The sequence below is a fragment of the Luteimonas sp. AC640a genome (assembly GCF_979256585.1).
Genome location: NZ_CEEDOV010000022.1, coordinates 168,038 through 218,503 on the forward strand (window position 1 = coordinate 168,038; position 50,466 = coordinate 218,503).

Consider the following 50,466-nt stretch of genomic DNA (forward strand, 5'->3'; position numbering starts at 1 on the left):
GCGGGTGACGATGGATTGATGAAACGGCCCCGCTTGCGGGGCCGTTTCTGTTGTGGGGTCAGCCTTGCGCTTGTTTGTGTCGTCGCCTGCGCCGTCCGTCCCTAGCGAATCTCGGCCTCGGTCCACCGCCGTCATTCCCGCGAAAGCGGGAATCCATTTTGATCTTGCTGCTGTTATGGTTTGCTTCGGTTTTGGCTTTTGCTTTTTGCTCTTTGCTATCAATCGAGCCGTAAAGCGAGCCGAGCACCGGAGCCTGGGGTGGCCGAAGAGCAGCCCATGTCTGAGCGCAGCGAGTTTGGGCTGCGTGCCACGTCAGGCGAGGCGCGGAGGGAACCGACGCGGCTTCATCGCGTCGGCTCGCGTCCGGCGAAGGGGGTTTTTGGTTCCCTTTTTGGCCCGTCAAAAAGGAACTCGCACGCGTAGCGGGCGAAAGCTCTGTACTTGCTGTTCGCTTCAAGCCTTTGGCTCTGGCTTGGCTTGAATCGTTGGATTCGATCTTTTCAGACGACCTCGCCCTAGGGCGAAGATCAAGTACAGGGCTTCCGCGCTGTCGCGCGGCTTACTTTTGTCTTGGCAAAAGTAAGCAAAACCGTCTTCGCCGGACGCGATCCGCCGCGATACAGCCGCGGCGGTCCCCTGCGCTTCTCGGACGACGGGGCACATTGGGACCTTCACGGTTCCGCAGCCCAAACTCGCTGCGCTCAGACATGGGCTGCTCTTCGACCCCGCCGCCCTGCGATGCTCGGCTCGCTTTACGGCTCGATTCAGATCAAAAGCTAAAGCCAAAGCCAAAGCCGAAGCCGAAGCCGAAGCCGAAGCCGAAGCCGAAGCAACAGCGAGGCCAGGGCCGGGCACCCGCCAACGCAAGTCCACGACGGCACGAACAATCGAACACCAAGCAGAGGCGCGAACTGTCAGGACGGATCAATCATCCGCGCGAAACGCATCCTCGATCCACCGCAGCGTCGGCGCTTCCGCATCGCCGCTCGCTTCCACCACATCGAAGCGACATGGCAGATCGCGCAGACCGCGCTCGCGGAGCAGGAACTGCTGCGCGGCCAGCACCAGTCGACGGCGTTTGCCGGCATCGATAGAAGCAGCGCCGCCGCCGAACGCCGCGGTGCGTCGGTGACGCACTTCGACGAACACGACGACGCGCGAAACGCCGCGCGCATCGAGCATCACCAGATCCAGTTCGCCGCCGCGGAAACCGACGTTGGCCGCAATCGGGCGCAGGCCAGCGGCCTGCAGGTGCGCGGCCGCTGCCCGCTCGACGGCAGCGCCATCGCGCCGCCGGTCGTTCAACCGCCGGCGTCCGCCTGCGGCACCACGTAGCCGTTGCGCCACGTCGCCCATGCGGGCTGGCGCATGACGTTGCCGTCGCCGGCGATGCGCAACATGCCGGTCGCGCCGCCGATGGCGGCATCGGGCGTGCGGGCGAGATGCTCGAGATAGCCGCTCAGCAGCCAGGCGTCGAAGCCGAACGCGAACAGGCGCGCAGCGCCACCACGTGCGGTCGGCAGGTCTTGCGACACGGTGCTGAGGGGGGGCAGCGAACGCGCGCTGGCGCCGGTCGACCAGCTTTCGGTCGGGAACACGATGCCGTCGAGGATCTGGTCCTCCTCCGCCTTGCCGGTGCCCTGCGCCAGCAGCGAGCTGCCGACGCGGGGACGCGTGGCCAGCCCCGCGACCGACAGCTGCGGCGCCAGCACACGCGCCTGGTTGCCGCGGATCGCGAGATACACCGCATCGACACCGGCGCCACTGGCCAGCGCGTTCTGCAGCGCAGGCGTCTGGTCGACCGGGGTGTCGCCAATGATCGCGAGTGTCGCCACGACGCTGCCGCCGTTCTGGGCCAGACGCGCGGTCAGCGCATCGACACTGCGCCGCGCGGCGTCTTCACCGTTGCTGAGCACCAGCACGTTGCGCGCGTTGCGCTTGAGCAGGTACTGCGCGGCGGCGTCGCCCTCGTCTTCGGGCGCCAGCGAGAACGCGGCCGCGTTGTCCGGTGCCTGCACGGAGCCGCGGTTGAGCGCGATCACCGGCACTTGCGCAGGGCTGTGGAACAGCGCGTCGACTTCCTCGCGGCCGAGCGGGCCGACGACCTGGTCAGCGCCTTCGGCGATCGCGCGGCTGTACGCGTTCGCAGTGCCGGCCGCGGTGCCGGCGGTGTCATAGAACGCGAGTTCGGGGCGCTCACGGCGCTCGCCGTAATAGCCGGCCAACAGGCCGTCGCGCACCGGCGCAGCGGCGGTCGCGAGTGCACCACTCATCGGCAGCAGCACGGCGAGCTTGCGTGGCGGGCGGTAGCCGTCGCGTTCGGCGGCGGGGCGGGTGTCGTCGAAGGTCCAGCGACCCGGCGCCGCCGGGGCTTCCGACGGGGCCGCGACCGGGCCGGCGCTGCCGGTGGTCTGCACGGTCGCGCAGCTGGCGAGCACCGCGGCCAGCGCGGCGCCGGTGAGCAGGCGCAGAGCGCGGGGCGGCGCACCGACGGCGCGCGGCGTGCGCGTGCGGGCGTTCGAAGGCTGGGCCGTTGCTGCCATGTCGCGGTTCCGCTGCGGGATAATGGGCGCATTCTAGCGTTCCCGGTGTGCAGACGATGAGCGACCCTTCCCGCGCCCCCGGCGTCCTGCACGTCGTGGCGACCCCGATCGGCAATCTGGGCGACCTGTCGCCGCGCGCGCAGGCAGTGCTGCGCAGTGTCGACGCGATCTGCGCCGAGGACACCCGGCACACGCGCCAGCTGCTCTGCCATTTCGGCATCGAGCGCCCGCTGATCGCGCTGCACGAGCACAACGAGGACGGTCTGGCCGCGCGCCTGGTCGAGCGCTTGCAAGCCGGCGAATCGCTGGCGCTGGTCAGCGATGCCGGCACGCCGCTGGTCAGCGATCCCGGTTTCCGGCTGGTGCGTGCGGCACGCGAAGCGGGTCTGCGCGTCTCGCCGGTGCCGGGGCCGAGCGCGCTGATCGCCGCCTTGAGCGTCGCCGGCCTGCCGAGCGACCGGTTCGTGTTCGAGGGCTTCCTGCCGGCCAAGGCCGGGGCGCGCCGCGAACGCCTGCAGACGCTCGCCTCCGAGCCGCGCACGGTGCTGTTCTACGAGTCCTCGCACCGCATCGAAGAGATGCTGGCCGATGCAGTCCAGGCCTTTGGCGGCGCGCGTCCGGCGGTGGTCGCGCGCGAGCTCACCAAGCTCTTCGAAACCGTGCTCGACGGCCCGCTGGAAGCACTCGCCGCGCGCGTCGCAGGCGAGGCCGATCAGCGCAAGGGCGAGTTCGTCGTGCTGATCGAAGGCGCAGGCGACGACGTCGATGCACGGCTGGCCGAAGGCCGCCGCGTCTACGCCCTGCTGAGCCGCGAGATGAAGCCGTCGCTGGCTGCCAAGCTCGCCGCCGACATCACCGGGGCGCCGCGCAAGTCGCTCTACGGCGCGCCGTCCGACCCGTGACCGCGCGCGCCGGCCCGGCCGGGCCGGGCATCACGCCCGCCCGCATCTTCGGGGTGTCCTGCGACTGGGTCTGACCTCGTTCGGCGGTCCCGTGGCGCATCTGGCGTTCTTCCGCGACGAGTTCGTCGTTCGCCGGCGCTGGCTGGACGAGGCGGATTACGCGGAGCTCGTCGCGTTGTGCCAGTGCCTGCCGGGTCCCGCCAGCAGCCAGGTCGGCATGGCGCTGGGCCTGCGTTGGGCGGGGCTGCGGGGCGCCCTCGCGGCGTGGTGCGGCTTCACCCTGCCGTCGGCGCTGCTGATGATCGGGTTCGCGCTGGGCCTGTTGCATTCGGACAACGGATTGCCGGCGGGCATGGTGCACGGTCTGAAACTGGTGGCGGTCGCCGTGGTCGCGCAGGCCGTGTGGACGATGGCGCAGGTGTTCTGCCGTCGGTCTGCCGCCATGGTGGTGGCGCTGTCCGCGGCGACCGCACTGGTGCTTTGGCCCTTTGCCGGCATGCAACTGCTGGTGATCGCCGTGGGCGCGGTGCTGGGCGCCGGATGGTGGCGCATCGATGACCGCGTGCCGACTGGGAACGCACCGGTCTCCGGGTCGCGATGGCCGGCGCGGTTCGCGCTGTCGCTGTTCGCGGTCCTGCTACTGGGTCTGCCGCTGCTGGCCCACACGCTGCCGACCTCCAGTGCCGCTACGTTCGCAGCCTTCTATCGCGCCGGGGCCTGGGTGTTCGGCGGCGGCCATGTGGTGCTGCCGCTACTCGAGGCCACTGTGGTGGCGCCGGGTTGGATGACCGAGACCTCGTTCCTCGCCGGTTATGGGGCCGCGCAGGCGCTGCCGGGGCCGCTGTTCGCGTTCGCCGGCTTCCTCGGTGCAGGCATGCAGGCGGGGCCAGGCGGTTGGGCGGGTGGGTTGCTGGCGCTGGTGGCGATCTTCCTGCCCGGACTGCTGCTGGTCGTGGGCGTGCAGCCGGCCTGGCAACGGGTCCGTCGATGGCGGCACATGCGTGCCGCGCTGGCGGGCGTCAATGCCGCGGTGGTCGGACTGCTGCTGGCCGCGCTTTACGATCCGCTGTGGACCAGCGCGGTGGCGGGCTGGAACGACGTGGCGCTGGTGTGTGTCGCGCTGCTGGCGCTGGTCGGGCTGCGCATGCCTGTCTGGCTGCTGGTGCCGGCCATGGCGCTGTGCGGGTGGGCACTGGGCGCGATCTGAGGGTCTGCCCGCGCGGGTCTTCGCGGCGCAATGATCGTGCTGCCGCACGACGACGCGTCGTGCCGGGCTGATTTTGACGGCTGCGGTGGGTCGTCCCGTGCGAGAATGCACGCGGCGGAGTCGGCCAGACAGTCGCGTCACCACGGGTGCTCGCATCCGGCGGTGCCGAGGAAAGTCCGGGCTCCACAGGGCAAGGTGCCAGGTAACGCCTGGGCGGCGCGAGCCGACGGAAAGTGCAACAGAAAGATACCGCCCAAGACTGCTTCGGCAGGACGGCAAGGGTGAAATGGTGCGGTAAGAGCGCACCGCGAGTCTGGTAACAGACCGGCACGGCAAACCCCACCTGGAGCAAGACCAAATAGGGACCTCATGACGTTGCCCGCGTCGGGTCCGGGTAGGTTGCTCGAGCGTACCGGTGACGGTGCGCCTAGAGGAATGACTGTCCACGACAAAACCCGGCTTATCGGCCGGCTCCGCCACCTAGATCACGAAAGCCTCCGAAGGATTGGAGGCGGTGTCGACAGCGCTGATCTCGACGCCGATCCCGCACGGCGCCGTCGCCCGTCTTCCGCCAGGACGACGTGCCCGCCTGGGGGCAGGGGAACTGGAGGAGGGCCGGGCGCTCTACCGACCCCGTCCAAGGTCTGCGGCGAGACCTCAACGAACCAAGCGTCACCGCGCCGAGAGGCGGTTCTCCGTGGAATCGAGCGCGAGGTGTCAGGTGCCGCGCTGCTCCTTTCCTTCAGAAACACCGCGCCCTGGTGCGGACGAGCGCGCGCATGGAGTTCCGCCCGTAGAAACCGGGCCCGCATCCCGTGCGCTGCGCGTTTCGATCTCTCCCGGAGGGCCGGGTTGGTTGCCGCGGCACCGGTGCTGCGATCGATTGGCGGGCGTTGGCCTCGCTCAAGGTAAAGCCGGGTCTCGCGGCCGCAGTTCGAGGGTGCACGCGTCCGGAATCGACTCGAACAACCTGTCACCCGCGCAAGCCGGTTCAGAACCGCCGCCGAGCGAGGCGAATGCTGCATTGCGACAAGCAGATTTCGTGAAGCTCACGTGAGGGTTCCGTTCATCCCCGAAATCGCTCAAATCTCAAAATTTGAGACGAAACAGAAGCTTGTGGATAAAGCTTGAACAAGTCTCTGAAGAGTGCTGCAAGTCATTGACCAGACAGGTGAAAAGCTCTCCACAAAGCTGTTGACAACCCAAATGACGGGTCCTAAGGTGGCGACTCGTGGGGAAACCGGGAATTTCGTGGTTTTCCGAACGCCAAAGCCCGCTTCAGACGGGCACTCAACGGGCAGGAACGGACGTGTTGCAGGGCGAGACCGCCATCACCATCGATGAAAAGGGCCGACTGGCGATTCCAACCGCCTATCGGGACTTCGTCGCGCGTGAATGTGACAACCGTCTGGTCCTGACCTACAACCCGTTCGATGCGGGCGGGCTGTACCTCTACCCGTTCAAGGCCTGGGAAACGCTGCGCGACCAGGTCAATGCGCTGCCGCGCACCCTGGCCCGCAACCGCACCCTGCAGCTCAAGCTGGTCGGCGCCGCCACCGTGCTCGAGCCCGACGCCAGTGGCCGCATCGGCATTCCGTCCAGTCAGCGCAACACGGTCGGTATCGACCGCCGCGCGGTGCTGGTGGGCATGGGTGACAAGTTCGAACTCTGGAGCGAGCAGGCGCATCAAGCGCAGATCCGCCAGACCCTGACCGACGAGGACATGTCCGGCGACGATCTCGAAGGGTTGCCGTTGTGACCGCCGGTGGTACGGATGCGATGTCCGGCCACCTCCCGGTGTTGTACGCGCAGGTGCTCGACGGCCTGCACGTGCGCCCGGATGGCCGCTACCTCGATGGCACCTTCGGTCGCGGCGGCCATGCCGCCGGTGTGCTCGCGCAGTTGGGCGCCGACGGCCGCCTGCTGGTGATGGACAAGGATCCCGACGCGATAGCGGTCGCCGAAGCCCGCTTCGGCGACGACCCGCGGGTGTCGATCTTTCGTGGCAGCTTCATCGAACTCACCCGCTGGAGCGATGTCACCGAAGCGCCGCTCGATGGCGTGCTGTTCGATCTGGGTGTGTCCTCGCCGCAGCTCGACGTCGCCGAGCGCGGTTTCAGCTTCGGCAAGGACGGTCCCCTCGACATGCGCATGGATCCGGACGCGGACGAAAGTGCCGCGGAATGGATCGCGCGCGCCGACGAGGCCGCGATCGCCGACGTGCTGTGGACCTACGGCGAGGAGCGCATGAGCCGCCGCATCGCGCGAGCGATCGTCGCGCGTCGCGCCGAGACGCCGTTCCTGCGCACCGCCGACCTGGCTGCGGTGATCGGCGCCAACGTGCCGCGCGGCAAGTCCAAGCCGGGCCAGAAGGAAACGAATCCGGCGACGCGTTCGTTTCAGGCGATCCGCATCCACATCAACCGCGAACTGGCCGATCTCGAAACCGGTCTCGATGCCGCGCTCGCGGCGCTGCGTCCCGGCGGCCGTCTCGCGGTGATCAGCTTCCACTCGCTGGAAGACCGCATCGTCAAGCGCTTCATCGCCGGTCACGCGAAGGCGCCGGCCGGCAACCGCCGTCTGCCCGAAGCCGCACCGTTCGTGCCGCGCCTGCGCATCGTCGCCGACGCGACCAAGGCCGATGAGACCGAACTGCGCGCCAACCCGCGCGCCCGCAGCGCGGTGCTGCGCGTGGGCGAGAAGCTGGAGGCGGCGGCATGAAGCTGCGCCATCTCGTCGTCGCGATCCTGCTCGCCGCCAACGTGATCACTGCGATCGGCGTGGTGCACGCGCGCCATGACTACCGCCAGCTCTACATCGACCTGACCCGTCTGGAGCGCGCGCGCGACGAACTCAACATCGACTTCGGCCGTCTGCAGCTCGAACAGGCGACGTGGGCGATGAGCAATCGCGTCGACCAGGTCGCGCGTGAGCGTCTGGGCATGCGCTTCCCCGAGACGGCCGAAATCGTCGTGGTGCGCCCATGAACTTCCGCAAGTTCATCAAGACCGGCGACGGCCACGCCAAGAAGCCGCGCAAGCGCGCGCAGTTCGATCTGCGCCTGCGCCTGACGCTGGTCGCCGGTGCGCTGGGTCTGGGCGCGGTGGCGCTGGTCGGCCGCGCGGTGGATCTGCAACTGATCGACAACGCCTTCTATCAGCAGAAGGCCGATGCGCGCTTCCGCCGCGAAGTGCCGATTCCGGCCTCGCGCGGGATGATCACCGACCGCAACGGCGAGCCCTTGGCGATCTCTTCGCCGGTCGAGTCGCTGTGGGCGAATCCGCAGGAACTGAGCAAGCATCCCGATCGTCTGCCCGAACTGGCGCAGGCCACCGGTCTGCCGCTCGAGGAACTGTCGCGCGCGGTGTCGCAGCGCGCCGACAAGGAATTCATGTACATCCCGCGCCACCGCCGGATCAGCCCGGTGGCGGCGAAGCGCGTGCTGGATCTCGGCGTGCCGGGCGTGTTCTCGCAGCGCGAATACCGCCGGTTCTATCCGCAGGGCGAAGCGGTTTCGCACGTGCTGGGATTCACCAACATCGACGACAACGGCCAGGAAGGCGTGGAACTCGCGTTCGACGAATGGCTGGCCGGTGTGCCGGGCGCGCAGAACGTGATCCGTGATCGGCACGGCCGCATCGTCGAACACGTGAGCCTGGTGCGCGCCGCTGAGCCGGGCAAGGATCTGGTGCTGAGCATCGATCGCCGCATCCAGTTCCTCGCCCATCGCGAACTGCGCCGCGCGCTGGAAGAGACCGGCGCGGTGGCGGGTTCGATCGTCGTGCTGGAAGTGGCGACCGGCGAAGTGCTGGCGATGGCCAACCTGCCGACCTACAACAACAACCGCGTCACCGGCGAAAACCGCGACGCGCACCGCAACCGCGCGGTCACCGATCTGCTCGAGCCCGGCTCGACGATGAAGCCGATCACCGTCGCCGCGGCGCTGGAGAAGGGCGTCATCTCGCCGAACAGCACGTTCAACACCAGCCCGGGCTGGATTGCGAACGGCCGCTTCCGTACCAGCGATTTCCGCAACTACGGTGTGCTCGACACGACCGGCATCATCACCAAGAGCTCGAACGTCGGCTCGGCGATGATCGTGCACAAGCTTGAAAACCAGTACTTCTACGATTTCGTGCGCAGCTTCGGCTACGGCCAAAGCACCGGTAGCGGGTTTCCGGGCGAAGCCGCCGGCCTGTTCCCGGATCCGTCGCGCTGGAGCGGCACGAGCAAGCAGGGCATGTCCTACGGCTACGGCCTGTCGGTCACGCCGATGCAGATCGCGCACGCGTACGCCACGCTCGGCAACCACGGCCGTTCGATCACACCGACCTTCGTCAAGGGACAAGCCGGCGAATCGCACCAGGTGGTGTCGGCTGCGGTTGCCGACGAAGTGGTGCGCATGATGCAGACCGTCACCGAGCCCGGCGGTACCGGCACGCGTGCGGCGATTCTCGGCTATCACGTCGCCGGCAAGTCCGGCACCGCGCGCAAGGCCAGCGGCGGCGGCTATGCGCGGCGCTACCTCGCATTCTTCGCCGGCCTGGTGCCGGTGGAGAACCCGCGCTTCGCGATGGCTGTGGTCATCGACGAGCCGGACGCGTCGAAGGGCGGTTCCACCTACGGCGGCGGTTACGTGTCCGCGCCGGTATTCCAGCGGGTCATGGACGGTGCGCTGCGCCTGATGGACGTGCCGCCGGACGATATCGACACATGGCTGGCCGCGCAGGCCACGGCCGATGCCAAGCGTGCGCGTGAGCAGGGCCACGCTGCGCCAGTCGCGCCCGCGTCCACGGCACCCGCGCCGACGACGCCCGTGCGCGCGCCAGTCGCCCCCGTGGCCGCATCGACGACGCGCGTGCCGGTGGCTGCGGCGCATGTCGCCGGAGGTCAGCGATGAGCCGCGCGATGGCCCTTAACGCATTGCTGCCCGACGTCGCTGCGGTGCCGGCCGACACGGTGATCACCGGTCTGGTGCAGGACAGCCGCGCGATCCGTCCGGGCGATGCCTTCGTCGCCATCGGCGGCTTCGGCACGCACGGCCTGCATTTCACCGACATCGCGCGCGCCGCCGGCGCCAGCGCGATCCTGTTCGAGCCGCCGGTGCCGGCTGAGATTCCGTCGCTGCCGGCCGATGCGATCGCCGTCGCCGGCCTGCGTGCGCGCATGGGTGCAATGGCTGATGCATTCCACGGTCAGCCCTCGCACGCGATGACGATGGTCGGCGTGACCGGCACCAGCGGCAAGACCTCGACGGTGCAGCTGCTCGCGCAGGCCTTCGAGGCCATCGGCACGCGCGCCGGCACCATCGGCACGCTCGGCGCCGGCCTGCATGGCGCGGTCGAGCCGACCGGCTTCACGACGCCACTGGTGCTGCAGACGCATACGCTGCTCGCGCAGCTGCGCGACGCCGGCGCAGCCGCGGTGGCGATGGAAGTCAGCTCGCACGCGCTCGACCAAGGCCGCGTCGACGCGGTGCATTACGACATCGCGGTGTTCACCAATCTCACCCGCGACCATCTCGACTACCACGGCGACATGGCCGGCTACGGCGCGGCGAAGGCCAAGCTGTTCGTGCGTGAAGGCCTCAAGGCCGCCGTGATCAACATCGACGACGCCTTCGGCGCGACGCTGCCCGCGCAGCTCGCCGACAGCGTCCGTGCGATCACCATCAGCGCCGCCGGCAATACCGCCGCCGACATCGCCGCGCACGACATCGCGCTCGACGACCGCGGCATCGCCTTCACGCTGCGCATCGACGGCCAGTCGCTGCCCGTGCGCGCGGCGCTGCTCGGCCGCTTCAATGTCGACAACCTGCTGGTCGTCGCCGGCGTGCTGCGCGCGCTGGCGTACGCGCCTGCGGACATCGTGCGCGTGCTCGCCGGTCTGCAGCCGATTGCCGGCCGCATGAACCGCCTCGGTGGCGGCGACACGCAGCCGCTGGTCGTCGTCGACTACTCGCACAAGCCCGATCCGCTGCAGCAGGCCTTGCAGTCGCTGCGCGGCCATCTGCGCGGCGAACTGGTCTGCGTGTTCGGCTGCGGCGGCGAGCGCGACACCGGCAAGCGTCCGCAGATGGCGGCGATCGCCGAGGCGAATGCCGACCGCGTGATCGTCACCGATGACAACCCGCGCGGCGAGAACGGCGATGCGATCGTCGCCGACATCATGGCCGGCTTCGCAAAGCCCCACGCCGTCACGATCGAGCGCGACCGTCGTCGCGCAATCGAGCGTGCGATCGGCGAAGCGAAGCCGGGCGACATCGTGCTGATCGCCGGCAAGGGCCACGAGCCCTACCAGGAGATCGACGGCGTGCAGCATGCGTTCGACGACCGCGTCGTCGCACAGGCCGCGCTCGATGCACGTGATGCGGAGGCGCGGTCATGAATCCGTTGTCGCTCGCCCGCATCGCACAGCTGGTCAACGGTCGTCTGCACGGCGTCGACAGCGATTTTCCGATCGATGCCGTCGCCACCGATACCCGCAAGCTCGACGCGGCCGAAGTGCATGCGCTGCTGTTCGTCGCGCTGAAGGGCGACACCTTCGACGGGCACGATCACGTCGCTGATGCCGCCTCCCGCGGCGCGCGTGCGGCACTGGTCGCGCGTCCGCTCGACATCGCGTTGCCGCAGATCGTCGTCGGCGATCCGCAGCTCGCGCTCGGTGCGCTGGCGACCGCGGTGCAGCGCGCACGCGCCGCGACGGTCGTGGCGATCACCGGCAGCAACGGCAAGACCAGCGTCAAGCAGCTGGTCGCCGCAATCCTGTCGCGTCACGCACCCACCAGCTTCAACCCGGGCAATTTCAACAACGAGATCGGCCTGCCGCTGGCGGTGCTCGATGCACCGGAAGACGCGGTCTTCGCGATCTACGAGATGGGCGCCGGCAAGCCGGGCGACATCGCGTATCTGACCGCGATCGCGCAACCGCGCATCGCACTGGTCAACAACATCGCGCCGGCGCACATGGAACGCATGGGCAGCCTGCTCGGTATCGCCGATACAAAGGCCGCGATCTACGACGCGCTGCCGGCCGACGGCACCGCGATCATCAATGTCGACGATGCGTTCGCACCGTATTTCGCGGAGCGTGCCCACGGCCGTCGCCTGCTGCGTTTCGGCATCGAGGCCACCGCCGACGTGTCCGCGCGCGACGTGCGCCTCGACGATACCGGTGCGCGCTTCCGTCTGCTCACGCCCGCGGGCGAGGCCGACGTCACGCTGCCGTTGCCCGGTCGCCACAACGTGCGCAACGCGCTCGCCGCGACGGCCATCGCGCTCGCCGCCGGCGTGCCGCTGGCCACGATCGTCGTCGCGCTCGGCAGCGCCGAAGCGGTCGCTGGCCGTCTGGTCCGCTACACGCTGGCCGACGGCGCGGTGCTGATCGACGACAGCTACAACGCCAATCCCGGCTCGCTCAATGCCGCCATCGACACGCTCGCCGCCGTCGGCGGTGATCGCTGGCTGGTGCTGGGCGACATGCGCGAACTCGGCAGCGACGGCGCGGCGATGCACGCCCAGGCCGGCGTGCGCGCGAAGTCCGCCGGCATCGCGCGGCTGTATGCGCTGGGCGCACTGAGCGCGGCCGCGGCCGATGCCTTCGGCGACGGTGCGCACCGATTCGATACCCACGAAGCGCTGATCGAAGCGCTGCGGGCCGACCTGCACGCCGATGCGCGCGTGCTGGTCAAGGGCTCGCGCGGCAGTGCGATGGACCGAGTGGTCACCGCGCTGCGCACTACTGAAGGAACCGGACATGCTGCTTGAACTCGCCCGCTGGCTGCAGGGTCTGGAAGACTTCTTCAAGCTGTTCGAGTACCTGACGTTCCGCGGCATTCTCGCGGCGCTGACCTCGCTGCTGCTGTCGCTGTGGCTGGGCCCGGCGGTGATCCGCAAGCTTGCCCAGTTCAAGGGTGGCCAGCCGATCCGTCGGGACGGCCCGCAGACGCATTTCTCCAAGGCCGGCACGCCCACGATGGGCGGCGCGCTGATCCTGCTGACGATCTTCCTGTCCGTGCTGATGTGGGGCGACCTGCGCAACAGGTATGTCTGGGTCGTGATGGGCGTGATGGTCGCCTTCGGCGCGATCGGCTGGTACGACGACTGGATCAAGATCGTCAAGCGTGATCCCAACGGTCTGAAGTCGCGCTGGAAGTACCTGCTGCAGTCGATCTTCGGGCTCGCCGCTGGGCTGTATCTGTATCTCTATGCCGACGTCGCCGCGGCGACGACGTTCTACGTGCCGCTGTTCAAGTCGATCGCGCTGCCGCTGGCCGGCATCAGCTTCGTCGCGATCGCCTACTTCTGGATCGTCGGCTTCTCGAACGCGGTGAACCTGACCGATGGTCTCGACGGCCTGGCAATCATGCCGACCGTGCTGGTCGCCTGCGGCCTGGGTGTCTTCGCCTACGCCTCGGGCAACGCGGTGTTCTCGAACTACCTGCAGATTCCGCAGGTGCCGGGCGCAGGTGAACTCGTGATCATCTGCGCGGCGATCGCCGGGGCGGGCCTCGGGTTCCTGTGGTTCAACACGTATCCCGCCATGGTCTTCATGGGCGACATCGGTGCGCTGGCGCTCGGCGCCGTGCTCGGCACGATGGCGGTGATCGTGCGCCAGGAACTGGTGCTGGTGATCATGGGCGGCATCTTCGTCATCGAAACGCTGTCGGTGATGATCCAGGTCGCCAGCTTCAAGCTGACCGGCAAGCGCGTGTTCCGCATGGCGCCGATCCACCACCACTTCGAACTCAAGGGCTGGCCCGAGCCGCGTGTGATCGTGCGCTTCTGGATCATCTCGGTGATCCTGGTGCTGGTCGGCCTCGCCACGTTGAAGGTGCGCTGATGGCCCGCACCTACGACCAGATGCCCCACGACGGCGCCGGCGCCCGCCAGGCGACGCGGATCGACGACATCGTCGGTCGCTTCGATCCGTGGCTGGTCGGCATCATCGTGTCGATCGCGACGCTCGGCGTGATCATGGTCGCGTCGAGCTCGATCGCGATCGGCGAAGACATGCGCGTTGGCCGCTACTACTTCCTGACGCGCCATCTGATGTTCCTCGCGCTCGGCCTCGGCCTCGCGCTTGCAGTGATGCGCACCGAACTCAAGACGATCGAAAAGTACGACCGGTTCGTGCTGCTGGGCTGCTTCGGCCTGTTGCTGCTGGTGTTCGTGCCCGGCCTCGGCCGCTCGGTCAACGGCGCCCATCGCTGGATCAACCTGGGCATCTCCAACTTCCAGGTGGTCGAGGCGGTCAAGGTCATCTACATCGTGTGGCTGGCGAGCTATCTGGTGCGCTTCCGCGACGAGGTCAACGCGACCTGGCCGGCAATGCTCAAGCCGCTCGGCGTCGCCGTCGCGCTGGTTGCGCTGTTGCTGCTGCAACCCGACTTCGGTCACGCCTCGCTGATTCTCGCGGTGACCGCCGGCATGCTGGTGCTCGGCGGCGTACACATGCCGCGCATGGCCGCGCCGGTCGTCATCGGGCTGCCGATCTTCGCCTTCATCGCAATTCTCGAGCCGTATCGCGTGCGTCGTCTGACCTCGTTCCTCGATCCGTGGGCCGACCAGCTCGGCGCCGGCTATCAGCTCAGCAACGCGTTGATGGCGGTGGGCCGCGGCGAGTTCACCGGCGTGGGTCTCGGCGCATCGGTGCAGAAGCTGTCGTACCTGCCCGAGGCGCACACCGACTTCATCTTCTCGGTGCTGGCCGAAGAACTCGGCTTCATCGGCGTGTGCCTGGTGATCGGCCTGTTTGTCGCGCTGGTCGGCCGTGCGTTCTGGGTCGGCCTGAAGTGCGTCGAGATGCGCCGCCACTTCGCCGGCTACTGCGCGTTCGGCGTGGCGCTGATGATCGGTCTGCAGAGCATGGTGTCGATCGGCGTGAATCTCGGCCTGCTGCCGACCAAGGGTCTGACGTTGCCGCTGGTGTCTTCGGGCGGTTCCAGCGTGATGATGACCTGTGTCGCGATGGGCCTGTTGCTGCGCGTCTCCTACGAACTCGACCGCGCCCAGCGCCAGGTCGCCCGGTTGCGCGGCGATGCCGTAGCGCCTGCGCCGGCCGGCCCGGTTACCCCCACTACCCAGCCCCCGCTGCCCGTGCAGTCGGCGTCGCTGTCGCGCGGCACCAGCCGCCTGCAGCAGCGCGTCGAGCCGAGCTTCGGCGGCAGGAGCCAAGCATGATCCGTCGTCTCCACCAGACCCGCGGCCTGTCGAAGGAAGACTTCGCCAAGGTGTTCTCGCGCGTGCATTTCGTCGGCATCGGCGGCATCGGCATGAGCGGCATCGCCGAAGTGCTGTGCACGCTGGGCTACAAGGTGTCGGGCTCCGACACTGCCGACAGCGCGACCACGCGTCGCCTCACGCGCCTCGGCGCGACGGTGCATCGCGGCCACGCCGCGGCGAATGTGCTGGGCACCGATTGCGTGGTCGTGTCGAGCGCGATCCGCCACGACAATCCCGAACTGATGGAAGCGCGCGCGCAGCGCATTCCGGTGGTGCCGCGCGCGGAGATGCTCGCCGAGCTGATGCGCTTCCGCCGCAGCATCGCGGTGGCCGGCACGCACGGCAAGACGACGACGACGTCGCTGACCGCGAGCGTGCTCGCCGAAGGCGGCCTCGATCCGACCTTCGTCGTCGGTGGCCAGCTGCTGGCCGCGGGCGCGAACGCGCGGCTGGGCAGCGGCGACTGGCTGGTGGCGGAGGCCGACGAGAGCGACGGCAGCTTCCTGCGTCTGAATCCGCTGATCGCGATCGTCACCAACATCGACGCCGATCACCTGGAAAACTACGGCGGCGACTTCGCCCGTGTACAGGCCGCGTTCCACGAATTCCTGCACCGCCTGCCGTTCTACGGCCTTGCGGTGCTGTGCATCGATGACGCCGAGGTCGCGCGTCTCGCGTCGGAGACGCCGCGTCACGTGATGACCTACGGCCTGTCGGAAGACGCCGACGTGCGCGCCGAGGACATCGGCCAGGACGGCGCGGCGATGACGTTCACGCTGTGCCTGCCCGAGAACACCCGCGTGCGCGCGCGTCTCGCGCTGCCCGGCCGCCACAACGTACTCAACGCACTTGCCGCCGCGGCCGTGGGTTGGCAGCTCGGTGTCGCGCCGGAAGCGATCGTCGCCGCGCTCGGCCGTTTCGAAGGCATCGGCCGCCGCTTCAATCTGCTCGGCGAACTGGTCACCCCGACCGGCGCACGCGTGCAGTTGGTTGACGACTACGGCCATCACCCGAAGGAACTCGCCGCGGTGTTCGAAGCCGCACGCGGTGGCTGGAGTGATCGTCGCCTCGTCGTTGCGTTCCAGCCGCATCGCTACAGCCGCACGCGCGACCTGTTCGATGATTTCGCCGGCGTGCTGTCGGATGTCGACGCGCTGGTGCTGACCGAGGTCTATCCGGCCGGCGAAGCGCCGATCGCCGGCGCGGACGCGAAAGCACTGGCGCGTGCGATCCGTGCGCGCGGCCGCATCGATCCCGTCGTCGTCAACGGCGCCGACGAACTCGCCGGCGTGCTGCCCGACATCCTGCAGGATGGCGATCTGCTGCTGATGATGGGCGCGGGCGACATCGGCGCGGCCGTGCAGCAGTTGGCGCAGTCCGGCTTCCAGACAACGGAGGCCGCGCGATGAGCCTGACGCTGTCGCCGCCGCGCTTCACCGATCCGGCCGTGTTCGGTCGCGTCGCCGTTCTGCTCGGCGGCCCGGGTTCCGAGCGCGAAGTCTCGCTGCAGTCGGGGCAGGGCGTGCTCGATGCGCTGCGCTCGCGCGGCGTCGATGCGCATGCCGTCGACGGCGTGCCCGCACTGGCGAAGGCGATCGTCGCCGGTGAGTTCGACCGCGTGTTCAACATCCTGCACGGCGGCGATGGCGAGAACGGCGTGGTGCAGGGTCTGTGTGATGCGTTCGCGATTCCCTATACCGGTTCGCGCGTGCTGGGTTCGGCGCTGACCATGGACAAGATCCGCACCAAGCAGGTGTGGATGAGCCTCGATCTGCCGACGCCGCGCTACCGTCGCCTGCAGCCGGGCGACGACGTGCACGCCGCTGCGCGCGAGATCGGTCTGCCGGTGATCATCAAGCCGTCGAAAGAAGGTTCGAGCGTCGGCATCAGCCGCGTGTTCGAAGACGCCGATCTGGACGCGGCGGTGGAACTCGCCGCGCGCTATCCCGGCGAACTGCTGATGGAACAGATGGTCGAGGGCGACGAACTCACCGTCGCGGTGATCGAAGACGTCGAAGGCCCGCGCGCGCTGCCGTCGATCCGCATCGTGCCCAAGGGCGCCTGGTACGACTACGACGCCAAGTACGTGTCCGACGACACCCAGTATCTGTGCCCGGGCCTGGACGGTGACGACGAGGCGCGCATCGGCGCGCTCGCCGTCGACGCGTTCGTATCGGCCGGCTGCAGCGGCTGGGGCCGCGTCGACGTGATGCGCGATCGCCGCACCGGCGCGCTGTTGCTGCTCGAGGTGAACACCGCGCCGGGCATGACCAGCCACTCGCTGGTGCCCAAGGCCGCGGCGAAGATCGGCATCGACTATCCGGCGCTGTGCTGGCGCGTACTCGAAGCGACCATTCCCTCGGAGGTGGCGCCGCGATGAACCAGGCGTTCGGCACGATGGCGCGGGTCCTGGCCTGGGCACTGGCGATTGCGCTGGTGGCCCTGCCGGTGGTCGCCGTCGTCAACGGCTGGATCGGCGCCGAGCGCTGGCCGCTGCGCGTGCTGCGCGTCAATGACGGCCTGGAGCAGGTCGACACCGCGCGTGTTCGCGCCGCGGTGCTGCCGCATGCGCAGCGCGGTTTCTTCGCCGTCGATCTCGGCGACGCGCAGCGCGATGTCGCGCGCGTGCCGTGGGTCGCGGGCGTCGAAGTACGCAAGACGTGGCCGGACGTGCTGGAAGTGCGCATCGCCGAACACGTGCCGTTCGCGCACTGGGGCGATGCACGTCTGTTGTCGACGCGCGGCCGGCTGTTCGCCGCCGAGGGCGTCGAGGCGCCGGCGGAGATGCCGCACTTCGAAGGTCCCGAGAACCGCATCGCCGACATCGTCGCGCTCTACAACGAATCCCGCGATTTGTTCGGCGGTGCCGGCGTGCAGGTCGAGCGTGTCGCGCTCGACGCGCGCGGCAGCTGGCAGCTGACGCTGTCGAGCGGCACCGAAGTCATCGTCGGCAGCCAGGAAGCGCGCCTGCGTCTCGCCCGGTTCGCGAGGATGCTGCCGCGTCTGACCACCGGCCGCGCCGAGCCGCTCGCGCGCGCCGACCTCCGCTACACCAACGGCTTCGCCCTCGTCTGGGCGCAGCCCGAAGCGGCCGAAGCCGCTGCCGCTGCAGGCGCCGCGGCGCCGGCTGGCGCACCTGCCAACCGCGTCGCGGTGGCTCCGATTTCCCACGCACTCCGCATCCAGAAGCACGGCCTCACATGAACCGCAAAGGCGACAAGACGCTCATCGTCGGACTCGACATCGGCACCTCGAAAGTGGTGGCGCTGGTCGGCGAGTATTCGCCGGGCAACCCGATCGAAGTCATCGGCATCGGCAGCCACGAATCGCGCGGGCTCAAGCGCGGCGTGGTCGTCGACATCGAATCGACGGTCCAGTCGATCCAGCGTGCAGTGGAAGAGGCCGAGCTGATGGCGGGCTGCGAGATCCGCTCGGTGTACGCGTCGATCTCCGGCAACCACGTGCAGTGCCGCAACTCGCCGGGCATCGTGCCGATCCGCGACAACGAAGTGACCTGGGCCGATCTCGATCGCGTGCTCGACGCCGCCAAGGCCGTCGCGATTCCGGCCGACCAGAAGATCTTGCATGCGATTCCGCGCGAGTACGTGCTCGACGATTCGCAGGAAGGCATCCGCAATCCGGTCGGCATGACCGGCGTGCGCCTCGAAGTGCATGCGCATCTCGTGGTGTGCGCGCAGTCGGCCGCCGCCAACATCAGCAAGTGCGTGCAGCGCTGCGGTCTGCAGATCGACGATCTGATCCTGTCGTCGCTGGCCTCGAGCACTGCTGTGCTGACCTCGGACGAGCGCGAGCTCGGCGTGGTGCTGGTCGACATGGGCGCGGGCACGACGGATCTGGCGGTGTTCGTGCAGGGCGCGATCTGCCACACGGCCTCGCTGCCGATCGCCGGCGACAAGGTCACCGAAGACATCGCGCACATGCTGCGCACGCCGACGCCGGAAGCCGAGCAGATCAAGGTCCGCTACGCCTGCGCGCTGGCGCAGCTGGCGACCAGCGAGGAATCGATCCAGGTGCCGAGCGTCGGCGATCGTCCGCCGCGTCGCCTGCCGCGCCAGTCGCTGGCGCAGGCGGTGCAGGCGCGCTACGAGGAGATCTTCGAGATGGTGCAGGCCGAACTGCGCCGCTCGGGCTTCGAGCAGCATGTCCGCGCCGGCATGGTGCTGACCGGTGGCGCTTCGAAGATGGAAGGCGTGGTCGAACTCGCCGAGGAAATGCTGCAGATGCCGGTGCGCGTGGGCATTCCGCAGCACGTCACGGGCCTGGGCGAAGTGGTCGGCAATCCGGTGCACGCCAGCGGCGTGGGCCTGCTGCTGATGGGCAGCCAGATCGAACACCCGCGGCGTCCGGTGGTTTCCGGCGGTCGCGCCGGCGGGTGGGTGAAAAAGATGTGGGCGCGGTTCAACGGCGAATTCTGATTCGCGCCAGTGCGAGATGCGGCGGGCAGGGCGACGGCGACAGACGCAAGTGCGGCAAGCGACACCTAAACCAATAGATGCCGGGAAGGACGTGGACACCACGCCGAACCCGGCCCAAACCCAGAGGACGACGGACATGGCACATTTCGAACTGGTCGAGAAGATGGCTCCAAACGCGGTGATCAAGGTCATCGGCGTCGGCGGCGGCGGCGGCAACGCGGTCGCCCACATGGTCAACAACAGCGTCGACGGCGTGGAGTTCATTACCGCCAACACCGACTCGCAGGCGATCAAGAACTGCGGCGCGAAGCTGCAGCTGCAGCTCGGCAGCAGCGTCACCAAGGGTCTGGGCGCAGGCGCCAACCCGGAAGTCGGCCGTCAGGCCGCACTCGAAGACCGCGAGATCATCATGGATGCGCTGCAGGGCGCGGACATGGTGTTCATCACCGCCGGCATGGGCGGCGGCACCGGCACCGGCGCAGCCCCGGTCGTCGCGCAGCTGGCTAAGGAGATGGGCATCCTGACCGTCGCCGTGGTCACCAAGCCGTTCCCGTTCGAAGGCCGTCGCCGCATGCAGGTCGCGCTCAAGGGCATCGAGGAGATGTCGGCGCATTGCGACTCGCTGATCACCATTCCCAACGAGAAGCTGATCACCGTCCTCGGCCGCAACGCCACGATGATCCAGGCCTTCCGCGCCGCCAACGACGTGCTGCTGGGCGCCGTGCAGGGCATCGCCGACCTGATCGTCCGTCCGGGCCTGATCAACGTCGACTTCGCCGACGTGCGCACCGTGATGTCGGAAATGGGCCTGGCGATGATGGGCACCGGCAACGCACGTGGCGACGACCGCGCGCAGGCCGCCGCCGAAGCCGCGATCCAGAACCCGCTGCTCGACGACGTCAACCTGGCCGGCGCCAACGGCATCCTGGTCAACATCACCGCCGGCGCGGACTTCACGATGGCCGAGTTCGACGAAGTCGGCCGCACCGTCGAGAACTTCGCCAGCGAAGACGCGACCATCGTCATCGGCACCGTGCTCGACCCCGACATGCAGGACGAAGTCCGCGTGACCGTGGTTGCCACCGGCCTCAACCGCGCCCCCGCGCGCGCCACCGGCTACAACGGCGACAGCGCCGGCCGCGGCAAGCCGCAGGTGCAGCTGATCAGCAACAACCAGCGTGGCGTCCGCGACGGCACGACCGGCATGCTGATCGAAGACGAGTCCGACGCCGTGGCCCCGTACAGCCCCGGTCACAGCATCGCGGCATCGCTGCGCGGCAACGGTGGCGGCGCGTCGGCGGCATCGCCGCTGCGCGGTGCGACCCGCGCCGAATCGTCGGACGCCCCGAAGGCGGCCGATTTCGGCAGCGACAGCAGCTACCTGGATATTCCCGCTTTCCTGCGTCGCCAGGCTGACTGATGCCGTCCTTGGCGCAGATCATCGGCTCCGGCAGGTCTGCCCGGCCATCCATGGCCGGGCGCGCGACGAAGCGCGAGGCAGTGCCTCGCAAGCGCTTCGTCTCGCTCTGCGTCGCCAGGCCGACTGATCCGCGTCGACCGCGGCAGTCCGTTGCGCGCGCACCGTTGACCGGTGCGCGGCGATGGCAGGCCGCTGCATGGCGGATCGTCCTCCCGCCATGATGTTTTGCCCGGCGTCGCGTTGTCCGCGCGGCGCCTTTGGGTCCACCGGGGTTTCCGGTGGACCGTTTTCTAGCGCTGTCGTGCGGATTTCCACATGCATCCAGCGTTTTGAAGCACCGCCTCGCTTTCGTTCAGGTTCAGGCGGTGCCGTGATAATCTGCCCCCCGGCTCCGATGACAGTCCCATGACGGACACGCGGAACCTTCCTCCCTGCGGACTCCCCCATGCCCCGCCAACGCACCATCAAGAACGTGATCCGCGCGACAGGCGTCGGCCTGCACAGTGGCGAGAAAGTGTTCCTGACCCTGCGTCCGGCAGCGCCCGACACCGGCATCGTGTTCCGCCGTGTCGACCTGGACCCCGTGGTCGAGATTCCCGCTGACGGCAACCTCGTCACCGAAACCACGTTGTGCACCGGCCTGAGCTGCGGCCCGGCCAACGTGCAGACCGTCGAACACCTGATGTCCGCGCTCGCGGGCCTGGGCGTCGACAACCTCTATATCGAACTGTCCGCGGCCGAAGTGCCGATCATGGACGGCTCGTCCGGTCCCTTCGTGTTCCTGCTGCAGTCGGCCGGCGTGGTGGAGCAGGACGCGCCCAAGCGCTTCATCCGCGTGCTGAAGCCGGTGGAAGTGCGCGAAGGCGACAAGATCGCGCGCTTCGAGCCCTACGACGGCTTCAAGCTCGACTTCACCATCGCCTTCGATCACCCGGCGATTCCGGTCGCGCAGTCGCGCGCCGAAGTGGAGTTTTCGACCGAGGCCTACATCCGCGAAGTCAGCCGCGCGCGCACGTTCGGTTTCATGCGTGATCTCGAATACATGCGCGAGCGCAACCTCGGCCTCGGCGGCTCGATGGACAATGCGATCGTGCTCGACGAGTTCCGCGTGCTCAACGACGACGGCCTGCGCTACGCCAATGAATTCGTGCGGCACAAGATCCTCGATGCGGTGGGCGACCTGTATCTCGCAGGTCATCCGATCCTCGGCCGCTTCGTCGGCTACAAGTCCGGTCACGCACTCAACAACAAGCTGGTGCGCGCATTGCTGGCTGAAGCGGATGCGTGGGAGAAGGTCAGCTTCGACCAGACCGCGCCTGCGCCCGTCGCTTACGGCACGCCTGCGATCGCCTGATCGCAAAGCGCGTCGTTCCGCGAACGCGTGGCTTTCGACGGACGCATAGAAGGTCATCCAGTGCTGTCTGGTTGCGGCGCCACGCTGCGTCGACACCTCGGTTTGATGCGGACAGGTTGCGGTCCATTGCAACGCGCAGGTATCCCGGATCCGGAAACGACGCGCCGCACTCATCTACGCGAACCGTCCATGAACTCCGGCAGCGGTTCGTCGGGATGGTTCAGCGCATGCCGCGTATCTAACTAAAATTTAACTTCAAATTTCTGAATATTTAATTTTCAGTTAACTTCCTGCCGTGTAACCGCCGGTAGGATGCCCGCTCCCCTTCACCCGACGTCCACGTCGATGACCAGGGGAGGACGGATCTCCTGACTCATCGCGTCCCGTTGTCGTCGTCATCTGGCGGTTGCAACGAGGCCAGCGCGGCTGCCACAGCCCTGCGGGCCACGGCGGACGGCGGTTTCGGACGTGCGCGGCCTGCATCGACCTCGGGTCGGAGCGGCCGGGTCGAGGTCCTGATCACGATGTCGCTGACATCCAGCCCGATGGACCGGGCGGCGTCGAGCAGCACATCGGCCGACAGGCGCAGCCTGGCGTGCCAGATGGGTGAATCGACGAGGAAGACCAGCCTGTTGCCATCGACATTGGCCAGCCGCGCATGCGGCGCCAGCGACGGAGGCAGCAGGGGAACGAGGCGGCGGTCCAACGCGTCGAGCCACATGGCCCGGCGGATCGGATCGGCCGACGCACCACCCAGTGCCGCATCCAGCGCGGCCGTCGGAGTCCCGCTACGGGATGCACCGATGCGGGGTGGCTTGGACCTGGACCTGAAATCAGACATTGGCACGCATGACTCTAGATTCGTTGTTGAATGATATGCGCGGCCGCGCTGCGCAGGTGGCCGTCAAGGCCCGCGCACTCGCGGCACGCAAGCCCCTTACTGTTGTGACCGCCGTTGCAATCGCGAGCCTGTGCGGCGGCGCCGCGCTCAATGCCGCCGAAGTCGCGCGCATGCATGGCGTGGCCTCGGCGAACGAACGCGGCATCGAGGACACCCGCCGCGATGCGCAGCGCGAGATCAACGCGCTGGCCGCCCGCATGGGCGAACTGCAGGCGCAGGCCAACCGGCTCAACGCCCTCGGCGACCGTCTGGCGCGTGGCGCGGGCCTCGAAGACGGCGAGTTCGATTTCGACCGCCCGGTCGGCCAGGGTGGTGCAGAACCGGCGCGTGACATGCCGGCGCACAGGTTGCTGAGCGGCATGGACGCGCTCGACGGCGATCTCGCCAGCTCCGGCCAGCAGCTGTCGGTGCTCGAGGCCCTGCTGTTCGACCGCCGCATCGAACGCAACGCGCTGCCGTCACGCTCGCCGGTCGCAAGCAGCTTCATGACCTCGGCCTATGGCTACCGCGCCGATCCGTTCGGTCGCGGCGGCCAGTTCCACAAGGGCATCGACTTCAACGCCCGCACCGGCGACCGCGTGATGACCGTCGCCGATGGCGTGGTCAGCTATTCGGGCGTCCGCAGTGGCTACGGCAACGTGGTCGAAGTGGACCACGGTAACGGCTATGTGACCCGCTACGCGCACAACTCACGCAACGTGGTGAAGGTGGGCGATCTGGTGCGCGTCGGCGACGAGATCGCCAAGGCCGGCTCCACCGGCCGCTCGACCGGCGCCCACGTGCATTTCGAAGTCTGGGAGAGCGGCCGCGTGCAGAACCCGCGCAAGTTCCTCGGCGACATGGGCGTCAGCCGGCAGTAAGGCTTACTCCTTCTCCCGCGTGCGGGGGAAGGCTGGGATGGGGGCGAACCTCCCGCTCGCAAGCGTGTGGGTATCGCACTTGATATGGCGCCTGATCACGCACTCCGGTCTGCGCTGATTGCCCCCACCCAACCCTCCCCCGCGTCGCAGGGGAGGGCTTCAGTCCGCCGGTGCAGGCGACATCTCGCTCGTCATGTCTTGTGCGCTCGACGTCAGTCGCGCACGAACTGCCAAGCGGTTGAAAACGCCGCTCTGCTCCCCAAGCTACAATGCGTGTTGCCATCGAGGGGCGCCCAGCGCCCTTTTTCTTGTGTGCGGATTCGGGGGAAACCGCCCCGGACCGCGTTCCGTCTCCAGAACCCGGACTTCCAATGCTCAATCGCCTGCTCACCAGCGTCTTCGGTAGCCGCAACGACCGTTTCGTCAAACAGCTCGAGAAGATCGTTGTGAAGATCAACGCGCTCGAGCCGCAGATGGAGGCGCTGTCGGACGCCGAATTGCAGGCCAAGACGCCCGAGTTCAAGGCACGTGTCGCCAACGGCGAGACGCTCGACAAGATCCTGCCCGAAGCCTTCGCGGTGTGCCGCGAGGCCAGCAAGCGCGTGCTGGGCATGCGGCCCTACGACGTGCAGCTGATCGGCGGCATGGTGCTGCACATGGGCAAGATCGCCGAGATGCGCACCGGTGAGGGCAAGACCCTCGTCGGCACGCTGCCGACCTACCTCAATGCGCTCGAGGGCAAGGGCGTCCACGTCATCACGGTCAACGATTACCTGGCGCGTCGCGACGCCGCGCAAATGGGCAAGCTCTACAACTGGCTGGGCCTGTCGGTCGGCGTGATCTGGCCGGGCATGCCGCACGGCGAAGCGAAGCGCGATGCATACCGCGCCGACATCACCTACGGCACCAACAACGAATTCGGCTTCGATTACCTGCGCGACAACATGGCGTTGTCGAAGGCCGATCGTTACCAGCGCACCCTCAACTACGCGATCATCGACGAGGTCGACTCGATCCTGATCGACGAAGCGCGCACGCCGCTGATCATCTCGGGCCCGGCCGACGATTCGCCGGAGCTCTATATCAAGGTCAACCGGATCGTGCCGTCGCTCGTGCGTCAGGAAACCGAAGACGGCGACGGCGACTTCTGGGTCGACGAGAAGGGCAAGCAGGTGCACCTGTCCGAGGCCGGCCAGGAACACGCGGAAGAACTGCTGCGCAAGGCCGGCATTCTTGAAGGCGACGACAGCCTCTACGCGCCGCAGAACATCCACGTCGTGCATCACCTCAATGCGGGCCTGCGCGCGCATGCGATCTACCAGCGCGACGACCACTACATCATCCGCGACGGCGAAGTCATCATCGTCGACGAATTCACCGGCCGTACGCTGCCGGGCCGCCGCTGGTCCGATGGTCTGCACCAGGCGGTCGAGGCGAAGGAAGGCGTGCCGGTGCAGCGCGAGAACCAGACGCTCGCCAGCATCACCTTCCAGAACCTGTTCCGCATGTACGGCAAGCTTTCGGGCATGACCGGCACCGCGGATACCGAGGCGTTCGAGTTCGAAAGCATCTATTCGCTCGAAGTCGTCGTGATTCCGACGCATCGCCCGATGATCCGCAAGGACGCACCCGATGCGGTGTTCCTCAACCGTCCGGGCAAGTACCGCGCGGTCGCGCGCGAAATCCAGGCCGCCAATGAGCGCGGCCAGCCGGTGCTGGTCGGCACCACGTCGATCGAGGTCTCGGAGCTGCTGTCCGAGCATCTGCGCAAGGAAGGCATCCACCACGAGGTGCTCAACGCCAAACAGCATGAGCGCGAGGCGCACATCATCGCGCAAGCCGGTCGTCCGGGCGCGGTCACCATCGCCACCAACATGGCCGGCCGTGGTACCGACATCGTGCTGGGCGGCTCGCTGGAATCCGAGCTGGCGCTGCTGGAAGAAGAGACCGGCGTGCCGGTGGACGAGTCGACGAAGGCGTCGCTGAAGGCCGAATGGCAGGTGCGCCACGACGCGGTCAAGGCCGCAGGCGGCCTGCACATCATCGGCACCGAGCGCCACGAATCGCGCCGTATCGACAACCAGTTGCGCGGCCGTTCGGGCCGTCAGGGCGATCCGGGTTCGAGCCGCTTCTACCTGTCGCTCGAAGACAATCTGATGCGCATCTTCGCCGCTGACTGGGTGCAGAAGGTCATGGCGCGCATGGGTCTGCAGGAAGACGACATCATCGAGTCGCCGCTGGTCACCAAGCAGATCGCGAACGCGCAGCGCAAGGTGGAAGCGCACAACTTCGACATCCGCAAGAACCTGCTCGACTTTGACGATGTCAACAACGACCAGCGCAAGGTGATCTACGGCCAGCGCGACGAGCTGCTGGACGCCGAAAGCATCAAGGACAATGTCGACGGCATCCGTGCCGACGTCGTCGCCGGCATCGTCGGCCGCTACGTGCCGCCGCAGTCGATCGACGAACAGTGGGACCTGCCGGGCCTGGAATCGGAGATCGATCGCGAGTTCAGCGTGCGCCTGCCGCTGACGGAGATGGCCAAGTCGAGCGATGAGCTCGATGCCGAGCAGATCACCGATCACGTGCAGCAGGAAGTCGATCGCCTGTTCGCCGAGAAGGAAGCCTCGCTGGGCGACGAGACAATGCGCATGTTGGAGAAGCACATCATGCTCAACGTGCTGGACCAGGGCTGGAAGGAGCATCTGGGCCGCATGGATTACCTGCGCCAGGGCATCCATCTACGCGGGTACGCGCAGAAGCAGCCGAAGCAGGAGTACAAGCGCGAAGCGTTCGAGCTGTTCTCCGAGATGCTGGACAAGGTCAAGCACGACGTCGTGACGATGCTGGCGCGCGTGCGCGTGCGCAGCGAAGACGAGATCGCCGCGCTGGAAGCCGAGGAGCGCCGCCAGATCGAGGCCAAGCTCAACCAGGCCCAGTTCCAGCACGCCGACGCCGGCGGTTACGGCGCGGACGAGGAAGCCGAAGACGTGCGCGCAGCCGCCGCGGCGCAGGGCGCGCAGGCGCCAATCGTCCGCGACGGCGACAAAGTCGGCCGCAACGATCCATGCCCCTGCGGCAGCGGCAAGAAGTTCAAGCACTGCCACGGGCAGCTGAGCTGAGTCGAAAAAAAACGCGAGGTCGAGTCGGGCACCTCTCCCTACGGGAGGGCCGACGCGCAACGCGCGTCGGGTGAGGGCCTGGCGATCCCCGGGTGTCATTCCCCCCGCCGCTCGCACGTATCCCAGCCTCTCTTCTAGAAGGAGAGGGGGTTTAACAGGGGTCGAAGCTCAGGGCGACGGAGCGGTCTTCCAGATCCGGGGTCGACGCGCAACGCGCGTCGGGTGAGGGATGGGCTCTCACGAGAAGGCCCTCATGCCTGCCCAGAGGGACGGGCGCTCGAGCCGCACCCGCGCAGCGAGTGCGAATCTGAACATCGCGACGGCTGGCAAACAGCCCGCACCCCGCCTAACCTAACTGCCCTCTCCGAATTCCCGAGCGGCATGAGCGAACGCGTCATCGAGGTCGTCGCCGGCGTCATCACCGACAAGCGTGGGCGGATCCTGTTGTCGCGTCGCACGCCCAATCGCGACATGCCCGGGCTTTGGGAATTTCCCGGCGGCAAACGTGAGTCAGGTGAAACGCCCGAGGCCGCGCTGATCCGCGAGTTGGACGAGGAACTCGGCATCCGCGTCACCGTCGGCCTGCCGCTGATGGTCGTGCCGCAGCAATACCCGAGCAAGCGCCTGCGACTCGACGTGCGCCATGTCACCCACTGGGAAGGCATGCCGAAAGGGCGCGAAGGGCAGGCGCTGGCCTGGGTCGCCCCCGATGCGCTGGGGCGCTACTCGATGCCGCCGGCGGACCTGCCTGTGGTGGCCGCTTTGCAGACGCCCGACCGCTATCTCGTCACGCCTCCGCCTGGTGACGACGACGCGCCTTGGCTGCAGGCGCTCGATGACGCATTGCGACGCGGTATCCGACGTCTCCAGCTGCGGCTGCCGGGTCTCGCGCCCGATCGACAGGCGGCATTGCTGCAACAGGCCGCGCTTCGATGCGGCAGGCGCGATGCGCAACTGCTGTTCAACGGCCCCGTTGACGCTGCGCTCGCGGCCGGCGTCGGCGTCCATCTGAAATCGTCCGGACTCCACGCGCTCGCCGAGCGTCCGGTCCCGGCGGGCACGCTGCTGGCTGCGTCTTGTCACACCGCCGAAGATCTGTCCCACGCTGCACGCCTGGGTTGCGACTTCGTCGTGCTCGGGCCGCTCGCCGAAACCGCAAGTCATCCCGGCGCGCCGGGCATCGGCTGGGACGCCTTTGCTCGCCTGCGCGAGACCACGGCCCTGCCGATCTACGCGATCGGTGGCATGACCCCCGACGACATTCCCGAGGCCCGCCGCCACGGCGCCCAGGGCATCGCGGCGATCCGGAGCCTGTGGTCGCCCGGTTAAGCCCGAAGCGCGCTGCGCTTTTCCTGGAGTGGATAGAGCGCAGCGAAACCCATCGCGCTTGTCCCGCATAGACGCGTGCGAATGTTGCCCGCTATCGCGCCCAGACCGGATGCCGTTTCGCCTGCAACTTCGCTACGCCCTAAGAACGCGGTTCGCAGCAGTTGCTTGAATGCCTCGCGAGCGTACGGGCGATGGCTGCGTCGCGATGACAGTCATTGATGCGCGCTGCGTCATGCGCCGACGACACACGTCGCGAATCGGCGAAGCTCAGCAAAGCCCGAGAGGGGTTGGGTAGGGCGGATGCGCGCGGTCAAGCCTGACCCGATCGACGGGGCACGCGCTTTCAAGGCCTGATCAGGCCTGTGTTTGTTTCCAGGAAAGCAGGTAGATCGTATCGGCAAGCTTCTCCGGAATCGAATGACGCGGATACAGACGTTCGCTTGTCATGCATCGCGTCGAGGCGATCATCTAGTCCGGCACAGACCGAATGCTGCGATGCGGTCTCGAGCATGGCTTCGAGCCAGCGATGGGTCGCTGCGATCTACCACGCAACAGAGGACAACGGACATCGCTGTGGCCGCGTCGTCGAATGGCCCCGGCCGCCAGATCTCACCAACCCGAAGCCGCCAGCCCGCGATACGTCTTGTCCAGCGCGCCTACCGCCGCATCCAGCGCCTCGAGCGTGCCGTCATTGACGATCACATCGTCCGCGACTGCCAGACGCGCGTCGCGCGTGACCTGCGCAGCCACCATCCGCTCAGCAAGCGTCTCGTCGATCCCGTCTCGCGCCAGCAGCCGTGCAAGCTGCAACTTGCGGGGCACATCGATCACCAGCACCCGATGCAGCCACGGATACGCCGCGCGTCCACCTTCGGCGAGCAGCGGAATCGCTGCGACCGCGTAGGGCCCGGCGGCCATCTCGCAGGCCGCGCGCAATGCTGCGCGCACGCGCGGGTGGATGATGGCTTCCAGACGTACGCGCGCTTCGGGATGTTCGAAAATCCGGCGCCGCATCGCCGCGCGATCGAGACTGCCGTCTTCCGCAAGCGCACCTGCACCAAACGCATCGACGACTGCCGCGAGCCCCGTGCTGCCCGGCGCAACCGCCTCGCGCGCTGCAAGATCGGCATCCGCGACCACAATGCCGCGTCGCTCGAACGACTGAGTCGCCGCGGTCTTGCCCGAGGCGATGCCGCCGGTCAGGCCGATGATCAACGCACTCATCGCGGAGCGGCGGTCAGCCGAGGCCGGCGAATTGCTTGTAACTGTCGACCAGGTCATGACCCCACATGAAGGTCACCCAGCCCGCGATCGCCAGGTACGGCCCGAACGGAATGGGCGTCGCCCGGTCGCGGCCCTGCACGGCGAGCATGATCGACCCGATGATCGCGCCGGTGACCGCCGACAGCAGGATGATCGGCAGCAGTCCGCTGAGCCCGCACCACGCGCCCAGCGCGGCCAGCAGCTTGAAGTCGCCGTGGCCCATGCCTTCCTTGCCGGTGGCCTGCTTGAACAGCCACCACACTGTCCACAGGCTCGCATAGCCCACCACCGCGCCCAGAAGGGCGGGCTTGGCCGGCATATAGAGCGTGTCGAGGCTCGCGATCAAACCCAGCCACATCAGCGGCAAGGTCAGCGAATCTGGCAGCAACTGGGTGCGTACATCGATGCCGGACGCCGCGACCAGGAACCCGGTCAATACCAGCGCGCCGAAGCCCTGCCAGCCGAAGCCGAAGCGCCACACGCAGGCCACGAACAACAGCATCGTCAGCAGTTCGACCGCCGGATACTGCATCGAGATCGGTGCCTTGCAGCTACGGCACTTGCCACGCAGCGCCAGCCAGCTCAGCACCGGGATGTTCTCGTACCACGACAGCTGATGGCCGCAATGCGGGCAGTGCGAACGTTCGACCACGATCCCCGGCGGCGGCGGATCGTACAGCTCCGGCTCGCCCAGCATCTCGCGCGAATCGCGCTTCCACTGCCACTCCATGCGACGCGGCAGGCGCAGGATCACGACGTTGAGGAAGCTGCCCACCAGCAGGCCGAAGCCTGCGGCAAGCGGGAAGCCCAGAGCAGGGTTCTGGTCGAGGAATGCCATCAGTCTTAAAAATTCCGCTTTAGATCGTTGCGGCGATCTTGAAGATCGGCAGGTACATGCCGATCACCATCGAGCCGATGACGCCGCCGATGATGATCATGATCATCGGCTCGATCAGGCTGCTCAATGCATCGACCGCGTTGTTGACCTCTTCTTCATAGAACTCCGCCACCTTGAACAGCATGGTGTCGAGCGCGCCGGCTTCTTCGCCGATGGCGGTCATCTGCACCACCATATGTGGGAACAGATTGACCTGCTTCATGGCCATGTTGACTTGATAGCCGACAGACACGTCGTCGCGGATGCGATGCACTGCCTGCTCATAGACCACGCTGCCTGTCGCGCCCGCCACGATGTCCAAGGCCTCCACCAACGGAACGCCGGCTTTGAACGTCGTGCCGAGCGTGCGGGCGAAGCGCGCGATTGCCGCGTTGTGCAGTACCTGCCCGATCACCGGGATCTTGAGCATCAGGCGGTCCACGCCATGCTGTAGGGGCTTGGAGCGCTTGAACGTGTAGATGAAGAGGATGACACCAGCAATCAATACGCCGAGGATGGCCCACCACCACGAGGTCATGAAGCGGCTCATGTTGACGATGAGCTGGGTGAACGCCGGCAGTTCCGCGTTGAAACTTTTGAACGTGGCCTCGAACTGCGGCACCACGAAGATCAACAGCACTGCGCTAACCAGGATCGCTACCGCGATGACACTCGCCGGGTAGAACAGGGCCTTCTTGATCTTGCCCTTGAGGCTTTCGGTGTTTTCCTTGTAGGTGGCAATGGTGTCCAGCACGGTTTCCAGCACACCCGCAGTCTCGCCGGCGCGCACCAGGTTCTGGAACAGTTCGTCGAACTGCACCGGATACTTGGACAAGGCCTCGGCAATCGAAGAGCCGCCTTCGATGTCCTGCCGCAGGCCGTTGACCATCTTGGCCATGCGTGGATTCTTGTGGCCGTTGCCAATGATCTCGAGCGCCTGCACCACCGGAACGCCCGATTTGATCATCGTCGCCAGTTGGCGGCTGAACACTGCGATCTCTTTCGCCGAGATCTTCTTGCCCGCCGCGCCGAAAAGCGGCTTGGGCTTGATCTTGACCATGCCTGGCTGGATGCCCTGGCGGCGCAGCTCTGCACGCAGCATGTTGGCGTTCTTCGCCTGCTGCTCGCCCTTCATCTTGACGCCGCGCTTGTCGGAGCCTTCCCAGACGAAAGTGTCCAGCGTCACGCCCTCGCGAACAGGACGCGCGGGCTGCTGGCGCGGGATCGGTTTTTTGGCGGCACTGCGTGTGATCGACATGCTGGCGTTCCCCTGAGTCCGATTTCCCCAAACCGGACGGATCGCCGCATGGTAGCGGCTAATAGTCGTCAGTGGCAGGTCCGGCTGTGACCAGACGCCTATTTCGACGCACGTGAAGGAGCGTGCGTCAGTCCTTGGTGACCCGGTTGATCTCGGCAAGGCTGGTCAAGCCCTGGCGCGCCTTCTCCAAAGCAGACTTGCGCAGGTCGTTGACGCCTGCGCGCTGGGCCACTTCCGCGATCTGGATCGCGTTGCCGCCCTGCAGAATGATCTCCTGGATCTGCTCGCTCATCGGCATGACCTGGTACACACCCACGCGGCCTTTGTAGCCATTGGTGCACTCGTCGCAGCCTACGGCTTCCTGGATCTCGATACCCGCCCGTACCTGGTCCTCGCTGAATCCCTCGGCGAGCAGTGCGTGGTCGGGCAGATCGACTCTTTTCTTGCACTTGGGGCACAGCCGACGTGCCAGGCGCTGGGCGATGACGAGGGTCACCGAGCTGGTGATGTTGTACGGCGCGATGCCCATGTTCATCAGACGCGCGATGGTCTGGGGTGCGTCATTGGTATGCAGCGTGGACAGCACCATGTGACCGGTTTGCGCTGCCTTGATGGCGATCTCGGCGGTTTCCAGGTCGCGGATCTCGCCGACCATGATGATGTCCGGATCCTGGCGCAGGAACGAGCGCAGTGCCGCGGCAAATGTCATGCCGCGTTTGTTGTTCTGCTGCACCTGGTTGACGCCGGGCAGACGGATTTCCACCGGGTCTTCCGCGGTCGAGATGTTGCGGGTCTCGTCATTGAGGATGCCCAGCGCGGTATACAGCGACACCGTCTTGCCCGAGCCGGTGGGGCCGGTCACCAGTACCATGCCGTAGGGTTTGTGGATGGCTTCGAGGAACAGCGCCTGCTGGTCGGGCTCGTAGCCGAGCTTGTCGATGCCCAGCTTGGCGGCGCTGGCATCGAGGATACGCAGTACCACCTTTTCGCCGAACAGAGTCGGCAGCGTGCTGACGCGGAAATCGATCTGCTTGGTCTTCGACAGGTTCAGCTTGATGCGGCCGTCCTGCGGAATGCGCTTCTCGGCGATATCCAGCTGCGCCATGACTTTCAGGCGAGCGGTGATACGGCCATTGAGCTTGACCGGCATTTTCGCAACCTGCTTGAGGATGCCGTCAATGCGCAGGCGCACCCGATAGTCCGTCTCGTAAGGTTCGAAATGGATATCCGACGCGCCACGCTTGATCGCGTCCACCAGTACCTTGTTGACGAACTTGACGATCGGCGTGTCGTCCTTGCCGTCCGCCACGTTCTCGATCTTGCTGGCGTCGTCGTCGCTTCCAACATCCAGGGCGTCCAGACCGTCCGTTTCGTCCAGCGCATCGCCGAAGCTGTCCGACGATTGCAGCCAGATGTCCTGGGTGCGGCGGATGCTGTCCTCGTCGACGAGGATCGGTTCCACCGTCAAGTTGGTGTGGAACTTGATCTCGTCCAGCGCATGCGTGTTGGTCGGGTCGGCCGTGCCCACGAACAGGCGGTTGCCGCGCTTGAACAGCGGCAGCACCGCGTGCTTCTGCAGCAGATCCTCGCTGACCAGCTTGATCGCGCTGGCCTGGCTATCCATTGTCGACGGGTCGAACAGTGGCATGCCGAACTCGATGGAGTTCGCAGCGGCCATCTGCGCGGCGGTGACCAGTTTGTGCTCGCGCAGGTAGGCACCGACCTGCTTGCGCGCTGCGGTGGCCTTGTCGAGCGCCTCGCGTGCGGCGGCTTCGTCCAATGCGCCGTCAAGGACGAGGCGGCGTGCGATGCCGGTGATGCCGACGAGGTTCTGTGCGGAAACAGCATTCATGGACGGCGTCCGACTGCGGAAGTGGATAAATATTAGCGTCTGAAGACCCGCGGGAGACGATGTGATCCCTGGCAGTGACACGACAGTTGCCGGCTGCACAGTACAGGTGCTACCGGCGACGATACGCACAGGGTCGACGGCACAGCTGCGACCTGCGTGGTCATGTGCGCGCATAGCCGCCCCCCCTCCCGGCCACGGCAGCGTCGCAGGCAGGTAACCCATACGCACCAGAAACAACAAACCCCGCCGAAGCGAGGTTTGTTGATCGCGAAATAGCTTGCCGAGGTCCGTATTGACTCGGTACCGATTTCTCAGTCGGCGGCAGGCGGTGCGGCGTTGCGGCATTCCGCCGGGACGTACTTATGAGCAGCGGCGGTAGCGACGTGGCAACCCCAATTAATGGGTGCAGTTGCGTTGGTCTGGGCGGGCGTCCACACCATCACCGGGTTGTCGTTCGCGCCGGTGTTACGTGGGGTGGTGGTGATGACACCGCCGTTAGCCACTGCAATCGTGTTGACGTATTCGGTGCCGTCAGCCGGGAACGTGAATCCGGAGTTTGCAGCGGTCACGCCTGCAAGACCGTTATTGAGGGACGACGCCGTCTCAGCAACCGCCAGCTTCGCCGGTGCAGTCTGTGCAACTGCTTCCGACACGCGGGCGCGGACGGTGTAGTCCTGGTACGCCGGCAGAGCGATGGCAACAAGGATGCCGAGGATCGCGATGACGATCATCAGTTCGATCAGGGTAAAGCCGTTCTGCTTCTTCATGGTGTATCCCCTAGGAGTGGTGTTTTTCACGTGCCGCGTGGCCGGCTGGTGCCGATCCGTGGGCAGCCGTGCGACCTGCACGTGCCAGCGGGTAGACGCATGAGCCGTGCCAACTTTTCGCCGAGGGTGAATCACGCCTGCACGTGGCTAAACGGCCGATTCAGAAACAAGACCGCGGAAGGCGTGCCCTTCAGCGGCCACGCTGCGTCAGTTTCTGACGCAAAGCGTCGGTTTTACTGGTCAGGCAGCCGGACGGTCTGCCGTGGCGCCCCGGTGTGGTCGAGCAGCATGATCCCGTCGCCGCGGCGGGACACGATCGGCACTTGCAGTAATGCCTGTGGATCACCGCCTGCGGCGCGCAGATCGCGTGGCGATGCGCGGTCCGCCACCGGCCTCGCGGCCTTCAGCAGCAGGGGCACGATGTCTGCATACGGCTGGTAATACGCCGGTGTGCGCTCGATGCCGGCGCCGCCGGCCATGAAGGTCTCGACGATCGCCTGGCGCTGGCTTACATCGTCCGGCATGCGGGTGCCGACGAGTTGTGGGCCTGTCCAGGAGAGACGACGCCATTCCGGTCGATCGGCCCGCGCCAGGTCGGCGTCGCTGATCTCGTTGGCGAATACCAGCGTGAACGTCTCCGGTGTGCCGACCAGGAATACAGGCCGTCCCTGCCAAAGCGTGTGCAGGCCGTATCCCAGAAATGCGATCTGACAGAGCGCGATGACGCCGAGGTCGAAGCGCAGGCTGCGCTTGCCCTGCTTGTAGACGATCAGCGTCAGCAGAGGCCCTGCGGTCAGGTCAATGCCCAGCATTATCAGCAGGATGCGGTCCAGGCCGGCCACGCGATGCAGCGCGTAGGGATACCAAAGCAGGAATGCGGCAAGCGCGATTCCGCCAATCACGATTGCGCTCAAGGCGAAGTGGGTGGCCGACGCTTTCCAGCGGCTCATGGCGAACGTCCGACTTGGTGGATCAGGGATTCTTGCGCGGGCGCGTACCGCCGACAAGGCATCTCCGGATGGTTGCCACTGCGGTGCTTGATCGAAGCGATCTGCGCCCGGACGTCCTCGCGCGGCGCTGGAAACTTCAGTCGATGCCGAGCTTCTTCAGCTTGTAGCGCAGCGCCCGGAAGGTGATGCCCAGTGCCGCCGCGGTCCGGGTCTTGTTGTAGCGGTTTTCCTGCAGGGACTGCTGGATGGCGGCGCGTTCGATGTCTTCGATGAACGAGGGCAGGGCGGTGCCTGCGGTCTCGTAAGGGCTGATGGTGCGCGGGTCGCGTTGCGGCGGTGTGTTGGCGGGCAGTGCGGAGTGCGTGCCGGTGATCATCGATGAGGTGCTGCGCGGCGCGCCCGGGCCTGTCGGGAGGTGCAGGTCCTCGGCGGTGATGCGGTCGTCGTCGGCCATCGCGAGTGCGCGTTCGAGCACGTTTTCCAGTTCGCGGACGTTGCCCGGGAAGCGGTAGGCCTCAAGCGCGGCGACGGCCGCGTCGTCGAGCATCGGGGGCGCGCGGTGCATGGCCTGGGCGAGGCGCTGCAGGATGGCGTTCGACAACAGCGGCAGGTCGCCGGTGCGCTCGCGCAGCGGCGGCACGTGCAGGCCGATGACGTTGATGCGGTAATACAGGTCGTGACGGAAGCGGCCGTCGTTGACCAGCACGCCGAGATCCTTGTGCGTGGCCGACAGGATGCGCACGTCGACCTGGATTTCGGCTGGCGCGCCGACCGGGCGGATCGATTTCTCCTGGATCGCGCGCAGCAGCTTGACCTGCATGGCCAGCGGCAGTTCGGCGATTTCGTCCAGGAACAGGGTGCCGCCATGGGCAGCCTGGAACAGACCTGGCTTGTCACTGTGCGCGCCGGTGAAACTGCCCTTCTTATGACCGAAGAACTCGCTTTCCATCAATTCGGTCGGAATCGCGCCGCAATTGACCGGGATGAACGGGCCATCGGCGCGTGCGCCCTGCGCGTGGATGGTGCGGGCGACCAGCTCTTTGCCTGTGCCCGATTCTCCGTTGATGAAGACCGGCGCCTGGCTGCGGGCGACTTTGGCGATGGTGTTGCGCAGCGTGACCATGGCATCGGACGTGCCAAGCAGGCGGCTGCTGTGTTCGTCGGGATTGCGCTTGGCGCGTTCGCCCAGTTCCAGCGCCTGGCGGACAAGCCCACGCAGTACGTGAATGTCGACCGGCTTGCTGACGAAATCGAAGGCGCCGGCTTTCAGCGCTTCGACCGCAGCCGCGACATTGCCATACGCGGTAATCATGGCAACCGGCGTGCCGGGGAAGCGGGTGCTGATTTCGCCGACCAGATCCAGGCCTGAACCGTCCGGCAGGCGCATGTCTGTCAGGCAGAGGTCATAGGTCGAAACGGCCAGCAGCTCGCGGGCGACGGCGAGTGTGGGTGCGGTTTCGGTGCGCAGCCCCATGCGGCTGAGGGTGAGGACCAGCAGTTCACGAATATCGTGCTCGTCATCGACGATCAGGACGCTGCGAGTTTCGCTCATCGATTCGGTACACAAATGGAACTGAGGTGTGACGCATGGTGACAGATTCTGTCAAAAGTGACGAGGGTCACGCCGGTGACGCGCGTCACGATGATGGGGGGATGCGGTGCCTGTATTTGGGGGTGGCTCCCGGTGCTTGGAGAATTTCAGTGTGGGCGGGTGGCAGCCTGAAAACACGCAGTCGTGTTTATCCACGCTGTGATGGTGTGGACCGCGAGACCGTCAGCCCAGCGCAGGCTGGGGTCCATTCTGATGTTGCACCTCTCGCTGGATGATCCAGGTCACCAGGACACAATCTTCTTCGCTTAAAAAAAAGTGGGGCAGGTGAAAGTCGATATTGCTGCCCACGCAAGTCGCGGGGACCTGGCTTGCGCCGGGGCGGCGGGATGATCTTCCGCAAGATGGCCGGCTGCATTCCTCTGTTATCGCAGCGAACATCGATCCCAGCGTGATCAGACATGCGTCTGTGGAGAGCCGCTGGGATGACGAGCAGGGACGCTTTTGGATGAGAGTGAGCAGCTTGAGCCGCGGCAGCGGCGAGGAACGTGCTGCGGCGAGTCATGGAGCGAGGCGGCAAGCGCACGCCGCTGTCGGGATACCCGCGACAGGGACGTGGCACGCAGGGGACTAGCTCCGCAACAATGTCTGCCGCGCCGCCAGCGTGACCCGGAAGCAGGCGCCCCCGCCGGGGACGGCGACATATTCCAGGTGTGCCTCGTTCGCCCGGCACAGTTCGTGGGCGATGTAGAGGCCCAGGCCCGTGCCGCTTTCCGAGGTGGTGAAGAACGGACGGAACAGCTGGGCGGTGACGGCATCTGGAATGCCGGGACCGCGGTCGAGGACGCTGAGAGTGGGGCACTCGCCCGACTGCTCGAGGCGCAGGGTGATGCGGGCCAGTTCGCCGGGCATTCGGCCATAGCGCACGGCGTTGTTGACCAGCGCAGTCAGCACCTGGTGCAGGTGACGCGGGTCGAAGATCGCGCGCAGCGTGGGCTGGTCGCAACTGACTTTGAGCTCGGCGTTCTCTTCCGTGACGATCATCCGGTAGTCCTGCACGAAGGCATGGGCTGCGGCGACCAGATCCACGTGTTCGGGCCGGGCGCGTTCGCGACGGGCAAGGCCGAGCACGCTTTCGACGATGCCGTTCGTGCGCACGCATTGCTGGTGGATGATCTGCAGCAGGCGACGATCGGCCTCGCCGATCTGGTCCGACTCTTCCATCAGCTGGGTGGCGTAGCTGATCGCGGCCAGCGGATTGCGGATCTCATGGGCGAGGCTGGCGGAGAACCGGCCCATCGTGGCGAGCGTGAGCGATTCGGCGCGGCGCGACACCAGCGAGGTGTCGTCGAGGAACACGAGTGTGCTGTCGCTCTCGGCCAGCAGGCGCACGAAGCGCGGCATCACGTCGGTGTGTTCGCGCAGGGTCAGTGGTGCGCTGTCGACGCTGCCGCTGCGCAGCCATGCCGCCAGACGCATTGCGAGTGGCGGGGCCAGTTGTCCCAAGGTGCGGCCGTGCAGGCCGTCTTCGCCAGGCGTTTCGGTATCGCCGATCAGCAGCGTCGCGGCTTCGTTGGTCAGGCGGATATGGCCCGTGCCGTCGACCAACAAGACGCCGGTCTGCATGCGACGGATGACCAGTTCGTTGATCTCGGCCAGGTTCGCGGCCTCGGCGCCACGCCGGTCGGCCAGTGCCTGCGAGTCGCGCACCTGCTTGCCCAACTGCCGGGTCAGCGAGGCGGCGGCGAAGAACCCCAGGCCGAACATCAGCATTTCGGCGAAGGGGCGGTCGAAGGTGCCGGCGCCGAACAGGCCGAACAGGCGTTCGATCAGCAGCGCCAGCGACGCGGCTGCGGCGATCACGATGCTGGTGCGCAGGGTCACGAACAGCGACGCGGCGCCGATGTTGAACAGCATCAGCATCGCGATGCCGGGGGCGACTTCCGGAATCGCATGCGTGATCAGCGTGGCGACCACGATATCGACGGCGACACCCACCACTGCGTGGCTGGGGAAGTCGGCCTTGGCGCGCCGCGCATGCAGCAGCAGCCCGACCGACGCGATCAGATAGCCGATGCCGACCGAGATCGCGACCGGCGTATCGATGATGTCGCCCAGCGTCGCGCCCCAGGGGCTGAACACCAGCAGCGCCAGCAGGGCGGCTTCCAGTACCCGGTACAGCGCGAACAGCGAGAGTTCGCGCTGCAGCAGCGCCGGGGTGAGCGTGGAAGCTGCAAGCAGGGGCACAGGCACGTTCCATCGGGGCCGGACGGCCGAGTATAGGCGTCGACCCGGAGCGGCCGGGCGGGGCGATTTTGCCCGCCGCCGCTGCATGGGCGAGAATAGCGGACCCCGTCGACCCGCCGCGCGTCCTGCGCCGCCCGTCGACGGTGTCTTTTCCTTTCCGTACGGACCCCACATGAACTTCCACGAATACCAGGCGAAGCAGTTGTTTGCCGATTACGGCATCCCCGTGCCGGCAGGGCGCGTCGCGTCCACCGCCGAAGAAGCAGTCGAAGCAGCGAACGCCCTGGGCAAGGGCCCCTGGATGGTCAAGGCCCAGATCCATGCGGGCGGTCGCGGCAAGGCCGGCGGCGTGAAGTTCTGCAAGACCACCGACGACGTGAAGGCCGCTGCAGCCAAGATGCTCGGCACCAAGATGGCCACCTATCAGACCGCTGGCGTTGAACTGCCGGTCAATCTGGTGCTGGTCACCGAAGCCGGCGAGATCGCCAAGGAACTGTATCTGTCGGTGCTCGTCGACCGCGGCACGCAGTCGATCACCTATATCGTCTCGAGCGAGGGTGGCGTGGACATCGAGCAGGTCGCTGCCGAGACGCCGGAGAAGATCGAAAGCCTCAACGTCGGCTTCGTCGAAGGCTTCCAGCCCTACCAGGGCCGTGAGATCGGCTTCAAGATCGGTCTGACCGCCAAGCAGGCCAACCAGCTCGCCAAGATCATGGGCGGCCTGTACACCCTGTTCAACGAGAAGGACCTGGCGCTGGTCGAACTCAACCCGCTGGCCATCCTCGACAATGGCGACCTCTATGCCCTCGACGGCAAGGTCGACTCCGACGACAACGCCACGTTCCGTCACAAGGATCTGGCGGCGATGCGTGACGCCACGCAGGAAGACGAGGCCGAGGCGCGTGCCAGCCAGTACGACCTGAACTACGTGACCATGGATGGCAACATCGGCTGCATGGTCAACGGCGCAGGCCTGGCCATGGCGACGATGGACGTGATCGCACTCAACGGCGGTTCGCCGGCGAACTTCCTCGACGTGGGCGGCGGCGCGACCAAGGAGCGCGTGACCGAGGCATTCAAGCTGATCCTGTCGAGCGACAAGGTCAAGGCGATCTTCGTCAACATCTTCGGCGGCATCGTCCGCTGCGACATGATTGCCGAGGGCATCATTGCCGCGGTCAAGGAAGTGGACGTCAAGGTGCCGGTGATCGTGCGCCTCGAAGGCACGAACGTCGAAGCGGGCAAGAAGCTGCTGGCCGAATCCGGCCTCGCCATCACCGCGGCCGACGACATCAACGACGGCGCCAAGAAGGCCGTCGCGGCCGCCGCCTGATTTTTCGACGGCTGCGGGCAAGGCCCTCCGGAGTCCACAGCCCCCTTGAGTCAAGGGGGCGGCATCGCCAGAGGCGATGCGGGGGTTCTGGAGAGGTGGCGCAAGCGGCGTTCCGCATCACGGAACGCTGCGCCGGCCCGAAGCCGTACAACCCATAGATAGCGAAGGACTCAAACGAATGTCCGTTTTGATCAACAAGAACACCAAGGTGATCGTGCAGGGCTTTACCGGCCAGCAGGGCACCTTCCACGCCACCCAGATGGTGGAATACGGCACCCAGGTCGTCGGCGGCGTCACGCCGGGCAAGGGTGGCACCACGCACATCAACCTGCCGGTGTTCAACACCGTGCGCGAAGCGGTTGACGCCACCGGCGCCGACGCCTCCGTGATCTACGTGCCGCCGCCGTTCGCGGCCGACGCGATCCTCGAAGCCGCGGCTGCCGGCATCAAGGTCATCGTCTGCATCACCGAGGGCATCCCGGTGCTCGACATGCTGCGCGTCAAGAACGTGCTGAAGTCGCATCCGGACGTGACCCTGGTCGGTCCGAACTGTCCGGGCGTGATCACGCCGGGCGAGTGCAAGATCGGCATCATGCCGGGCCACATCCACATGCCGGGCAAGATCGGCATCGTGTCGCGTTCGGGCACGCTGACCTATGAAGCGGTCAAGCAGACCACCGCGGCGGGTCTCGGCCAGTCGACCGTCATCGGTATCGGCGGCGACCCGATCAACGGCCTGAACTTCGTCGACTGCCTCAAGCTGTTCAACGAAGATCCGCAGACGCTGGGCATCATCATGGTCGGCGAAATCGGCGGCGACGCCGAGGAAGCGGGCGCCGAGTACATCAAGGCGCACGTCAAGAAGCCGGTGGTCGGCTTCATCGCCGGCGCGTCGGCCCCTCCGGGCAAGCGCATGGGCCATGCCGGTGCGATCGCCTCGGGCGGTTCGGGCACGGCAGAAGGCAAGTTCAAGGCGATGGAAGCGGCCGGGGTGAAGACCGTCCGTTCGCCGGGCGACCTGGGCGAAGCGATCGCTGCGCTCGTGAAGTAATCGCGCTTTTCGCGTGATTCGAAAAGGCCGCCTTCGGGCGGCCTTTTTTGTGGCGTGATGTCGCCACCGCGCGCTGTACATGCGCGAGTGTGCCCGCAGTCCCCGCGATCGCGGCCGCTATGATGGACGGCCCCGACCGCGTGCCTGCCGACATGACCGATCCCCTGCGTATCGCACTCGCCCAGTTCGACTTTCCGGTCGGTGATGTCGGCCGCAATGCCGAGCGCATCGCGGAGATGATCGCCACCGCGCGCGACGAGTTCGGCGCGCATGTCGTGGTGTTCCCGGAGCTCGCGATCAGCGGGTACCCGCCCGAGGACCTGCTGATGCGGCCCTCGTTCCTGATCGATTGCGAAGCGGCGCTGATGCAGATCGCCAAGGACGTGCGCGGCATCGTCGCGGTCGTCGGCTGGCCAGAGTCTGCGGGCAGCGTGCTCTACAACTCGGCCAGCGTGCTGCGCGACGGCAAGCTCGAGCGCACCTATCGCAAGCGCGAACTGCCGAATTACAACGTGTTCGACGAGCGCCGCTATTTCCATGTCGATCCGGACGGCGCGCCCTGCGTGGTGGACGTTGGCGGCGTGCCGGTGGGTGTGCTGGTCTGCGAGGACCTCTGGTTCCCCGAGCCGCTGGCCGACACCGCCGCGGCCGGCGCGGCGGTCGTCGTGGTGCCGAACGCCTCGCCCTACGAGCGCGGCAAGCATCGCCAGCGCGACGCGCTGCTGGCCGAGCGTACCCGCGAGAGCGGCGTGGCGCTGGCCTACGTCAATGTCGTCGGCGGGCAGGACGCGCTGGTGTTCGATGGCGCCTCGGTCGTGGCCGACGCCGACGGTACCGTGCACCCTGCCGCGATCGCGTTCGACGACCAGTGGCTGGTGGTGGATTTCGACCCTGACAAGCGCGCGTTCTCACCGGTGGTCTGGGTCGACGACGGCGACGAAAGCATCGATGCGCTCGCCTGGCGCGCGGTGGTGCGCGGCACGCGCGACTACTGCGGCAAGAACGGGTTTTCGAAAGCCTGGGTCGGGCTGTCGGGCGGCATCGATTCGTCGGTGGTGCTGGCGATGGCGGTTGATGCGCTGGGCGCGGAGAACGTCACCGCCGTGCGCATGCCCTCGCGTTTCACCGCGGGGCTCAGCAACGACCTCGCCGCCGAGCAGTGTGAGGCGCTTGGCGTGCGCATGCTCACCATTCCGATAGAGCTGCCGTTCCAGGGGTTTCTCGACACGCTGTCGGACGCGTTCGAAGGCAAGGGCGTCGATATCGCCGAGGAGAACCTGCAGTCGCGCACCCGCGGCGCCATCATGATGGCGCTCTCGAACAAGCACGGCGGCCTGCTGCTGACGACCGGCAACAAAAGCGAATACGCGGTGGGCTACGCGACGATCTACGGCGACATGTGCGGCGGCTACGCGCCGATCAAGGACCTGTACAAGACCGAAGTCTTCGGCCTGTCGAAGTGGCGCAACACCGTCGGCGGCGCGCCGGTGATTCCACCTGCGGTGATCGCGCGGCCGCCGTCTGCCGAGTTGCGCGACAACCAGCTCGATCAGGATTCGCTGCCGCCCTACGACGTGCTCGACGCGATCCTGCGGCGCTTCGTGGATCAGGAAGAATCGCGCGACGAGATCGTCGCCGCCGGCTTCGATGCGGCGACCGTCGACCGCGTGCTGCGCCTGGTGCGCATCAGCGAGTGGAAGCGCCACCAGGCCGCGCCGGGCCCGAAGATCTCGCGGCGTGCGTTCGGTCGCGAACGCCGGTATCCGATCAGTAATCGGTATGAGGGATGAGTGCATTCATAGACGAGTCGCGGTTTCTCACCCCTTCCCCCGCATGCGGGGGAAGGTTGGGATGGGGGCATCGGGTCCGGTCTCGGACGAGCAATCTGCAATTGATGCTTTCGCGCTTGTTTCAGGTTTCCGCCCAGCCTGACGGGCTGCCCCCACCCAACCCTCCCCCGCACGCAGGGGAGGGCCTGAAGCGGGCTCGCCGAGTGGGTCTGCCATGCTCGCCCTGATCCAGCGCGTCAGCGAAGCCGCTGTCCGCGTCGACGGCGCGGTCATCGGCCGGACCGGTCCGGGTCTGCTCGCGCTGGTCGGGATCGAGCCGGGCGATGGCGAGACCCAGGTCGAACGCATGGCCGAGCGCCTGTTCGCGTACCGGGTCTTTTCGGACGACGCCGGCCGCATGAACCTGTCGCTGGCGCAAACCGGCGGCGGCCTGCTGCTGGTCAGTCAGTTCACGCTGGCAGCGGACACCCGCTCGGGCAACCGGCCCGGCTTCAGCACCGCGGCGCCGCCCGAGGCGGCTGAACGGACCTTCGACCAGCTGGTCGCCGCGTGCAGGACGCGCCATCCGGGGGTGGAAACCGGGCGTTTCGGTGCCCATATGGAGGTCAGCCTGGTCAACGATGGTCCGGTCACCTTCCTGCTCAGGGCATGATCCCGGCCTTGCAGGTGGTATCATTACGGGTTCACTTTTCAGACGGTGCGCCACATGGCGAATGAACGTCCCGCCCAGCAGTCCGACATCAAGATCCTGATCAGCAAGGGCTTGGAGCAGGGCTATCTGACCTATGCCGAAGTCAACGATCACCTGCCCGACGACATGGTCGATCCGGAGCAGATCGAAGACATCATCGGCATGATCAACGGCATGGGCATTGCTGTCCATGAAGTGGCGCCCGATGCGGAAACGCTGCTGCTGGCCGGCGAATCGAGCGGCAACCGCGAAGTCGACGAGACCGCCGCGGAAGAAGCCGCGGCCGCGCTGACCTCGCTCGATACCGAGGGTGGTCGCACCACCGACCCGGTGCGCATGTACATGCGCGAGATGGGAACGGTCGAGCTGCTGACCCGCGAAGGCGAGATCGCGATCGCGAAGCGCATCGAGGAGGGTCTGAACCAGATGATGACCTCGGTGGCCAGCTTCCCGTGGTCGGTCCAGCTTCTGCTCGAAGAATATGAACTGCACAAGGGCGGCAAGAAGCGCATGGCCGAAGTTGTGGCCGGCTTCAATGACCAGTTGCTCGAAGAACTCGCCGCCGAGGAAGAAGCGGCTGCGGGCAACGCGCCTGCGGTGGTCGAGGCCGAGGAAGAGGCCGACAGCGACGACGACGATTCGGACGATTCTTCCGACGAGGAAGAGAGCACCGGCCCGACCGGTCCTGACCCGGTCGAAGTCCTGCGCCGCATGGACCTGATGGCGGATCTGTTCAACAAGTTCCAGAAGTCGTACGCCAAGAACGGTGCGACGGCCAAGGCGTCGATCAAGCTGCGCGGCGAAATGGCCGATGTCTTCATGACCTTCAAGCTGCCGCTGCCGCTGACCGATCTGCTGGTCCGCAAGCTGCGCGAGGTCGTGTCCGAGCTGAAGGACCACGAACGCCGCATCCTCGATCTGTCGACCCGCGTCGCCAAGATGCCGCGCAAGGATTTCATCCGCGCATGGGATGGCAACCAGACCAATACGGGCTGGGCGGACGAGATGATCAAGCGCAAGCAGAAGTGGTCGTCCGGCCTGAAGGATGTGCGCGACCAGATCGTTGCCGAGCAGGAAGCCACGCTCGCGATCGAGAAGGCGATGGGCGTGACGCTGGGCGATCTCAAGGAGATCAACCGCGCGATGGCCTACGGCGAGGCCAAGGCCCGCAAGGCCAAGAAGGAAATGGTCGAGGCCAACCTGCGTCTCGTGATCTCGATCGCCAAGAAGTACACCAACCGCGGCCTGCAGTTCCTTGATCTCATCCAGGAAGGCAACATCGGCCTGATGAAGGCGGTCGACAAGTTCGAGCACCGTCGCGGCTTCAAGTTCTCGACCTATGCCACGTGGTGGATCCGCCAGGCGATCACGCGTTCGATCGCCGATCAGGCACGCACGATCCGTATCCCCGTGCACATGATCGAGACGATCAACAAGCTCAACCGCATTTCCCGCCAGATGCTCCAGCAGTACGGCCGCGAGGCCACGCCGGAGGAGTTGGCCAAGGAAATGGACATGCCGGAGGACAAGATCCGGAAGGTCATGAAGATCGCGAAGGAGCCGATCTCCATGGAGACCCCGATCGGCGACGACGAGGACTCGCACCTGGGCGACTTCATCGAGGACACCAATGTGGAGTCCCCGATCGACGCGACCACCAACACCAACCTCATGGAAACGGTCCGCGACGTGCTCGCCGGCCTGACCCCGCGTGAGGCCAAGGTGCTGCGCATGCGCTTCGGCATCGACATGAACACCGATCACACCCTCGAGGAAGTCGGCAAGCAGTTCGACGTCACCCGCGAGCGGATCCGCCAGATCGAGGCCAAGGCGCTGCGCAAGCTGCGTCATCCCTCGCGCAGCGAACAGCTGCGGAGCTTCCTCGACGTCGAATGAGTCGCGGTCGCCTGAAGTAAGAAAAAGCCCGCCGGAAGGCGGGCTTTTTTGTGGGTCATGTCCAGGGCGAAAAGCTCGCGATTTTCTCTGGTCGCATCCGTCGGGTAGGGGCGCGCTTGCGCGCGATTACTTGCTGCAGGTTTTTCGCGCGCAAGCGCGCTCCTGCAGAAGGCGGGTTTGCGTCAGAGCACCGTCGGCGTCGCGGTGCCCACGATCACCACATCGGCCTTGCGTCTCGCGAACAGACCGACGCTGACCACGCCCGGGATCTGGTTGAGCTTCGCTTCCAGCGCGACCGGGTCGGTGATCGACAGGCCGTGGATGTCGAGCACCCAGTTGCCGTTGTCGGTCTTCACGCCTTCGCGCCACACCGGCTGGCCGCCGGTCGTCTCCAGGATCGTGCGGGCGACGAGGCTGCGCGCCATCGGGATCACTTCGACCGGCAGCGGGAACGTACCCAGCACCGGCACCTGTTTCGCCGGATCGATGATGCAGATGAACTGCCCGCTGGCCTCGGCGATAATCTTCTCGCGCGTCAGCGCCGCACCGCCGCCCTTGATCAGATGCTTACCGGGATCGCATTCGTCGGCGCCGTCGACGTACAGCGCCAGTGGGCCAGTCGCATTGAGGTCGAGCACGTCGATGCCGTGGCCGCGCAGCCGCTCGGTGCTCTGATCCGAGCTCGACACCGCGCCATCGATGCGGTGCTTGATGCGCGCCAGTGCGTCGATGAAATAGGCGACGGTCGAACCGGTGCCGACGCCGACGATCATGCCGTCTTCCACGTACTCGATCGCCTTCTCGGCGGCCAGGCGCTTGCCTTCGCTCATCGCTTCTTCTCCAGGGACAACAGCAGTTTCCACTGCGCGGACGTGACCGGCAGCACCGACAGGCGCGCGCCCTTGCGGATCAGCGCGAATTCTTCGCCGAGCGCGGCGCTGTGCTCGCGGATTTCCGCCAGCGAAATGGGGCGGGCCAGCGTGCGTACATAGCCGACATCGACGAGGAACCAGCGCGGCGTCTCTTCGGTGGCCTTCTCGTCGAAGTATTTGGAAGACTTCTTGAACTGGCTCGGGTCGGGATATGCGGTGGACGCGACCTCGGCGATCCCGTAGATCCCCGGCACGTCGGTATTCGAGTGATAGAACAGCACGCCGTCGCCGACCTGCATGCCGTCGCGCATGAAGTTGCGCGCCTGGTAGTTACGCACGCCGGTCCAAGGCTCGGTGCCGACGCGGGCGAGATCATCGATGGAGAAGTCTTCGGGTTCCGACTTCATCAGCCAGTAGCGTTTGCGGGTGCTCATCGCGTCTCGGTCAGGCAGCTGCGGATGGGTGGAACGTGTTGGATTCGGTGCAGATCGCGTCGAGGGGCACATCCCAATCCGCGGCGTCGAGCGCCTCGAGCTGCTGCAGCGCAAACGCGGCGCCCACGAGCAGCGGCGGCGCGGCCTGCGCGCGACGGACCGCGAAGCTGCGGTCGTACCAGCCGCCGCCCATGCCGAGTCGATTACCGCGCGCGTCGAAGCCGACGAGCGGGGTGACGACCAGCGCCATGGCGCTTGCGTCGAGCGCAGAGGCCGGCTCGATATCGGGTTCTGGAATGCCGTAGCGGTTGGTCACCAGCGGATCGCCGGCGCGCCAAGGCGCGAAACGCAGCACCTCGTCATGCAGCACCGGCAGGCAGTAGATCAGGCCGGCGGGCAGGCGCATCTGGAAGACGTGGAGGCCGATCTCGCCATCGCTGGCCCAGTAGCCGGCGACGTAACCGGATTCGGGCAAGCCGGGCAATGCGAACAGTTGCGTCGCGAGTCCTTCGGCGGCGGCGATGCGTGCGGGCGCAGGCAGGGCGCGGCGCTGGTCGCGCAGGCGTCGGCGGAGGGCGGGGCGGTCGGTCATGCGGCCGGGCTCGTCGTCGGAAGTGCCGGCGACGCGGCGGGCAGGCTCAAAAATACGTTCTCCGCCAATGCCGATGCAGGCGAAACGACCTTGAACCCGGGGTTCAAGTGGGAACGCTGAGATTCCTTCGGGCTTTCCGCTCGGGGGCGGACTGGCACTCCCGGTTTCCTGACGTCCCCGGTGTCGTTATTAAGGGACAAGGCGAATGTTTTGCACGCTGTCGAACAAGGCAGAGAACGCAGGTGCAGTATAGCCAATCGATCCGCGACACGTGTTCCGTTCGTCGGTCGCGACGTGGCGGGCGGCGGCGGGGATTCAGTTGCGTGGAGGCGTCGCGAAGACCCGCAGCGCTCAGCGCTGTTCGGCGTCGAGCACGTCGAGCTTGCGATGCAGTGCCGCCACCGAATCGGAGACTTCGCGCGAACCGTGCGACTGGCCGTCGCCGAGCAGCTGCAGTTCGTGGGCAAGATTGAGCGCGGCGAGGATCGCGATGCGATCGACCGCGGCCATGCGGTTGGCACCGCGGATTTCGCGCATGCGCGCATCCAGCAGCTTTGCAGCCGCCATCAGGCTGTCGCGCTCGTCGGGTGTGACGCCGACGGTGTATTCGCGATCCAGCACGCGCACGCTCACGGCTTCTGTCGCACTCATGTGTGCTGCTCCAGTGACTTGAGTCGCGCGATCATCGCCTCGACCCGCGAGCGTGCCTGCTCGTTCTTCGACAGCAACTGGGCGCGCTCGCCGACGATGGATTCCTGCTGCTGGCGCAGGCTGCGGTTCTCGTCGCTGAGGATGCGGACACGCTCGATCAGCGCATCGAGGCGCGACGTCAGTCTCTGCAGCTGGGCGATGACGTCGGGTTCGGTCATTGCCGCACCATAGGCAGCGCGCCGGTGGCGGTCAAGGCAGGACAGCCAGCGGCTCGTGACGCGCGATGAGCAGGCCGTCGGGGCGCCAGTTGCGCATGAAGGCCAGGCACTGCAACGCATCGAGCGGCGGCGACAGCCAGAAGCCCTGGATCTCGTCGCAGCCACGCTCTGCGAGAAAGCGCATCTGGGCTTCGGTTTCGACGCCTTCCGCCACCACGCGCAGGCCCAGCGAATGCGCCATCGCCACGATGGTCGGGGTGATCGCCGCGTCCTCGGCGTCGTAGGGCAGGCCGTCGACGAAGGCCTTGTCGATCTTGATCGTGGTAATCGGCAGGCGCTTGAGGTACGCCAGCGACGAATAGCCGGTCCCGAAATCGTCGATCGCCAGAGACACGCCGAGCGCGCGGAAGGCCTGCAGACGCTCCGCGGTCTGCTCGGCATTGGCCATCAGCACACTTTCGGTGAGTTCGAGTTCCAGCAGATGCGGCGGAATGCCGACGTCGTCGAGCACGCGCCCGACCACGCCGACGAAATCGCCGCGCAACAGCTGCAGCACCGACACATTGACCGAGACGTTGAGCGCCTCCATACCGTGCTGGCGCCAGCGCTGCAGCACCAGGCAGGCCTCGCGCAGCACCCATTCGCCGATCTCCAGGATCAGCCCGCTTTCCTCGGCGATCGGAATGAACTCGGCCGGCGGAATGTCGCCATGTTCCGGGCTCGACCAGCGCAACAGCGCTTCGACACCCGTGATGCGTGGCGGCGACAGCGACAGGCGCGGCTGGAACACGAGTCGCAGCTCGCCGCGATCGAGCACCTTGCGCAGCGCGCCGGAGATCGTCGCGCGCTGGCGTACCGCCAGATCCATGTTGTCGTTGTAGCGCATGAACGTGCGACGCCCGGCGGCCTTGGCCTGGTACATCGCGGTGTCGGCCTGTTTGAGCAGCTCGGTCGGCACCTGGGCGTGGTCGGGATACAGGCTGATGCCGATCGACGGCGAGATCGACACTTCGCGTCGGTCGTCGAGCAGCAACGGCGCTTCGAAGGCGGTGATGATCTCGCGTGCGACGCGCTCGGCGTCGTCTGGCTTCTCCAGATCTTCCAGCACGACGGTGAACTCGTCACCGCCCAGCCGCGCGACCGTGTGCTGCTCCCCGACGGTCTGCTGCAGCCGCACCGCGGCCGCGCGCAGGATGCGATCGCCGGCGGCGTGGCCCAGTGAATCGTTGATGTCCTTGAAACGGTCCAGGTCGAGGAATAGCACCGCCAGGCGTGTGTCTTCGCGATGCGCGCGGACGATCGCGCGTGACAGGCGCTCCGACAGCAGCGAGCGGTTCGGCAGACTGGTCAGTGTGTCGAAGTTCGCGAGATAACGCAGTTCCTGTTCGGTGCGCTTCTGCTGGGTGATGTCGTTGAACACGCAGACGTGCAGCACGCTGTCGTCGTCGGCATCGCGCACGGTGCGCAGTTCGAGCGCGGTCAGCAGTTCGTCGCCGTCCTTGCGGCGTTGCCACAGTTCGCCGCTCCAGTGGCCCTGGTGCCCCGCCTGCGTGCGGATGTGGTGGTAGAACGCGCTGTCGTTCTGTTCGCTGTCGAGCAGCGAGGCACTGCATCCGAGGACTTCCGTCTCCGCGTAGCCGGTCATGCGCAAGAAGGCGGGATTGACCGACACGTAGCGGAAATCCGCGTTCATCACCGCGACCGCTTCGCTCATGCTGCGCAACACCGTCGCGGCGATCTGGCGCTCGCGTTCGGCCTCGCGTGTGGCGGACACGTTGAGCGCTGTGCCGGCGATGCGCAGCACGTTGCCGTCCTCGTCGCGCTCGACAGCGCGGCCACGTACGCGTACCCAGGCCCCCCCCCCCCCCCGCTCCT

General features: G+C 66.6%; 40 protein-coding genes, 2 other RNA genes and 2 pseudogenes. 25 read left to right on the top strand and 19 right to left on the bottom strand.

Features of this window, described 5'->3' with window-relative positions; genetic code table 11:
* Nucleotides 1-924 precede the first annotated feature (924 nt).
* The gene (locus ACZ9YD_RS16695; RefSeq protein ID WP_465076396.1) at nucleotides 925-1,356 is read right to left on the bottom strand and encodes a YraN family protein; all 432 of its coding nucleotides are present in this window, start codon (nucleotides 1,354-1,356) and stop codon (nucleotides 925-927) included.
* Nucleotides 1,302-2,543 carry a penicillin-binding protein activator gene (locus ACZ9YD_RS16700; protein ID WP_465076397.1) on the bottom strand — a complete coding sequence of 414 codons (1,242 nt, stop codon included), beginning with the start codon at nucleotides 2,541-2,543 and terminating at the stop codon, nucleotides 1,302-1,304. The genes ACZ9YD_RS16695 and ACZ9YD_RS16700 overlap by 55 nt, the downstream gene beginning before the upstream one ends.
* 56 nt (nucleotides 2,544-2,599) lie before the next feature.
* Here ACZ9YD_RS16700 and rsmI point away from each other — a divergent pair, with 56 nt between their 5' ends.
* The 17 genes from rsmI to lpxC all read left to right on the top strand — a co-directional run bounded on the left by rsmI (nucleotide 2,600) and on the right by lpxC (nucleotide 22,085).
* Nucleotides 2,600-3,445, top strand: a complete 846-nt coding sequence (rsmI, locus tag ACZ9YD_RS16705; protein WP_465076398.1) for a 16S rRNA (cytidine(1402)-2'-O)-methyltransferase — start codon at nucleotides 2,600-2,602, stop codon at nucleotides 3,443-3,445.
* 58 nt (nucleotides 3,446-3,503) lie between these two features.
* Nucleotides 3,504-4,652, top strand: coding sequence for a chromate efflux transporter (gene chrA / locus ACZ9YD_RS16710; RefSeq protein ID WP_465076438.1), 1,149 nt, complete (start codon nucleotides 3,504-3,506; stop codon nucleotides 4,650-4,652).
* A gap of 116 nt (nucleotides 4,653-4,768) precedes the next feature.
* Nucleotides 4,769-5,131, top strand: an RNA gene (rnpB, locus tag ACZ9YD_RS16715) — RNase P RNA component class A.
* A gap of 830 nt (nucleotides 5,132-5,961) precedes the next feature.
* Complete coding sequence (locus ACZ9YD_RS16720) at nucleotides 5,962-6,411, top strand: division/cell wall cluster transcriptional repressor MraZ (protein ID WP_465076399.1); 450 nt, start codon at nucleotides 5,962-5,964, stop codon at nucleotides 6,409-6,411.
* Nucleotides 6,412-6,431: 20 nt separating this feature from the next.
* Nucleotides 6,432-7,373: a 16S rRNA (cytosine(1402)-N(4))-methyltransferase RsmH gene (rsmH, locus tag ACZ9YD_RS16725; protein ID WP_465076400.1), complete on the top strand. Its 942-nt coding sequence runs from the start codon at nucleotides 6,432-6,434 to the stop codon at nucleotides 7,371-7,373.
* The gene (gene ftsL, locus ACZ9YD_RS16730) at nucleotides 7,370-7,639 is read left to right on the top strand and encodes a cell division protein FtsL (RefSeq protein ID WP_425491041.1); all 270 of its coding nucleotides are present in this window, start codon (nucleotides 7,370-7,372) and stop codon (nucleotides 7,637-7,639) included. Before rsmH ends, ftsL begins: the two co-directional genes overlap by 4 nt.
* On the top strand, nucleotides 7,636-9,552 hold the full coding sequence (locus ACZ9YD_RS16735; protein ID WP_465076401.1) for a peptidoglycan D,D-transpeptidase FtsI family protein: 1,917 nt from the start codon (nucleotides 7,636-7,638) through the stop codon (nucleotides 9,550-9,552). The genes ftsL and ACZ9YD_RS16735 overlap by 4 nt, the downstream gene beginning before the upstream one ends.
* Complete coding sequence (locus tag ACZ9YD_RS16740; RefSeq protein WP_465076402.1) at nucleotides 9,549-11,039, top strand: UDP-N-acetylmuramoyl-L-alanyl-D-glutamate--2,6-diaminopimelate ligase; 1,491 nt, start codon at nucleotides 9,549-9,551, stop codon at nucleotides 11,037-11,039. Before ACZ9YD_RS16735 ends, ACZ9YD_RS16740 begins: the two co-directional genes overlap by 4 nt.
* Nucleotides 11,036-12,418: a UDP-N-acetylmuramoyl-tripeptide--D-alanyl-D-alanine ligase gene (locus ACZ9YD_RS16745; RefSeq protein WP_465076403.1), complete on the top strand. Its 1,383-nt coding sequence runs from the start codon at nucleotides 11,036-11,038 to the stop codon at nucleotides 12,416-12,418. The genes ACZ9YD_RS16740 and ACZ9YD_RS16745 overlap by 4 nt, the downstream gene beginning before the upstream one ends.
* Nucleotides 12,408-13,493: a phospho-N-acetylmuramoyl-pentapeptide-transferase gene (gene mraY, locus ACZ9YD_RS16750; RefSeq protein ID WP_465076404.1), complete on the top strand. Its 1,086-nt coding sequence runs from the start codon at nucleotides 12,408-12,410 to the stop codon at nucleotides 13,491-13,493. Before ACZ9YD_RS16745 ends, mraY begins: the two co-directional genes overlap by 11 nt.
* Entirely contained in the window at nucleotides 13,493-14,833 is a 1,341-nt protein-coding gene (gene ftsW / locus ACZ9YD_RS16755; RefSeq protein ID WP_465076405.1) for a putative lipid II flippase FtsW, read from the top strand. The genes mraY and ftsW overlap by 1 nt, the downstream gene beginning before the upstream one ends.
* Nucleotides 14,830-16,284 (top strand): UDP-N-acetylmuramate--L-alanine ligase, encoded by a 1,455-nt coding sequence (gene murC / locus ACZ9YD_RS16760; RefSeq protein ID WP_465076407.1) that lies wholly within the window; start codon nucleotides 14,830-14,832, stop codon nucleotides 16,282-16,284. The genes ftsW and murC overlap by 4 nt, the downstream gene beginning before the upstream one ends.
* Nucleotides 16,281-17,255, top strand: a complete 975-nt coding sequence (locus ACZ9YD_RS16765; RefSeq protein WP_465076408.1) for a D-alanine--D-alanine ligase — start codon at nucleotides 16,281-16,283, stop codon at nucleotides 17,253-17,255. The genes murC and ACZ9YD_RS16765 overlap by 4 nt, the downstream gene beginning before the upstream one ends.
* Entirely contained in the window at nucleotides 17,252-18,079 is an 828-nt protein-coding gene (locus tag ACZ9YD_RS16770) for a cell division protein FtsQ/DivIB (RefSeq protein ID WP_465076409.1), read from the top strand. The genes ACZ9YD_RS16765 and ACZ9YD_RS16770 overlap by 4 nt, the downstream gene beginning before the upstream one ends.
* Nucleotides 18,076-19,311: a cell division protein FtsA gene (gene ftsA / locus ACZ9YD_RS16775; RefSeq protein ID WP_232134303.1), complete on the top strand. Its 1,236-nt coding sequence runs from the start codon at nucleotides 18,076-18,078 to the stop codon at nucleotides 19,309-19,311. Before ACZ9YD_RS16770 ends, ftsA begins: the two co-directional genes overlap by 4 nt.
* 136 nt (nucleotides 19,312-19,447) lie before the next feature.
* Complete coding sequence (gene ftsZ, locus ACZ9YD_RS16780) at nucleotides 19,448-20,731, top strand: cell division protein FtsZ (protein WP_465076410.1); 1,284 nt, start codon at nucleotides 19,448-19,450, stop codon at nucleotides 20,729-20,731.
* Nucleotides 20,732-21,176: 445 nt separating this feature from the next.
* Entirely contained in the window at nucleotides 21,177-22,085 is a 909-nt protein-coding gene (gene lpxC, locus ACZ9YD_RS16785; protein ID WP_465076411.1) for a UDP-3-O-acyl-N-acetylglucosamine deacetylase, read from the top strand.
* Between the two features lie 373 nt (nucleotides 22,086-22,458).
* Here lpxC and ACZ9YD_RS16790 read toward each other — a convergent pair whose 3' ends face one another.
* The gene (locus ACZ9YD_RS16790) at nucleotides 22,459-22,926 is read right to left on the bottom strand and encodes a DciA family protein (protein WP_465076412.1); all 468 of its coding nucleotides are present in this window, start codon (nucleotides 22,924-22,926) and stop codon (nucleotides 22,459-22,461) included.
* A gap of 8 nt (nucleotides 22,927-22,934) precedes the next feature.
* On the opposite strand from ACZ9YD_RS16790, the gene ACZ9YD_RS16795 reads away from it, so the two are divergent.
* From ACZ9YD_RS16795 to ACZ9YD_RS16805, 3 genes are all read left to right on the top strand, one after another.
* Complete coding sequence (locus ACZ9YD_RS16795; protein WP_465076413.1) at nucleotides 22,935-23,846, top strand: M23 family metallopeptidase; 912 nt, start codon at nucleotides 22,935-22,937, stop codon at nucleotides 23,844-23,846.
* 371 nt (nucleotides 23,847-24,217) lie between these two features.
* A complete protein-coding gene (secA, locus tag ACZ9YD_RS16800) occupies nucleotides 24,218-26,971 on the top strand; it encodes a preprotein translocase subunit SecA (RefSeq protein WP_465076414.1) in 2,754 nt (917 codons plus the stop codon).
* 381 nt (nucleotides 26,972-27,352) lie between these two features.
* Nucleotides 27,353-28,300, top strand: a complete 948-nt coding sequence (locus ACZ9YD_RS16805; protein ID WP_465076415.1) for a Nudix family hydrolase — start codon at nucleotides 27,353-27,355, stop codon at nucleotides 28,298-28,300.
* A gap of 609 nt (nucleotides 28,301-28,909) precedes the next feature.
* On the opposite strand, the gene coaE is transcribed toward ACZ9YD_RS16805, so the two are convergent.
* The 9 genes and pseudogenes from coaE to ACZ9YD_RS16850 all read right to left on the bottom strand — a co-directional run bounded on the left by coaE (nucleotide 28,910) and on the right by ACZ9YD_RS16850 (nucleotide 39,063).
* Nucleotides 28,910-29,524, bottom strand: a complete 615-nt coding sequence (gene coaE / locus ACZ9YD_RS16810) for a dephospho-CoA kinase (RefSeq protein WP_465076416.1) — start codon at nucleotides 29,522-29,524, stop codon at nucleotides 28,910-28,912.
* A gap of 13 nt (nucleotides 29,525-29,537) precedes the next feature.
* The gene (locus ACZ9YD_RS16815; RefSeq protein ID WP_465076417.1) at nucleotides 29,538-30,401 is read right to left on the bottom strand and encodes a prepilin peptidase; all 864 of its coding nucleotides are present in this window, start codon (nucleotides 30,399-30,401) and stop codon (nucleotides 29,538-29,540) included.
* Nucleotides 30,402-30,420: 19 nt separating this feature from the next.
* Nucleotides 30,421-31,698, bottom strand: a complete 1,278-nt coding sequence (locus tag ACZ9YD_RS16820; RefSeq protein ID WP_465076418.1) for a type II secretion system F family protein — start codon at nucleotides 31,696-31,698, stop codon at nucleotides 30,421-30,423.
* A gap of 127 nt (nucleotides 31,699-31,825) precedes the next feature.
* Nucleotides 31,826-33,550: a type IV-A pilus assembly ATPase PilB gene (gene pilB, locus ACZ9YD_RS16825; RefSeq protein ID WP_465076439.1), complete on the bottom strand. Its 1,725-nt coding sequence runs from the start codon at nucleotides 33,548-33,550 to the stop codon at nucleotides 31,826-31,828.
* A 311-nt stretch (nucleotides 33,551-33,861) separates the two neighbouring features.
* The gene (locus ACZ9YD_RS16830; RefSeq protein WP_465076419.1) at nucleotides 33,862-34,317 is read right to left on the bottom strand and encodes a pilin; all 456 of its coding nucleotides are present in this window, start codon (nucleotides 34,315-34,317) and stop codon (nucleotides 33,862-33,864) included.
* 233 nt (nucleotides 34,318-34,550) lie between these two features.
* Complete coding sequence (locus tag ACZ9YD_RS16835; RefSeq protein ID WP_465076420.1) at nucleotides 34,551-35,267, bottom strand: hypothetical protein; 717 nt, start codon at nucleotides 35,265-35,267, stop codon at nucleotides 34,551-34,553.
* A 136-nt stretch (nucleotides 35,268-35,403) separates the two neighbouring features.
* Nucleotides 35,404-35,562, bottom strand: a pseudogene (locus tag ACZ9YD_RS16840) (helix-turn-helix domain-containing protein); the annotation flags it as partial.
* Between the two features lie 107 nt (nucleotides 35,563-35,669).
* Nucleotides 35,670-36,819 (bottom strand): annotated as a pseudogene (locus tag ACZ9YD_RS16845) (sigma-54-dependent transcriptional regulator); the annotation flags it as partial.
* Nucleotides 36,820-37,446: 627 nt separating this feature from the next.
* On the bottom strand, nucleotides 37,447-39,063 hold the full coding sequence (locus ACZ9YD_RS16850; RefSeq protein ID WP_465076440.1) for a sensor histidine kinase: 1,617 nt from the start codon (nucleotides 39,061-39,063) through the stop codon (nucleotides 37,447-37,449).
* A 172-nt stretch (nucleotides 39,064-39,235) separates the two neighbouring features.
* On the opposite strand from ACZ9YD_RS16850, the gene sucC reads away from it, so the two are divergent.
* From sucC to rpoD, 5 genes are all read left to right on the top strand, one after another.
* Nucleotides 39,236-40,396, top strand: a complete 1,161-nt coding sequence (gene sucC, locus ACZ9YD_RS16855; RefSeq protein ID WP_465076421.1) for an ADP-forming succinate--CoA ligase subunit beta — start codon at nucleotides 39,236-39,238, stop codon at nucleotides 40,394-40,396.
* A gap of 178 nt (nucleotides 40,397-40,574) precedes the next feature.
* Entirely contained in the window at nucleotides 40,575-41,447 is an 873-nt protein-coding gene (sucD, locus tag ACZ9YD_RS16860; RefSeq protein ID WP_232134315.1) for a succinate--CoA ligase subunit alpha, read from the top strand.
* Between the two features lie 152 nt (nucleotides 41,448-41,599).
* Nucleotides 41,600-43,237 (top strand): NAD+ synthase, encoded by a 1,638-nt coding sequence (locus ACZ9YD_RS16865; protein ID WP_465076422.1) that lies wholly within the window; start codon nucleotides 41,600-41,602, stop codon nucleotides 43,235-43,237.
* A gap of 214 nt (nucleotides 43,238-43,451) precedes the next feature.
* Nucleotides 43,452-43,889 (top strand): D-aminoacyl-tRNA deacylase, encoded by a 438-nt coding sequence (gene dtd, locus ACZ9YD_RS16870; RefSeq protein WP_465076423.1) that lies wholly within the window; start codon nucleotides 43,452-43,454, stop codon nucleotides 43,887-43,889.
* A 54-nt stretch (nucleotides 43,890-43,943) separates the two neighbouring features.
* Nucleotides 43,944-45,824, top strand: a complete 1,881-nt coding sequence (rpoD, locus tag ACZ9YD_RS16875; RefSeq protein ID WP_465076424.1) for an RNA polymerase sigma factor RpoD — start codon at nucleotides 43,944-43,946, stop codon at nucleotides 45,822-45,824.
* Nucleotides 45,825-46,006: 182 nt separating this feature from the next.
* Here the strand turns inward: rpoD and rpiA are convergent, their stop codons facing one another.
* The 7 genes from rpiA to ACZ9YD_RS16910 form a co-directional block, all read right to left on the bottom strand.
* Nucleotides 46,007-46,654, bottom strand: coding sequence for a ribose-5-phosphate isomerase RpiA (gene rpiA / locus ACZ9YD_RS16880; RefSeq protein WP_465076425.1), 648 nt, complete (start codon nucleotides 46,652-46,654; stop codon nucleotides 46,007-46,009).
* Nucleotides 46,651-47,130, bottom strand: a complete 480-nt coding sequence (locus ACZ9YD_RS16885; RefSeq protein ID WP_465076426.1) for an EVE domain-containing protein — start codon at nucleotides 47,128-47,130, stop codon at nucleotides 46,651-46,653. Before ACZ9YD_RS16885 ends, rpiA begins: the two co-directional genes overlap by 4 nt.
* A gap of 10 nt (nucleotides 47,131-47,140) precedes the next feature.
* Nucleotides 47,141-47,722, bottom strand: a complete 582-nt coding sequence (locus ACZ9YD_RS16890; protein ID WP_465076427.1) for a 5-formyltetrahydrofolate cyclo-ligase — start codon at nucleotides 47,720-47,722, stop codon at nucleotides 47,141-47,143.
* 54 nt (nucleotides 47,723-47,776) lie between these two features.
* Nucleotides 47,777-47,961: non-coding RNA, 6S RNA (ssrS, locus tag ACZ9YD_RS16895), on the bottom strand.
* Between the two features lie 112 nt (nucleotides 47,962-48,073).
* Nucleotides 48,074-48,373: a cell division protein ZapA gene (locus ACZ9YD_RS16900; protein ID WP_465076428.1), complete on the bottom strand. Its 300-nt coding sequence runs from the start codon at nucleotides 48,371-48,373 to the stop codon at nucleotides 48,074-48,076.
* A complete protein-coding gene (locus ACZ9YD_RS16905; RefSeq protein ID WP_232134323.1) occupies nucleotides 48,370-48,591 on the bottom strand; it encodes a TIGR02449 family protein in 222 nt (73 codons plus the stop codon). Before ACZ9YD_RS16905 ends, ACZ9YD_RS16900 begins: the two co-directional genes overlap by 4 nt.
* Nucleotides 48,592-48,622: 31 nt before the next feature.
* A partial coding sequence (locus ACZ9YD_RS16910; protein ID WP_465076429.1) for a putative bifunctional diguanylate cyclase/phosphodiesterase occupies nucleotides 48,623-50,466 on the bottom strand: 1,844 nt, incomplete at its 5' end.

Coding starts and splice junctions, on each gene's coding strand:
- ACZ9YD_RS16695 (WP_465076396.1), bottom strand. CDS start 1,356: ATGGGCGACGTGGCGCAACGGCTACGTGGTGCCGCAGGCGGACGCCGG.
- ACZ9YD_RS16700 (WP_465076397.1), bottom strand. CDS start 2,543: ATGGCAGCAACGGCCCAGCCTTCGAACGCCCGCACGCGCACGCCGCGC.
- rsmI (WP_465076398.1), top strand. CDS start 2,600: ATGAGCGACCCTTCCCGCGCCCCCGGCGTCCTGCACGTCGTGGCGACC.
- rsmH (WP_465076400.1), top strand. CDS start 6,432: ATGTCCGGCCACCTCCCGGTGTTGTACGCGCAGGTGCTCGACGGCCTG.
- ftsL (WP_425491041.1), top strand. CDS start 7,370: ATGAAGCTGCGCCATCTCGTCGTCGCGATCCTGCTCGCCGCCAACGTG.
- ACZ9YD_RS16735 (WP_465076401.1), top strand. CDS start 7,636: ATGAACTTCCGCAAGTTCATCAAGACCGGCGACGGCCACGCCAAGAAG.
- ACZ9YD_RS16740 (WP_465076402.1), top strand. CDS start 9,549: ATGAGCCGCGCGATGGCCCTTAACGCATTGCTGCCCGACGTCGCTGCG.
- ACZ9YD_RS16745 (WP_465076403.1), top strand. CDS start 11,036: ATGAATCCGTTGTCGCTCGCCCGCATCGCACAGCTGGTCAACGGTCGT.
- mraY (WP_465076404.1), top strand. CDS start 12,408: ATGCTGCTTGAACTCGCCCGCTGGCTGCAGGGTCTGGAAGACTTCTTC.
- ftsW (WP_465076405.1), top strand. CDS start 13,493: ATGGCCCGCACCTACGACCAGATGCCCCACGACGGCGCCGGCGCCCGC.
- murC (WP_465076407.1), top strand. CDS start 14,830: ATGATCCGTCGTCTCCACCAGACCCGCGGCCTGTCGAAGGAAGACTTC.
- ACZ9YD_RS16765 (WP_465076408.1), top strand. CDS start 16,281: ATGAGCCTGACGCTGTCGCCGCCGCGCTTCACCGATCCGGCCGTGTTC.
- ACZ9YD_RS16770 (WP_465076409.1), top strand. CDS start 17,252: ATGAACCAGGCGTTCGGCACGATGGCGCGGGTCCTGGCCTGGGCACTG.
- ftsA (WP_232134303.1), top strand. CDS start 18,076: ATGAACCGCAAAGGCGACAAGACGCTCATCGTCGGACTCGACATCGGC.
- ftsZ (WP_465076410.1), top strand. CDS start 19,448: ATGGCACATTTCGAACTGGTCGAGAAGATGGCTCCAAACGCGGTGATC.
- lpxC (WP_465076411.1), top strand. CDS start 21,177: ATGCCCCGCCAACGCACCATCAAGAACGTGATCCGCGCGACAGGCGTC.
- ACZ9YD_RS16790 (WP_465076412.1), bottom strand. CDS start 22,926: ATGTCTGATTTCAGGTCCAGGTCCAAGCCACCCCGCATCGGTGCATCC.
- ACZ9YD_RS16795 (WP_465076413.1), top strand. CDS start 22,935: ATGACTCTAGATTCGTTGTTGAATGATATGCGCGGCCGCGCTGCGCAG.
- secA (WP_465076414.1), top strand. CDS start 24,218: ATGCTCAATCGCCTGCTCACCAGCGTCTTCGGTAGCCGCAACGACCGT.
- ACZ9YD_RS16805 (WP_465076415.1), top strand. CDS start 27,353: ATGAGCGAACGCGTCATCGAGGTCGTCGCCGGCGTCATCACCGACAAG.
- coaE (WP_465076416.1), bottom strand. CDS start 29,524: ATGAGTGCGTTGATCATCGGCCTGACCGGCGGCATCGCCTCGGGCAAG.
- ACZ9YD_RS16815 (WP_465076417.1), bottom strand. CDS start 30,401: ATGGCATTCCTCGACCAGAACCCTGCTCTGGGCTTCCCGCTTGCCGCA.
- ACZ9YD_RS16820 (WP_465076418.1), bottom strand. CDS start 31,698: ATGTCGATCACACGCAGTGCCGCCAAAAAACCGATCCCGCGCCAGCAG.
- pilB (WP_465076439.1), bottom strand. CDS start 33,550: ATGAATGCTGTTTCCGCACAGAACCTCGTCGGCATCACCGGCATCGCA.
- ACZ9YD_RS16830 (WP_465076419.1), bottom strand. CDS start 34,317: ATGAAGAAGCAGAACGGCTTTACCCTGATCGAACTGATGATCGTCATC.
- ACZ9YD_RS16835 (WP_465076420.1), bottom strand. CDS start 35,267: ATGAGCCGCTGGAAAGCGTCGGCCACCCACTTCGCCTTGAGCGCAATC.
- sucC (WP_465076421.1), top strand. CDS start 39,236: ATGAACTTCCACGAATACCAGGCGAAGCAGTTGTTTGCCGATTACGGC.
- sucD (WP_232134315.1), top strand. CDS start 40,575: ATGTCCGTTTTGATCAACAAGAACACCAAGGTGATCGTGCAGGGCTTT.
- ACZ9YD_RS16865 (WP_465076422.1), top strand. CDS start 41,600: ATGACCGATCCCCTGCGTATCGCACTCGCCCAGTTCGACTTTCCGGTC.
- dtd (WP_465076423.1), top strand. CDS start 43,452: ATGCTCGCCCTGATCCAGCGCGTCAGCGAAGCCGCTGTCCGCGTCGAC.
- rpoD (WP_465076424.1), top strand. CDS start 43,944: ATGGCGAATGAACGTCCCGCCCAGCAGTCCGACATCAAGATCCTGATC.
- rpiA (WP_465076425.1), bottom strand. CDS start 46,654: ATGAGCGAAGGCAAGCGCCTGGCCGCCGAGAAGGCGATCGAGTACGTG.
- ACZ9YD_RS16885 (WP_465076426.1), bottom strand. CDS start 47,130: ATGAGCACCCGCAAACGCTACTGGCTGATGAAGTCGGAACCCGAAGAC.
- ACZ9YD_RS16890 (WP_465076427.1), bottom strand. CDS start 47,722: ATGACCGACCGCCCCGCCCTCCGCCGACGCCTGCGCGACCAGCGCCGC.
- ACZ9YD_RS16900 (WP_465076428.1), bottom strand. CDS start 48,373: ATGAGTGCGACAGAAGCCGTGAGCGTGCGCGTGCTGGATCGCGAATAC.
- ACZ9YD_RS16905 (WP_232134323.1), bottom strand. CDS start 48,591: ATGACCGAACCCGACGTCATCGCCCAGCTGCAGAGACTGACGTCGCGC.